Here is a 43,913-nt window from a genome sequence, read left to right on the forward strand (position 1 = left end):
CATGGCGCTGGTTGGCCCCCCCGGTAAGGGCAAGACCCGCACGACCCTTGGCACCCTGGCGCGCGTGGCCCAGTCTGGCACCAAGGTCGCGTTCGTGGTCGCCGAAGAGGGCTTCCATGACAAGGCCGGCTCGGGCCGCGACGACCTTGGCTCGCGCATGACCAAGATCGGCATGTCCGCGACCGGCCTCAGCGAAGCGGAATTTCGCAAGCAGGTGCTCGAGAACATGTGGGTGATCGAGTCGCAGTACCACCGCGGTCAGACCTGGGACGACTTCATCGCCAAGTACCGCTACCTGGTCGAGAAGGCCGGGATCGGGTTCGTGGTCATCGACTCGCTGAACATGCTCGATCCCAGCAAGAACAAGACGGCGGATCACCTGAGCACGCTCAAGACCTACAACCATGAGCAGGGCGTGACCTGTCTGTGCGTGGGTCAGATCAAGGACACGGGCGCGCCGGTGGGTGGCGAGGCGATGCAGCACACCGCCGACGCCGTGTTCCTGATCGAAGAGATGGGGCTGAGCTCGAAAGAGATCGCGTCGGAGTGGGGCGGCAAGTACCGCGAGCGGATCGACATCATCCGCGCGGTCAAGTGCGTGTCGTCGCCAACCTTCCCGCACCCAATTCGCATCGAGCAAAAGCCGGGCACGGGTGAGCTGTTGGTCTCGGCGCTGCAGCCGGCCGACAAGGCCGTGCTGCCGCTCGCCTAGCGCGTGCGAGCAGCGTCGCCGGCCCTCCCCTGCTTGCTGTGAAGCTCGCGGGTGAGGGCCGCCGCGTTTGACTCGACCCTCGGGGGCTCAGTCGCAGCCCTCTGCGGCCAGGCAGCAGTCCTCGGTGTTCATCAGGCAAAAGCTCGGGTCGCCCTCGCCAGCGATGATCGGCATCGGCTGACAGCCGTAGCCCTCGCGCCCACACTGGCTCGAGCTCTCACACGGCGGCGCGCAGGCGGTGAACAGATCCTGGGCGCCGATGCAGGCGATGCCGCCCTCGGGGTCGCACTCGACGGAGTCGAGCACGAAGGTGGTCTGGGCGTCGGGCAGGCTGCAGGCCTTGTTGCAGTAGCCCCCGGGCAGGGCGAACACGCCAATGATGTCCGTGATGCAGATGGCGTCGTCGCCAAGCAGGGCCTGGCAGTCGGCGTCCTGCATGCAGGGCGCTCCCCAGGTTGTCATGATTGACTCCGTCACCCCGTCCTTCTCGGCCCACTCCGTGCCGCAGGCGTCGCCGGTGGTGTCGCCGTCGCCGTCGCCGGTGGTGTCGCCGTCGCCGTCGCCGACGGTCTCGCCGACGCCATCACTCGAGGTGTCGCTCTCGCCCATGTCACCGTCACCGTCGCCGTCGCCGTCGCCGGACGAGGTGTCGCCGCCGCCCTCGCCCGCGGAGTCGCCACAGCCAAAGAGCGCCAGGGCGAGGATCGGGGACAGTAGGATCGAGGTGCGTGCGCGTGGCTGCATCCGCCAACTATCTGGCCTCGGCCGCGTGCGGGTCAACGCCGGGCCCGTTCGCGCTCAGTCGACCGAGAAGCTCGAGCTGACCTTCATCGTGGGGCCGTCGAAGGCAGGGAACCGGTGGCCGTACACGGCCTTGCGCACGCAGGGGATCATTCCGGCTTCGGTCAGCCGGGCCGGCGCCGAGGCGTTGACGCCGGTGACCTTGCCCTTCTTGTCGACGCCAAAGCTGTAGCGCACCGTGCCGCTGTTCAGATCAGGCATGCGCGCCGCCGCGTCGCGGACACAGGCCTGAAAGCTCGAGTCGAGCTTGGCGAGCTCCCGGTCGATCACGCCGTCGCTGAGCCGCTCGCTGCCATCTGACATCGAGATGCTCTGATCCTCGGTGGCGTTGAAGCGCGGCACGTTGCTGTCGTTGTCGATCGGCGGGCCGCCCCCAGCCGCGAGCTCGCCCTCTTCGGCGCTGCCACCATCGCCACCGCCACCGCCACCGCCACCACGTCGGCCTCGCCTGCGCTTGCGCTTGCCGGGCTCGGGCGCTTCGTCTTCCTCGACCACCTCGGTCTCGGCGACCTCGAGCTCGCAGCGCCCCGCGACGCAAACCGTGCCCGCACCACACAGCTGGCCGGCATCACAGTCGAGGCTGGGCGCGCTCGCCATGTACGTGAAATACCCAAACATCCCGCCCGCCCCGAGCACCAGCCCAAGCACGAGGCCACCCCCCAACATCCCAGCTGGCGTGCTCATTGGTCCTGCAACTCGTCGTCTGCGCCGTCGGCGTCCGCATCAGCGTCACCGTCAGCGTCAGCGTGCTCGGGCGGGTTCACGAGATCGCTTGGCTCGCGCAGCGGCCCGCGAGCATCCAGGATCGGCGCCGGGCGATCACCAGGTCCATGAATGACCTTGCTGGCTTTCTCGGCCTCCCAGCGTTCACGTCGCTCGACCCGCTCCGCCTCACGCTCGAGCCGGTTGGCTTCGGCCTCGGCCTTGTCCCACCAGGTCCGCTCGCGGACGGGCCGGAACTCCGTCTCTTCGTCGATCAGCTCGAGGCCGTAGCGCTCGCGCAGCTCGTTGGGCAGCTGCCCGTGCACAACCGTCTTGCAGGTGATCGTCTCTTGCTCGGTCTGCTTGCGGGGCGCCTGCCACTGATCCCAGCCGCCCTTGGCGATCACCTCTTGCGGGTGCGGCACCCGAGTCCACAGCCGGACGAAGCTGACCGACTTGGCCGGCACCCCGTCGTGATGGCGCTCCCACTCGCGGCACACCCACGCGCCATACAGCCGCTGGTAGTGCTTCTTGCCGTCGATCCGCCGGTTGATCTTGCCGCGCCGGTCGTACCAAAAATACGGGTAGCGGTTGTCTTCCCAGATGTCTTGCTCGAAGTCCCACAGCTCGCCGTCTTGATCCTCCACGAACACGCGCACGAACGCGTTGGTGCGGTTTGGATTGGGGGCGAACATGGCCCAGCTCTGGTTGTTGCGGGTCCCACGAAAGTACTCGTAGCCCTTGGTCTGCTGCAGGAAGCTCTTGTGGAAATCCTTGGCCAAGCCCTTGCCGGGGGAGTTCCACACGATCAGCACGCTCGCGTGGTAGAGCACGAACACGCTGGCGACCAGGATGCCCCACAGCGGGTACACCCACGGACTGCTCGCGCGGCGCTCGGCGAATTGTTGCGGCGCGTGCAGCAGTGTCTCGTGCAGCGGCGCTTGCTTCGGCGCGGGAGGCATTGCCGCGATTCTGCCATGGCCAGGCGGCGGGTACAGCGTGCGCTTGCGGGGTCGACTCACACCGTGTTGCGCCGCTCTAGAGCTGCCCAGGCGACTGCCCTGCCCGCTTCGCCTTCGCAGCCTCGGCCTTCGCCGCCTTCTCGGCCTTGACCCTCTCTGCCTCGCGCACGCTCCACCAGGTCTTCTCGCGGATCGCCCGAAACCCCTTCTCTTCGTCGATCAGATCCAACCCATAGCGCTCGCGCAGCTCGTTCGGCAGCTGGCCCTGGCTGACCGTCTTGCAGGTGATGGTCTCTTGCTCGAGCTGCTTGGCCGGCGCCTCCCACTGGTTCCAGCCGCCCTTCGCCAAGACCTCGGCGGGCTCGGGCACCGTCGTCCAGCGGCGCACGAAGCTGACCGAGATCGCCGCCTCGCCGCCGTTTTGCCGCTCCCATTCACGACACACCCACGCCCCGTAGATCCGCTGGAAGTGCTTCTTGCCGTCGATCCGTCGGTTGATCTTTCCGCGGCGGTCATAAAAGAAGTACGGGTAGCGGTCCTCTTCCCAGATGTCCTGCTCGAAGTCCCACAGCACGCCATCTTTGTCGGTCACGAACACGTGCACGAACGCGTTCACCTTGGTCGGGTTGGGCGCGAACATGTCCCAGCCCTGCGTGTTGTTGGTGCCGCGGAAGTACTCGTGGCCCTTGACCTGCTTCAAGAAGCTGTCGTGAAAGTTCTTGGCCAAGCTGACCCCGGGCGAGTTCCACACCAGCAGCACGCTCACGTGGTAGAGCACGAACACGCTGACCGCCAAGATGCCCCACAGCGAGTACGCCCACGGGCTGCTCGGTCGGCGGTCGACCGGGGCGGGGCGCCCATGCAGCAGGGACTCGGACAGCGGCGCGGGCACGGCTGAATCTTGCCATCAGTGGGGCCGGTGTACAGATCTTCGAGCCAACCCAGCGCGGGCGCTCACGCACGTTGGCCGCGCGAGAGCACCGGCTGCGGCGCCCGTCGTAGGCGCGAGGATCACGTTGTTCGAGGACCCCACGTTGGCCCAGGCCGCTCGAGCTTGGCGAACACGACCCCGGCCGCCAGCGCGACGCCAAGCAGCCCGACCATGGACTCGATCGTGACCAGCACGTTGGCGTAGGTGCCGTTCGGCACCAGGCCGCCGTAGCCGATCGTGGCGATCGTCTGCACGCTAAAGAAAAACGCGTCGGCGAAGCTGCCGGGCCGGGCACCCGAGATGCAGTCGCCGCCGGCCAAGTACAGACCGGCGAAGCCCACGTTGGCCAGCAAGAACACCAGCGAGAACACGACCAAGATCCCCAGCCACGAACCCTGGAGCAGACGAAGATAGAGCTCCGTCAGCGGCGTGAACGGGAGCCCGCCCCGCACCGAAGCCTGCTCGGGCCCCAACACGGGGCGGTCGTTGGCCGGCTCGGGTGCGTCGCTCACCGGCCACTAAGGTGGCACTTGGGCGCCGACGGTGCAATCAGGCGCGGGACAGGATCTCGAGCAAGCCAGCAGGGTTGTCGACGTGGACCCAATGGCCAGCGCCTGCGACGGTGGCCAGAGCGATGTCGCCGGCTTCGGCGAGCGCCTGGGCGCGGGCGAGCTCGTCGCCGAACACGGCTTGGGATCGCTCGCCGAGCACCAGGGTGACTCGAGCTCCGGCCGCGGCCTCGGCCTCGAGCGCGGGCCACAGATCGAGGGTCGTGAAGTCTCGCAGCAGCGCGGAGATCCGCTCGAGGTCCAGGCCAAAGCGCCACTGTCGGGGCTCGGCGTCGGGGTTGACCTCTTCCAAGTTGGTCGCCAGCCACTGCGCGATCGGCTTGGCGATCCCCGCGGCGAGCAGCGCGTCAACGAACGCGCCGCGGGACTCGAACTGCGGGGGTAGTTGATCGAGCGCGGCGAACACAGCGTCGGTGCTGCGGTCGCGGGGCTCGGTGCGGGGGCCGGCGGGGGCGTCGATGACCCACAGCTCGTCAGCGCCGAGGCCGGCCGCGCGCAGCTGGTCGGCGGCTGCGATCGCAACCTTGCCGCCGAAGCTGTGCCCGAGCACCGCCGCGATCCGTCCGCCGTGGGTCTGCGTGATCGACTTGGCCAGCGCGACCAGATCTGCGGCGGCGGCCGTGACCGTGCGATCGCCCGACAGATGTTGTGAGTCCCCGTGATCGCGCAGATCGACCAACACCGCGCCCCAGTCGGGTTCGCCCGCCTGCGCCCGATCAGCGAGCCACTTACGGGCGAAGCTGCGCCAGTTGGCGCCGCGGCCCAGGATGCCGTGTAGGAACAGCATCCAGCGATCGGGTTTCTGCGCTTCGGCGGTCAGCAGCTGGTGAGCCAGGATCATTGCGGTGGATGCTAGCAGGGTCAATTCTGGATGGGCCTCGCGTGGCTGGCCAAGGCATCGCCGTTCCCACTCCCTCGATGCGCGCATGTCACCGGACGCCGAATGCCCGCCCTTCGCCGTGGCGTGCCGTTGTGCGCGAGCCTGTGAAAGAACGTGCACACCCCACCCATGATCGCGTATGAAAGAAGCGCAACATGTCCGAAGAACACGGCATCAACCCCATCGCCTTCGCGGTCCCGCTGTTCCTCGCTTCGATCTTGATCGAGGCCGCGATCGCCAGGCGTCAGGGGCGACAGGGCTACTACTACTTCGGGACCGCGCTGGCCGACGTCACCAGCGGCACCGTGTTTCAGGTCCTCGAGGTGTTCTTCAAGTTCGTGCCGCTGCTCGTGTACGCCTGGGCGGTGGAGCGCTTCGCCCTGGTCGACTGGGGCGAGAGCACCTGGGGGCTGTTCTTGACCACGCTGCTGCTGGTCGACTTTCTGTACTACTGGTGGCACCGCGAGAGCCACGTGATCAACGTGCTGTGGGCGGTCCACGGCGTCCACCACCAGAGCGAGGACTTCAACCTGGCCGTCGCCCTGCGCCAGCCCATCTTCGAGCCGATCACCTGGTTTTTCTTCTACATCCCGCTGGCGCTGCTGGGGATCCCCGTTGAAGTGTTCCTGGGCGCGTACGCGCTGGATCTACTCTACCAATTTTTCATCCACACCGAGCTGGTCCGCAAGCTGCCCGCGCCCATCGAGTGGCTGTTCAATACACCCTCTCACCACCGGGTTCACCACGGCGTTCAGGACCAATACCTGGACAAGAACTATGGGGGGATCCTGGTGATCTGGGATCGCATGTTTGGGACCTTCGCCGCCGAGGACGAGCGCGTCGTCTATGGCACGACCGTGCCAGTGCACAGCTACAATCCGCTGTGGACCAACTTCAACTATTTCCAGCACATGGCCTCGCTCGCGCGCCAGGCCACGCGGCTGCGCGACAAGCTGTGGGTATGGTTCGCGCACCCGGCTTGGCTGCCGCAGGGGGTGGAGCGAGACCCCAACGAGATCAAGCGGATGAAGTCCGAGAAGTACCGGCCCGAGGTCTCGCCCGAGCTGGTCTGGTATCTGAGCGGGCACTACCTGCTGCTTGGGGCCCTGCTCCTGGTGTTCTTGATGTTCGAGGCCAGCTACGGTTGGGGCCAGCGAGCGGCGGGGTGCTTGGCGATCGTGATGAGCACCGTCGTGTTCTTGGGACTGGTCGAGGGTAAGCGGTGGGCCCAGTGGATGGAGCTGGTGCGGGGGCCGGTTGTTGCTGGTGGGGTGGTTTGTCTGGCGGCGTTGTGGGTGGAGGGGTGGGCGTTGGTTGGGATTGGGGTTGGGGTATTGGTGATCATGTGGGGCAGCTGGAACGTTTGGCGGGCTCGGGCTCGGGCTGCGTAGGTCTGAAGTTCGAGGTTGGATTGGGGGGTGCTTGGTTGTTCGCGGGGGTCGGTGGGTCCGGCGGGGCAGCGCGCACGGGCTGCCGACGACCCGAACCCGGCTACGGTCTACTCCAGTCTCGTGACCCCGCTTCCTTTCGTTGCTCGAGCTTGGCCCGACCGTTCTTCTCTTCGCTAATCTCCACGTGCGTAGATACGCCGGGTTCGGGCCGTCGGCGGCCTTTGTGCGCTCCTCGTTGTTCGGGCCTCGTGCTCCGATCCGCGCATGCGGGCGCTGGGTTGGTGAGCGTGGGACCGGCCCCTGTTGGGGACGACTCTGGGGGTGCTTGGTTGTTCGCGGGGGTCGGTGGGTCCGGCGGGGCAGCGCGCACGGGCTGCCGACGACCCGAACCCGGGATCGGGCGGCCTAGCATGGTCACCGACCGACAGCGCTACGGCTTGGTGACGTACGCCTGCAGGGTTTCGAGCAGCGCTTCGCCACGCAGCTTCTCCTCGGTCGCTGCGATCCGGCCCTCGGCGTCAACGAGCACGACCAGCGGGACGCCGCTGAACTCCCACGCTTTTTGGAGCGCGCTCTCGTCCGGCTCGTGGAGGTTGATCCACGGCATCGGCCACTTGTCGCGGCGAAACGCTTCGACCGTGTCGACCTGGGCGTCGACGCTCACGGACACGAACGCGATCGGCCCGTCTGCGCCGCCGAGGGTCTCCCAAGCGGTATGCAGGTGCTGCATCTCGCTCACGCAGGGCCCGCACCACGTCGCCCATACATCGATCAGGTACGGGCGGCCGCGCAGGTCTTCCGCGCGGACGGCTTGGCCGGCGAAATCCTCGAAGCTCCAGTCGGGCATGGTGCGACCGAGCTGTAGGGGGCGATTGGGGTCGTAGTCCGAGCGCGCCCAGAGGGCCGAGTACGAGTCGCCATAGTCGCGCACGAGCTCGGCGTAGAGGGGCCCGGTTACGGCTTCGTCGTCGCCGGCTTGGCGGAGATCGAGGTAGAGCAGGTGGGCGCGCAGGCCTGGATCGGTCTGCACGGTCTGAAGCTGCCGACGATATTCACCGGACTTCGGATCGTCGAGCATGGCACCGAACACGCTGTCGATCTGCAGACCGAGGAAGCTCCACGCGATGTGATCGGCGGGCACGAGATCGAGCAGCCAGTACAGGTCCGCGGGAGTCAGGCACGCTGACTCGAGTCCCGCGACCTGGCCGAACAAGGTGCCCCAGGCCAGCGCCGCGTGGGCGCGCAGCTGGGCGTCGTCGAGCGCTTCGACCTGCTCGCGTGCACTGGCCGCGAGCGGGCGGACCGTGGCGCAGACGGCATCGGCGTCCTTGGCGGCGGCGAGAGCCTGGCGAAGCTGCGCGAGCGTCTCGTCGAGCACGGCGCGCCCTTCATCCGCGAGCGAGCCCACAACCTGCTCGCCGTGAAGCTCGAGCTGCGACGACTGCCCGGCCGGAGCGAGCTCGTCGAGGGCGATCTCGAAGCTGGTGTCGCCGGTCAGGTCGCGCTCGGACCAGAAGTCGCCGCCACCGTCGTAGACCCACCGCTGCGCCGCAGGCCCGTTGAAGCTGCGCCCGCTGGTCGTGACGAGTTGGTACTGCACGGCGGTTGCTCCCGGCGGAGGCGCGAGCGGGACCGCGTAGACCCGCGCGCCAGCTTGGACGGGCTCGACCACGCCATCGTGCGCCTCGCCGGCCTTGCCGTCGGCGTCGAGGTAGCGCACGCGAACCGTGACGCCCTCGTCGCCCAGCGAGTGCGCGTAGGTACCGAGCCGGGCGTCGAGCTCGACGGTGCCGCCGGCGACGGCGAAGCTGACCCGCCGCTCGGCATGATCGACCCCCGCCAAGCGCATCGAGTACACCCCCGGTCCGGGCAGCTCCACACGTAAGCGGCCATCCGCAGGCAGCTCGAGATCGGCGACTCCCGTGCGGAAGCCGCTGCGCGTCATGGTCAGGTGCGCGGCCTTCAGCGGGCTGCCATCGTGGGCGCTCAGCTGACCTACGAGCACCGGCGCGGCATCGTTCTCGGTCTCGGTCTCGGTGTCGGTGTCGATCGACGGTGCGACCGGATCGCTGGGTTCGGATGGCGTACAGGCAGCGAGCACTGCGATGCCGAACAGGATTCGGGTGAGCGCGTCCGAGATGTGCGGCATATCGACGCAGAGTACCCCACTGGGCTGCGCGTCGGTTGACAACGCAGCCAAGGGTCCGGTACGGCCGATCCATGGCGATCACGCGTTTGTATCGACTGCTCCCCCTGCTCGCAGTTCTGGCCCTCGCCGGGGGCTGTGACAAGAGCGACAAGAGCGACAAGAGCGACAAGAGCGACAAAGACGAGGCCAAGGCCGATAGCGTCGACGCGCCCCAAAAAGCGTCCAAGCAGGACGAGGACAAGGGCCACGCCAAGCTGAAGCTCGGCGAGCGCGACTGGAGCACGGAGCGGGCCAGCGCCAAGCTCAACGACAAAGGTCATCTGCGCGTTCTCTCCAGTCGAAGCCAGAAGATCGACGGAAAGTCCCAGCGCGAGGCCCTGACCCTGCTGATCCGCGACTACAAGGGCCCCGGGAGCTACATGACCGACAAGGTCAACTCGAACTTCACCGGCGTTGGCATCGACGTCGCGGCGGTCGAGAAGGCCGAGAAGGAACAAGACGACGACAAGACCACGGAGCTGGCCAAGGACTTGCTTGGCGAATCCACGGTGGTTCTGCTGCAGGACGCGAAGATCGAGATCACCAAGGACGATGGGGACTTCATCGACGGCACTATCGAGTGGTCTGGGATCGGCGGCGTGAAAGGGCCCCGGTCGATCTCGGGCAGCTTCCACGCCCGGGTCGACAAAGATTAGCGACTGTCCTTCTTCGCGATCGGCAGCGGCCCCGCGTTCACGTTGATCGTGGGATGGCTGCCCGTCTTGGGCCGGTCCGACCCCGAGTCCTCCGCGTCGAAGGCGACCCCGGACATGCTGATATCCACCATCTCGTGATCGGCGTCATCGCTGGACTCCTCCAACCGCCGCCCAACCGGCCGCGTGGATCCAGTCCCCCGCCGCGCGCCGCCACGCCCAGCTTGCTCGCCGCGCCCCGTCCGAGACAGCGCCTCGTCCGACTGATCCCGCGGCCGCGCCTTGGCCAGATCTGAAGGCAGCTCCCGCGCCCGTCCAGCCGGCTCGCGCTCGCGGCCCTCGGGCAGCTCCCGGGCCATATCGCGCGCCAGCGTGCGCGGCAGCTCGCCAAAGTGATCCCGAAACCGAACCGAGTCCCACAGCGAGTGGACCGCAAACCCAAGCGCGAACACCTTGTCCTCTTCGCTGGACTCGCGGCCCAGGATCTCGGCGATCTGCCCACGCAAGAAGGTGCGCTCATCCTCGTTGGTGCCCAGCTGCCCGCTGTCGAGCAGCTCCACGGTCCGCTTGCGCACGGCCTCCAGCGCGACGCCGGTCAGCAGCTCGCGCACGACCTTGGCGCGCTGGACTGGCATTGAGGCGCCCCAGGTCCGCTTGGAGACCATGCCCGAGCCGGTCTCGGTGATGCCGCCGCTGACGAAGTGCGGCGTGGCCTGGGGCGGCTCTTCCACGCGCGGCAGCTTCTCGGCGACGGCCTTCAAGAAGCTCTCGCCCATGAAGTCGAGCAGGATGAAGCCGAGCGCGTAGGCCTTTTCTTGGTCGGAGATCTTGCGGACCTCGACCTCGCGGATCTGGTTGGCGAGGTCCTTTTGTTCCTGCAGCGAGAGGTTCTGGCGACTACCCAGGATCATCGTGCTGGCGTGAATCCGGGAGCCATCGAACTCCTTGCCGTCCATCAGCCCAACGACGATCGAGACCCGCTGCAGCGCGCGCCGACGATCGATCTGCGCGTCGATGATCCCCAGCAGCTGATCGACGATGTACCCTGGACCGATCGAGACCTGCTCGTCACCGAGCCGCGCCGTGAACACGCGCGCCCGCAGAACCAGCGCGGCAGACAGGCCCGAGCCCATCGCCAAGGTTGCGCGGCCGACGTTGGTGTCGACCGTGGTGACCTCGGTGTCGAGCAAGATCGCGTGGGCGCCAAGAGCCATGCCGCCGTTGAGCAACAGGTAGAGCCACGCGAACTCGCTGGTTGCGATGACCTTGATCGGCTCGTCGCGGTAGCGCGAGAGCAACTCGACCAGGGCGGTGCCCATGCCAATGAAAAACGCGAGGACCCAGTCCATGTGCTCATGGGCCTGTAGGACCCACCCCCCTTAAATGTATCAGCCCAGCGCAGCGTGCGGACTGGAGGTCCGACGGCCCTGGGCCAGAACGAAAAACAGAACGAAAGCCAGAACGAAAAATAGAACGAGAAGCAGAACGGCAGACAGAACGAAAAACGCGGCGAATGCTCAAGCCACGCGTTGGCCGACTCGGGTGAGGCTGGCGACCTCGTAGCCCTCTGAGGAGCTCAGCTCGAGCAGGTTCTCGAGCACCAGGCCTTCGAGGGCTTGGTGGATGCGCGAAGGGGGGTGGTTGACACGCATCCTCAGCTCGAAGTCGGTGGCAGCACCACCGACGTCAGCGAGGTAGCGCAGAACTGCGCGTTGAACATGATCGAGCCTCACGTCGCGGTCCTCCACAATTTGCCAGAACAAACTCTTGTCTGTTGGCCGGTCTCCACCCTTTGTCACCCGGCCACTTTAGCGAGGTCATGACGAGCGTCAAGCGCGAAGTTGGGATCCATCGCCCAACCCCCGCCCGGGCTCCAAAATCGATGGAGTAGCAGACCCGGAGAGGGACCAGGCACGAGCATCATCGCGGCGCCGGCGAGAGTGCGCGAGATCGCGAACACGAGCGCGAACGTCTAGATCGCCGCGAAGTCGCCCGCGGCACAACTTGCGAGCTGGCAGGGATGTGGCTTTGTGCCTCGTGGGTCGTCGGCGCCGTGTACGGGCTCGCGGATCGCCCGCGGACCGATTGGTACGGCACGATGGCTCGCCCGGCCCTGGAGATCCCCGAGACCCAGCCACGATCTCAGCCCGGTCCAATCAGGTCTGGGTAGCGAACGTCGACGTACATGTCCTCGCCGAACTCGCTGCGGTCGAACACGACCTCGGTGCCGTCGGTCCACTGTACGACCAGCTCGAGCGCCTCGCAGGGCAGATCCCCCAGTCCAAAGTGCTGCACCCGGGAGTCCTCGGAGTTGTACATGCCGCGGCTGGACTTCTTCTCGCGCACGCGCAGCTGGGTGCCGCTGCGAACGATCACGCGGGTGCCGATCGCGTCGCGGTCGATCGTTGACCCGTCGCCTGTGACCCGCACGGCCAGCCAGCGGTTGTCCTGCCCGGCGTCGTTGCGGAACAAGAAATTGGGTCGGCCACCGCCCTGGTCGCGGCCGCCAACGAGAAGATCGAGATCGCCGTCATGGTCAATGTCGGACCACGCGTGGTTTTGGGCCCCCTTCATGCGCAGCAGGGCCTCGTTGGGATCGTTGATGCCACTTTGGACGCCGAGGCTCTCGAAGGATCCGTCCGCGCGCTGACGCATCAGCCCGAACCACGCTTTTTGCTCCGGGTCGGCGTAGCTACCTTCGTACTTGCGCTCGCGCGAGATCGAGATGTCGAGGCGGCCATCGTTGTCAAAGTCGATCAGCGCCCCGTCGACGTCCCCTTCATTGTAAGGTAGCCCGCGCGCCAGCCACTGGTTGCTCAGCGCGTAGCCCTGCGCCTCGCCGCCGTTGATCAACAGCTGGCTTGGGTCCGACCACTTGCGGTTGTAGTCGCTGTCGACCGGGTGCGAGATCGTGGTGAGCAGGACGTCGAGATCGCCGTCGTTGTCGACGTCGCCGCAGTCGATCCCAAACCCGTTGCTGCCCCGGTACACGCCGGTCGCGGGCCGTGGCTCGGGATCCTGCCCCTTGCCGGTCGAGCTGAGCCAGTAGTTGCCGGTGATCTGGTAGGCGAAGCCCAGCGCCTCTGCGCGGTCTTCGAACAAGCCGCCACCCTGGTTTTGCCAGAGCACGTTGTGGCCCCCAGCGGTGCTGACCGAGTAGGTCGAGACGAACACGTCGAGGTCGTTGTCGTCGTCGAAGTCACAGGTCACGCTGCCGTTGCTTGGCCGCTGTGGGTTGCCCGACAGCGCGGCGCTCTGATCGACGAAGGTCCCGTCGCCAACGCCCGCGTACAGCTTGTCGGTGGCAGCGTAGGTGGTCCCGCCCATGCCCACGTAGAGATCGAGCAGCGCGTCGCCGTTGAAGTCGGCGAACACCGCGTTGCCAGCGACGGTCGGCGTGGCCTCGACGCCCGAGCTGGGGACCTTGGTGAAGTGGCCCGCGCCGTCGTTGAGCCAGATCGAGCTGCGGTGGTCGGCGTAGGCGTCGAGATCGAGGCCCGCGAACACGTCTTGATCGCCGTCGTTGTCGACGTCGCCGAACGCAAAGAACCCCGCTTGCACGTCGCGCAGGCCCGAGACGTCGGACCAGTCGGCGAAGGTTCCGTCACCCTGGTTGCGAAACACCAGGTGCTCGAAGGGCACGCCATTTTGCGGGTTGGGAAACAGGCTGTGCGCGACGATGTCGTCCCAGCCGTCGCCGTCGATGTCGGCGAAGGCCAGGCGGCTGTGGTCGTTGATCACGGTGCCGGCCGGCGGATCTTCGCTGAAGTTGCCAACCCGGACGCCGCTCTGATCCGAGATGTCGACGAAGAACCCGGCGGTCGGGACCGCTGGCTCGCGCGGCTCACAGGCCATCGGCTCGCTCGAGCTCCCGCTCTCGCTCTCGGCTTGCGTGTCGGCGGACTCGCCCGTGCCCGCGGTCTGTCCGTCATCGCCAGCTGGCGGCCTCGAATTGCACGCGGCGCAGCCAACCAAGCCCAGCAGGGCGAACGAGGCCGTGGTCGAGATGCACCGGTTCATGGGCCTAGCGTCGGCTGCCCCGGCGCGGCGATCAACCCCAGGAGCCCGCGAGGCATTGAACCACGGGCTCCTATGAGTCATCCACTGCGGGAGAGGCCGCGCGGAGCTGCCAAGCGACGCGAACGATCAACGAGACCTGCTCCGGCCGCGCGGCGACGCTGCGAGCGGCTTGCTCGAGCGACGCCCAATTGAACATGGCGACCTGGACCCCCAGATAGGAAAATATCGTGACCAGGCCACGGTTGTGACTGTCGTCAGTGACCACGACCATGCGGATCCCTCGTGCGTCGAGCTCGCTGACGGTCCGCCTTCGCCGGGTGGGCAGGCTGACGACCGGCCCAACCGTGAGCACCAAGGTCTTGTGGATGCCGGGCTCGCGCATGGCCGCGTACCAGCGCTCGAGGCCTGGGCCAAGGTCGACGTTGGGCTCGATGAAGGCAAGCACCACGTCATCGATGGTGCGGAGCCGGATCGGATCGGCCACGGGGCAGTGTCGTGTGCGAACAGCTCGCTCGTCAACCAGCGGGGTCCACAATCGCTCCACTGCTGAAATCACCACAGTCCGATTTCGCCTCGCCCGCGCTGAGAGAAACTTTTTTCATTTGCTGCGACACCTCGCCCCGTCGAGCTGACAGTAGTCACTGGGGCCACCTCAGCGTCACAGCACAGCGCAGCCCACCCGAGGATCCGCATGCCGCGAACTTTCAATCGAGCACCCGCCGCTACACTGGGGCCAGCATGAGCGGGGGTCGTCGGATCGACGCGCAGCGGCTGAGCCGCGCCCGGGCGGGCGATGAGTCTGCGCTTGGCGAGCTCTATGAGGCCCACGTCGATGGGCTGTGGTCGTTCGTGTTCTATCGGGTTGGCCGTGACCCCGCGGTGTGTGAGGACGTCGTGCAAGACACCTTCTTGCGCGCCCTCGAGCGCGGCGAGGACTTTGACCCGGAGCGCGGCTCGCTTGGCGGGTGGCTGTGTGGGCTGTCGCGCAACCTGATCCGCGCCCAGCTGCGCACCAGCGCCCGCAGCCGCGAGCTCAGCGAGACCTGGGAGCGGATCGACGCCACGCTGGTGCAGATCTTCCAGGGCTTGGATCGCGCGCCGCTCGGCGACGAGGTCCTCGCTCGCGAAGAGACCCGCGATCTCGTGCACATGACGATCGCCAACTTGCCCGACGACTACCGCGACGCGCTCGAGCGCAAGTACCTGCGCGGCGAGACGATCCGCGAGCTAGCGGCCACCTTCGCGTGCAGCGAGGACGCGGCCAAGTCGATGTTGGCGCGGGCGCGCCGGGCCTTTCGCGAGGCGTTCGCGGCGTTGGCCACAGCCTTTGGTGAACAGGAGCTTCCAGATGTCCGAGCATGAGCGACCCGACCCGCACGACGACGCTGTCCTCGACGCCAACATCGAGCGACTGCTCAACCACGTCCAGCGTCCACCCGCGGTCCCGGCCGAGACCCGGGCGCGGATGCTCGCGCAGCTGCGATCCGCACAGGCCGCCGCGAGCGAGCCAGTGACCAAGGGATCCGCGCGCGCCGACGTCGACGATCCAATTCCGTTGGCGCGCGCCAAGCTGAAGCGGCGGCGGATCGGCGGCGCCACGATCTTCGTCGCGCTCGCGGCCGCGGTGTTGCTCGCGTGGGTGTTGGGCCTGGGTCAGAAGTTGCTCGACCACGGCGAGGCCCAGCTGATCGCCACCTATGAAAACCACGGTCTCGAGCCGCGCGAGGTGATGCTGGCCGACGGAAGCCGGGCCCTGCTGCGCAGGGGCACCGAGCTGGTCGAGCTCGCGCCCCGCCACCTGCGTCTGGTTGAAGGCGAGGTCCTGCTCGACGTGCGGACGGCCCCGAACCCGCTGTTGGTCGAGACGGCCCAAGGCCGCGCCTCGGTGCTGGGGACGCGGGTGTTGCTGCGCAGCGACGCGATCCAGACCCTCGCCGCGGTGTTGCACGGGCAGGCCAACCTCCAGTCTTTGGACGGCGCGGGTGACCTGTTGCTGCGCGCTGGTGAGCAGGCGCTGCTGCGCAGCGAGACCGAGCCCGCGCGGATCGCTGGGCGCCGCTTGAGCTTCGAGATCGACTGGGCCCGCGAGCTGCTCACGCCCGAAGCCGGGGTCGTGCCCGTGCGCCGCGGCAACCTGCTCGCGCGCGTGCCCCGATGGACCGGCCAGACCCACCGCAGCCCCGAGTGGCCGCTGCCCGTGCGCGAGCTGAGCGTCGACGTCCACGTCGAAGACGGCCACGTGCGCACGACGATCGACCAGACCTTCTTCAACCACCTCGAGCGCGATCTCGAGGGCGTCTATCAGTTCCCGCTCCCGCCCAAAGCTGCGATCTCGCGGCTGGCCATGTACGTGGACGGCGAGCGGATCGAGGCCGGGGTCGTGCAGCGCGAGCGGGGGCGCGACATCTACGAGCAGATCGTGCATCGCCGCCGGGACCCAGCGCTGCTCGAGTGGATGCAGGGCAACTTGTTTCAGATCCGCATCTTTCCGCTCCCGGCCCGCACGGAGAAGCGCGTGCTGCTCTCGTACACGGTCGCGCTCGAAGAGCTCTACGGCGAGGGCGAGCTGCGGGTGCCGATCCCCGAGCTGGATCTGCCGGTCGGCGCGGTCAACTACCGGATCCGCGTGGTTGGAGGCGCGGGGCGGCCGTTCTCGTCGCGCCACCACGAGTTCGAGCTGCGCGAAGAGGGCCAGGATCTGATCGCGCAGTTCACCGCTAGCGATCATGCGATCGGAGCGGACATCGTCGCCAACCTGGCCGCAGGGGGCCCTGGCCTGCCGCCGCCTCGGATCGAGCGCCACGAGCTGCGCCACGCCGATGGCCGCCAACACTTGGGCCTGCGCCTGCGTCCGCAGCTGCGCTCGATCGAGCAGGCCGAGCAGGCAACCGCAGCGCCAGCGCGCGACTGGGTCGTGCTGTTCGATACGTCCGCCTCGCGCGGGCCCAACGAACTCGAAGCCCAGCGCCAGTTCTTGCTCGCGCTGCTCGATCACCTCGACGGCGATGATCGGCTCAGCGTGCTCGGCTTCGACAGCCAGCTTCAATGGGCGTCGGCAGAGCTCGAGCGGGTCGGATCCCTCGACCGCGCGGCGCTCGAGGCGTTCTTGGCCCGCAACACCAAGGTTGGGCTGGGCGCGACGGATCTGAGCGCGGCGCTGAACGCGGGGCTCGAGCGGCTGGCTGCGGTCAAAGCTCCGGCAGATGACAAGCGCGCGCGGGTGCCCACGATCCTGTATCTGGGCGATGGCCTTGGCCAGCCGTTGGGCGGCAGCGCGGGTGCGGCGATGGTCGACGCGGCCGCGCACGTCGACGCGCTCGCGGGTACGCTCAGCGGCGCGGCCTCGTTCGTGGGTGTCAGCTTTGGCCCGACCTACGACGCGCCCGCGCTCGAGCGACTGGCCGCCGCCGGCTCGGGTCTGCACGTTCACGTGGACGAGGGCGAGTCGGTGTCGTGGCGGGCGCTCGAGCTGCTCACGACCCTCGCTACCGCGCGCGTATTGGGTCTGGAAGCCACGCTCGTCGACGCGCAGGGGCAGGTGATCGCTGCCGAGCGAACCCACGCCAGCGCGCGCTCGCTGGCCGAGGGCGAGTCTCTCGAGCTGCTCGCGGAGCTGGCCGCCCATGACCCTGAACCGGTCGCCGTCGAGCTGCGCGGGCGCGTGGGCGAGGCTGCGTGGTCCGAGCGCGTCGCGCTGCCCAAGCGTGATCACGCCAATGAGGATCAGGCCGGCTGGCTCCCTCGGGCCTGGGCGCAGGCCCACGTCGCGGCGTTGACCGAGGCAGGCGTCGAGCAACACGCCGCCCAGATCACCGAGCTGGGCCTCGCCCACTTCTTGGTCACCCCGACGACCTCGCTGTTGGTGCTCGAGAGCGAGCAGATGTACCGCGACTTCAACGTCCACCGCCCCTCGGAGCAGGCGTGGGCGTACTACCCTGCCCCCGACAAGATCGAGGTCGTCCGCGAAGGCCGACGCAGCGAGGCAGGTCAGGGTCAATACGTGGTTCGCACGCCCGTGCAGATGCTCGTTGGCGACGGCGCGTCGGCGCCCGTGAACTGGGCCGGCCCGATGGCCACGACACCTCTCGCCAACAGTATGGGCTTCGGTCTGGGCAACCGGCGCAGCCTGGGCGACCGGCGCAGCCTGGGCATGGTCGGCACGGGGCGCGGTGGCGGGGGCGGCGGGTTTGGATTTGGGCTCACTGGCGAAGCGCCGCGCGGCGGCGTGGACACAGGCGCGGGCTTTGGCGGCCGAGGCACCCGGATCACGTCGGGGCCCGTCGGCTTGGAGAACCCCGATCTCCGCAGCCTCTTTGGCGGCTTCGTCAGCGGCGGCACCAACCCGAGTCAGTGGTCGACGACCGGCGCGAACTTGCAGCAAGACGCGGTCTCTCTCGGCGCGGGCTCGGCTGCCGCGGACAGCCGCTTCGCCTCGACGGTCGTGACCGGGGCGCTCTCGCTTGGATACGACGGACAGTGGGCGCGCACCCAGCCATGGCCACAGTCGCGTCACTACACCTCGGATCCGCGCCTGAACGATCTGGGCGAGCTGGTCCCCGCGCTGTTTGAAGAGCCGTTCGACCTCGCCCGTGAGCGGCTGCTGCTGACCGGGCTCGACGGCGCGCGCGGCCACGTCAGCGATCCCGCCGCCGAGCTGATCACCGCCGCCCGCCAAGCGCAGGCAAACGTCCGCTACCAGCTGCCCGAAGGCGGCACCCTCGACATCGACGCCAACGGAAACTTCGCCGTGGTCAGCGAGCGATGGGGGTTCTTGGACGAGCGGGTGATCTACGACGGGGTGCAGCTGCGCGCCGACTACCCCGAGCTCGGCCTGTCGGTCGCCCGCGCCGTGGGCCCGACCTCGCCCGCGCTGTTCGGCGAGTGGATCCCGTGGATGATCCCCAGCGCCGAGCACTTGGCCTACTTTTATACGGTTGAGCGCAGCGCCCCGCTGAAGCTGCAGCTGCGACCGCTCGAGTCCGAGTCCATGCCAGGGTCCGGGCCAGAGTCCGAGTCCGCGCCGACATGGCTCGAGGTCGAGCTCGACGCCCAGCACCGGGTGATCGCGCTGCGGGTCCACGCTGGCGAGCACGTCACCTCGACCACCACCTTCGAGTGGACCGACGCGGGTGTGCTGCTGCGGCTTGGCGATGACGGGCGTGAGCGCGAGCGCGAGCTGAAGCGCGTGGGCCCGGCGCAGACGATCGCTTCGCTCGGCGCCCCGCAGGCCACCGAGGTCAACCTGCCGCTGCCCAGCCCCGCCGATCTCGAGCGCGCCCTCGAAGCCCACCAGCCCGGCGACGCCGCGTGGATCGATCTGCAGCACCAGCGCTTGGCCGGCTACGCCGCCCTCAACGATGAACCCAACGAACTGCGCGTGTTGCAAGCGCTGCGCGACCATGCCGGCCGCGTGCTCCCGGGCGAGCTCGTGCTGGCTGGCGCGAGCCTGCGCAGCGCCGACGCCAAGCAACGCAAGGCCACACTCGACGCCGCCAACGACGGCCCGATCACCGCCTACATCGCCGCCGGCGTGCAGGGCCGCAGCGGCGCCGGAGCGCTGCGCAAGCTGGCCCGCGACGAGGATCTACGCCGGACCCCGGTCGGGTTCATGGCCAGCTACCGCGCGCTCTTGTTCGAGGCCGAGGGCCGCCCGAACGAGGCGAGCCTGCGCCAGCTCGAGGCGTTCTTGCGCGACTACCAGCACCCGACCCACGCCTATGTTGCGACCTTGCAGCTGAGCCATCGGTGGTGGTCACATTCCGCTCGCAAGTCCGCCGCGTGGTCGGCGTTGGCGACCCAAGACAACCGCTTCAAGTACATCGCGCTGCACCAAGCCGCGCTCACCCAGTACCAAGCCGGGCACTACGACGAAGCCGGCCTGCTGTTTCAGCGCAACTTCGAGGCTGCGCAGGCCGATCACACCATCCCGCTCATCGATTGGAGCGTGCAGTGGGCGATGACCCAAGCGCTCGGCGAAGCCGGCTGGCAGCTCACGTGGACGCGGTTGCGCGAGCGCGTGATCGACTCGGGCGATCCACGGCTGGCGATCGAGCTGCTCAACAGCGCCCAACAGCTCGGTCGCGTGGAAGACGTCCAGCGCGTGATCGCCAGCCTCGACCCCACGAAGCTCGATCCTGTCCCCGCGCTCGCGCTGTTCGACGCGCTGATCGCCCGCGGCCACGTCGGTGAGGCCGGCTCGGTGCTGCGGACCGTGCTGGCGGTCGAACCCATCAACGAGTCCGCCCCCGTGCTGCTGCGTGCCTCGATGTTCGCCGAGCGCCAGGGCCACCTCGACGAGGCCGCGACCCAGCTCGAGCGGGCCATGCTCGTCATGCTCGACGAGGGCCTCAGCCTCGCCGACCTCCGCGCCGGTTTCGCGCGCCTGCTCGAGCTCCGCGGCCGCCTCGCCCAACCACTCAGCGGCGACGCCAGCGCGCGCGCTGAAGCCCTCGACGCCGCGCTCGCCGTCGCGGATCGCTGGCGCCTCGAAGATCCGGACAACCCCCAGATCGATCTTCAGTGCGCCCAGCTGCTGTGGACCCTTGGCCACGACCAAGCCGCGTGGCGCCACCTCTCGAGCAGCCTCGACCGCCACGCCGCCGAAGGCGACGCGCTCGCCTGGATCGCCGACGCCCTCGAGCGCGGCGGCGACCTGACCCGCGCCGACCAAGTCTGGGCCCGAGCGATCGCCGTCGAGCCCACCGACCCGACCCACCGGCTCCGCCGCGCCCAAAACCTGCTTGCGACCGGCGACGACGGCCCCGCCAAGGCCCTGCTACACGAGATCGAAACGGGCGACTGGCAGCCGCGCTTCGCCCAGACCATCAACCAGGCCAAACGCCTGACCAAGCTCGTCGGTAATTAGACTGTCCGCAAGCGGGCGAGAAGCCCTCGCCCGAGCTGAAAACAGCTCACATGATCACGGGATAGTCGATCCCCATCGAGGGCGTCTTGAATTGCTCGAACACCGCCCCCTTGACCGTGTCCTCGACACAGTTCCCAAGCGGCGTCCCAGCGTGCTCCCCGAGCGCCTTGACCGAGTCGACCGTGCCGGTCGCCCCCTGGATCGAGACGTGAATCTTGACCGAGGTCCCGGACGGCCCATTGTGCTTGAGCCCGCAAGTCTTGGCCTTTGCCTTGATCTTGTTGAAGCCCTGACGCAGCTGCGCGGCGCTCAGCTTCTCTGGCAGCTTGGGCGCGAGCACCTCTTCGTTCTTGGGCTTCTGTCCGCCGCCGCCCTGACACTTCGCGAGATCGGGGTTGAGCAGGCAGTCGACGTCCTCTTCGCTGACCTTGCCACCCTTCTTGGGCTCGGGCAGCGGGTCAAAGTCGGGCTCGGGATCGGGCTCGGGCTCGGGCTTGGGCGCGGGATCGGCCCCCGTGTTCGCCGGCTTGGGGCTGCTCTTGCCCTGGTCCCACTTGCCGACCTTGGCCACGCCGTTGGTGCCGTCGCTCTCGAGCAAGCCCTCGCGCATCCCCATGGGGTCGTCGCCGTCCGCGAGCAGACCCAGACCCGCGCCCTCGGTCTCGCCCTCGAGCAGCAGGCCTTCCGTGTCGGCCTCGGGCTCGGGCTCGGGCTGAGGCTCGACCGCCGCGCCAGCAGACGCCCCCGCCTGCTCCGCGTTGGGATCGGGAGTGGGCTCCGCCTTGCCGACCGCCGCGTCGCCGTCTGTTGGCGCGACCTGGGCGTTCGCCTGCGGATCTGGCTGCTCGCGGTTGTTGGACATCAACATGATCCCGCCGCCAACCACACCGAGGCCGAGCAACAGGGCCACGAACACCAGCGGGCTACGCTTGGATTCAGCCGGCTTGTCCGCCGCGACCGCGGGGGTCGCCGACGCCACGCTCGCGTCGGCGAGCGGCGAGGCAGAAGTCCCCACCAGGGGCTCCGCCGCCGGACCAAACCCCGCGCCCAGTCCCCCAGCAAAGCTTCCGAACAGCGCGTCGTCGTCTTGACCGCCAGCGCTGGGCTCATCGTCGCCAGCTGTGAACAGGATCAACCCAGAGTCTCCAGGGCTCATGTCCGAGTCCCCGTCTTCGGACTCCTGGTCTTTGATCTTGGCCGCGACGGCCATGATGTCCATCAGACCGGAGTCCTCCTTCTCAGTGTCGCTACTGGGAAACAGGCTGCTTGACTCGTTGCTCAATTCGTTGGCCATGAAGTTCACTCGTCGTGAGTTCGCACGCGACCGCGCGGGTAAAGTTTGCACGCCTCTACGTTCAGCTGGGGCGAGGTCTGCTCGCCCGCTTGCGGACACCCCAGCAGACAACCCCGTAGACAACCCAGCGGACTGGGGTATCGGACTGCAGCCAAAACTATCAGACTGCTCGAGAGCACGGCACCATGACCCTACCTGGCAATGGCCCCGCAATCCAGACAGTAGCGCTAGCGCTACTGGTCACACAGAGAGCCCGGCGGTCAGGTTCAGACGTGCGAGTCATCACAATCTAGATTTTCTCTAGACCCAACCTGGACTTCGCTACCCGCGATGAACGAGTCCACGAATGCCGTCCGTATCCCAACAGATCTGTTTTCAGCTCGGGCGAGGGCTCCTCGCCCGCCTGCGAACAGCTTCGCAGACTGGCTCACCCCGGGCAGCGATCTCTCGGCGACGTTTGCGACTTTGCTCGTGGTCGAGACCCGATCGGCGCGGGCGGCCACAGGCGTGGCCTTGGGCGTGTGCCGCGGTGGTCCGGCCTAGCCATCGCGGCCACCGACTGGCTGACCAGCCGGCCCGGAGTTTGCGCGAGACGCTGGACAGACACGCCCGTTCCCCCTAAACACTGCCTCGCAGCGCCAGCGTCGTCGACTCCTACGTCTAGATGCTGGCGCACGCGCCCCGGATGTCGGCGGGCTTTGCTTGCACTTGCAGCAGTCTGGCCGCTTTACCGTGAGCGCCCCTAACCACCCCACCGAGGAGAATTCCCATGAAACGCACCGATCAAGAACGAATTGCCCGCGAGATCGGCCGGACTCAAAAGAAGGAAGCGATCCGCGAGCGTCGGATCAACGACAAGACCGACGGCTCTGTCGGCGGCTACGCCAAGGCGCTCGAAGACGTGTTCATGTGGGACGACGAGACCATCTACAACGTCGGCGACGACTGCGTCCTCGAGGTCCTGATGGACATGAAGGAAGCCCTCACCGACAAGGACTGCGAGGCCGCGCTCAAGCGCGCCATCAAGCGGACCAAGGTCAAAGATCGCGACACGGCCTTCGAAGAGGCAATGGTCGTCCTATCAGACGCATGAGCTCGCGTCACCGACACTCAAAAGGCCCGCGCTGTAGAGCGCGGGCCTTTTGCATTCTGGTGCACTTCCGGGCGACGCCTACAAAGAGGGCGTGACGCCCATCTCGGTGAGCAGGTGATCGGCCCCGTCGACCGCGTCCATCACCCACAACACCGAGCGAATGTCGACGTGGATCGAGCGGGTGATCGCCGGCATGAACACCCAGTCCGAGGCCATCGACTCGTAGTTGCCGTCGAACACCAGTCCGATCAGCTCGCCGCGGGCGTTGAGCGTTGGCGAGCCGGAGTTGCCGCCGGTGATGTCGAGATCCGCGAGGAAGTCGATCGGCAGCTCGCCGAGCTCGGGGTCGACGTAGGGGCCAAACTTGCCGGCCTCGATCGCCGTGCGGGCGCGCTCGGGTAGATCGAAGGGCTCTTCGCCAGTGTGCTTGGCGATCATCTCGCTGACCGTGGTGAACGGGGTGTGGTCGGTACCGCCGGAGCTGTAGCCGCGCACGGTCCCGTAGGTGATCCGCAGGGTGGAGTTGGCGTCGGGCGCGAGGATCTGCCCGTTGCTGGCCGCGAACTCGCGCAGCGCGGCGATGTAGCGCGGGCGCAGCACGGCGAGCTGGCCGGCGCGCTCGGCTTGCAGCTTGTCGGAGGCCTCGATCATCGGCGCGAGCGCGATCGCCAGCACCATGAAGGGATCTTTGCTGCGCTGCAGCTGCGCGAGCTTGGCGGTCTCGTACAGCTTCAGCACATGCTTGGGATCCTCGAGCTTGGTCTTGGCGTAGAGCTTGTCGGCCGCCGCTGCGATCGTCGCGGCGTCGAGCACCTCGGCGTTGACGAACAATTTCAGGGCGGCCGGCCGCTGCTCGGCCGGGAGCGCGGCGGCCCGGGTCAGGTTCATCTGCACGACCGCGCGGTCGATCTCGCGGGCGTAGCTGTTTTGTTGCTCCTCGAGATCGATCTTGGCCTCGGCGAGATCTTCGGCCGAGGGCCCCTCCCCTTGCTCGCGCTGCTTGGCCGCCGACAGGATCATCTGCGCGCGGGCGAGCAGCGTCGACGTCCGCTGCAGCTCCGCGAACGAGGCGTCGGTCTCGCGCGTGGCCTTGGCGCCCTCGTCGAGCGCCGCGAGCTCAGCGAGCACGGCCCCGTAGGCGGCCTTGCGCTGGGCGTCGCCGTCGATCCACAGCTGCAGCTCGGCCTCTTGCTGCTTGCGGGTCTCGGCCAAGCCACCCTTGCCCAGCCCGTCGAGCATGCCCTTGGCGTTGGTCAGCCCGTTCGACAGCCCACGCACGCGCGGGTTGGCCTTGATCGCCAAGGTCGGGTCATCGCCGACCGCGGCCTCGAGCGCGGCGAGGTACTGCTCATAGCGCGCGATCCGATGGGGGTAGGCCCAGGTCGTCGCGTCTTCGACCTCCGCGGCGGTCTTGAGCCGCGAGGTCCGGCCGGGGTAGCCCGCGACCATGACGAAGTCGCCCTCGTCGAGATCTTCGGTCGCAACCTTCAAGAAGTGCTTGGGCTTGTACGGCACGTTGTCCGGCGCGTGGTCGGCCGGCTTGCCGTCGGGCCCGACGTAGGCCCGGTAGAACGAGTAGTCGCCGGTGTGCCGGGGCCACCGCCAGTTGTCGATCTCGCCGCCAAACACCCCGATCCCCGCGTCGGGTGCGTGGACCAAGCGAATGTCACGCAGCGCCAGCTGCTCGATCTGAAAAAATTGTGCGCCCTCGAAGTACGACGCCACGTGGCAGGTCACGTCGGTCTTGGCGGCCTCGCAGGTCTTGGCCAGCTCGCGTCGGCGCTTTTGCATCTCGTCCCAGCGCGCCTCGGGATCCTCGATTTTCTCGAGCCCCGCGAGCACTTGGTCGGTCACGTCGGTGAACGACGAGGTCACGTAGACCCGCTGGTTTGGCCCGGCCCAGCGCTCTTGGTCGCGGGTGTTGGCCAAGAACCCGTCCTCGATCAGGTTCTCGTCCTTGCTGCTGTTGCGCGCGAGCGCCCCGATCACGCAGTGATGGTTGGTGATGATCAGGCCGTCGGGGCTGACGAACGAAGCCGAGCAGCCACCCAGGCTGACGATCGCGCCGAGCGGGAATTCGGTTGGCTGGGTCAGCGCCGCCGGATCGTACTCGAGCCCAAGCGACTCGAGCGTCTGGGCGTGACCACCCGTCGCGAGCTGGCCTGGCATCCACATCCCGCCCGGGTTGGCGAAGCTCACTTCGTCGTCGGCGCTCGTGTCGGCTGGCGCGACTGGCGTGTCCGTGGGCGGCGTGACCTCGGGCTTGTTGCAAGCCCAGCCCAGCGAGACGCAACCAATCAACAGCGAGAACGAGACGAGATGCAAACGCGAGGTGGGGACCATGGGGGGAGGGTTATCAGATCTCGCCCCGCTCGGGGACCGCTCGGGCCCGGCCCGTTCAGTTTTGATGTGAGGCGGCGACGAGACCCGACGGCCGGCGAGAACTCCCACGGGCACGGGGGCCCCAGGGGCGCCTTGGACGGCGCTTTGCCTGGTATCCTCTGCGCTTCGAGCGTTCCAGCTCAGCCCATGAGTGCGCGAATTTCCATCTTGGTCGCCAACCCGACCGCCCGCACAGGCAAGGCCGAGCGCGCGATCAGCCGCGCGCTCGAGGGCCTCGCCAGCGCAGGGCTCGAGCCAGAGTTCTTTGCGACCCAGCCCGAGGGCAAGACCGTCGCGGGTCTCGCCGATCGGATCGAGCGCGAGGATGTCGCGCGGGTCGTGTACTTGGGCGGCGATGGGACCTTCGCCGAGTCGGCCAAGGGCATCATCTTGGCCCGCGAGCGGTCGGGCGTCGACGTCCCCCTTGCGATGTTGCCAATGGGCACCGCCAACGATCAGGGCCGATCGTTCGGCATCAGCGCCGGGCCCAAGGCGCTCGAGCAGAACATCAAGACGATCGCGGGCGGCTGCGAGCAGTGGATGGACGTCGGCCGGATCGAGGCGATCGACGATGACGGCGAGGTCATCCGCTCGGATCTGTGGTTCGACAACTGCGGGTTCGGGCTGTCGGCGCGGATCTTGGCCCAGCGCAACCGCGACCGCGAGTTCGTCGCCAAGGTCCCCCTCGTCAAGCAGCTGTATCGCGACAAGCTCGTCTACGCTGGGGCCGCCGTCAGCCAGATGGTCAAGTCCGTCGTCGGGGGCCCAACCGGCTCGCTGTTCTCGTGCGAGGTCACCGTCGACGGCGAGGTGCTCGAGTGGGTCGGGCTCACGGATCTGGTCGTCAACGGCACGATCCTCTACGGCGGCGAGTGGATCTTCGTCGAGGACTCGCGCGCCGACGACGGCAAATTCGAGGTCGTGCCGTTTCGCAGCCACGCCGACTGGGTCATGTCTGCGATCTCGAAGCACAAGAAGAACCCCGTGACCAATGACGATCTCGAGGTCGTTGGGCTCAGCGGGCGCGAGTTCCGGCGCGGGACGTCGATCGAGCTGCGCATGTTTCGGCCTAACAACGGGCCCGCGATCCCCTCGCAGATCGACGGCGAGGAGTTCGTGACCGCGGAGCACTACCGGGTCGAGAACCTGTTCCACCACCTGCGCATCATCGTCCCCGAAGACCCACACTGGATCTAGGTCTGTGCCGTCCTCCAGTCCATGACCTCCCCAACCAACTCGGCGCTGCGCAAACTGCTGCCACTTCGCCCCTGGCAAGGGCTGGCTGCGGCGGCGCTGATGATGGGGGCGGCCGGCTGTCATCTGTTCGAGATCACCGAGGAAGAGCAGCCCGCCGATCAAGCGGTCGAGGTCGATCCGGCCGACTACGCCGAGCGGGTCGACGCCAAGCTGCGCGGGTTCTCGGTCTGCCGTGATGTCGTGGCCTCGGTCATGGCCGAGAGCTGGGATCGCTACGCTGATCAGGTTGGCGAGGACGGCAAGCCCAGGCGCAAGCGCGAGGGGGTGTTCCTGCGCGGGATCGACAGCAACACATTTCGCACGTGCCGGCGGGTGCTCGAGGCGGCCAGGACACCGCCCCCGATGCCGCTGATCGAGCAGCGGACCATCGAGATCGTCGAGTACGCGAGCAGCTACGCCGAGCTGACCCGCGAGATCGAGCGCTACCTCGACGATGAGCGCTGGCGCGAGGACGACTGGGCCCGGCTGATCGAGCTCGATCCGCAGCTGCGAGCCCAACACCAAGCGTGGCAGGGGGCGGATCGCGAGCTGCAGCAAGCCGTCGATCTGCGCCACGTCGAGAACGATCCAATCTTGCTCGGCGTGCTCGAGGTCCGACGATCACCGCTCGAGGTCGCGTCGCGCAGCGTCATGATCCACGCGCGCCCCATGATCCGCTGCATGACCGACGAGACCACGCCCAACATCGAGGCGTGCCTGCCGCTCCACGCTGCGTTCGACGCGGCCGCGGCGAAATTTTTGGAGATCTATGAACGCGACCGCGCGGCGGCCAACAAGGTGTTCTGGATGGAGACCTTCGCCAACGACATCGAGGAGTACAACGCGCTGGTCGACGAATTCCAGCGCAAGAGCGGGCAGCGCAAGCCCAAGCTCAGCGAGGTCCAGGCCCTGGTCGATGGCTACTCGTCGCTGGTCCGCGACGCCGAGACGCTGCAGTTCGACTTTCCGTGAAGCTGCGCCAGCTCGGCGCTCAGCGCTCAGCGCTCGTCGGGAAGGGGAAGGGGAAGATCGGGCGGCGGATCGGACGGCGGATCGGACAGCTCAGGGCTGGCGATCTCGGCCTCGTCGAGGGGCGACTGCTCGCCCCAGTCTTGGCCCCAGTCGTCGGACTCTGGCTCGGGGTCACTCCAGTCGTCGCCGTCGCCGTCGCCGTCTTCGTCACCAAGCGACTCGAGCGAGCACAGCGTGACCGCGAGACACGCGACCCCAACCTCGGCGACCGCGGCGGCGCTCTCGGCCCGGCGCACGCTCGCCTGCTCCGCTTCGTCGAGGCAGTCGTCGTACTCGGCCTCGCAGGTCCACAGGCACCCTTCAAAGCTGTCCGAGCTGCAGGTCTCGACGCACTCGGCGTGCCACTGCGTGCACTCGTCTTGGCTCGGGGCCTCGCCGCAGCCGGTACCGAACGCGAGGGTCCCCGAGATCGCCAGCGCCCGCGTGAGCGGCGATGCAAATAGCAACAAGATGGGCACGGCCCACGGACTACGTGTGAGGCGGTTGCGACACAGACTTCGGGGAGCGTGACTCATAGGCGACGGCATTCGACCTCCAGCGGGGCCTGACGCAGAAACAGGCGGCAAGCGGCGCTTCGGGGCTGCAACAGTGCAAACCCGCGGCCAAGCTGGTCTCAGCTCCCTTCGCTGCCCTCGCTGAACCAGCCTGAGAAGCTGTCCGCAAGCGGGCGAGGAGCCCTCGCCCGAGCTGAAACCAGGCTGCTCGTGTTATGCCGACAGGGAGCTGGGCCCGCGCCCACGCGAGGACGAATTCGAGCATGACCGACACGATCACCGCGATGATCCTCGAGCGCCACGGTGGCCCCGAGGTCCTGACCTTGGCCCAACGACCCGCCCCGCGTCCGCGAGCCGGCCACGTCGTGGTGCAAGTCCACGCGTGCGCCCTCAATCGCCTCGACATCTGGGTTCGCAACGGGCTGCCCAACTTGCGGCTCGACTACCCGCACGTGCTCGGCAGCGACATCGCGGGGGTCGTCGCCGAGGTCGGCGAGGGCGTGGAGCCTGGGCTCGTCGGCGCCGAGGTCATCGTCAACCCCGGGCTCTCGTGCGGGCGCTGTGAGGCGTGCCTGAGCGGCTGGGACAACTTGTGCGTGGACTACCGGATCCTGGGCGAGAGCTGCTCGGGGGGCTACTGCGAGCAGCTCGAGGTCCCGGCCGTCAACCTGGTCCCCAAGCCCGCGCGGCTGTCGATGATCGAGGCCGCCGCGTTCCCGCTGACGTTTCTGACGGCCTGGCAGATGTTGGTGGTGCGCGGGCGGATCGAGCCTGGTGAGACCGTGCTGCTGCACGCGGCCGGCAGCGGCGTGGGCTCGGCGGGTCTGCAGATCGCCAAGCTTCACGGTGCCCGGGTGATCGCGCTGGCCAGCACCGACGCCAAGCTCGACAAGGCCCGGGAGCTGGGCGCCGACGCGTGCGTGCGCAGCAGCGACGACGACTGGCCCAAGCAAGTTCGGGCGCTGCCCGGGGTCGGCCGGCGCGGCGTGGATCTGGTGTTCGAGCACGTGGGTGAGTCGACCTGGGCGCACAGCATCAAGCTGTGTCGGCGCGGCGGCCGGGTCGTCACCTGCGGGGCCTCGTCGGGCTGGGACGCGACCACGGATCTGCGCCAGGTGTTCTTTCGCCAGATCCAGATCCTGGGCTCGACGATGGGCTCGAAGGCCAGCATGTTTCGGATCGCCCAGCTGATCGACGAGGGGGCGCTCTCGCCGATCGTCGATCGGGTGTTCCCGCTGGCCGAGGCCGCGCAGGCCCATCGCTACTTGGATCGCCGCGAGCAATTCGGGAAGGTCGTGCTCGAGATCGCAGGCGCGCAGCCACAATGACGACGTCCGACGCATCAGGTGGGCCCGATCAGCCGAGCCAGCCGAGCCAGCCGAGCCAGCCGAGCCAGCCGAGCCAGCCGAGCCGTGAGCCGGATCCGATCCCGCGGCGCGAGCTGTGGGCCCCGCGGATCAGCGTCGTGATCGCGCTGGTGCTGGCGTGCGCGTACGCGTTCATCGGCGGTGACGTCGACGAGTTTTGCCTGGACGACGCGTGGATCCACCTCAGCTACGCCAAGAGCCTGCGGCTGGGCGATGGCCTGTCGTACAACCCCGGCGACTGGGAGACCGGCTTCTCGAGCCCGCTGTGGGTCGTGCTGCTGGCCGCGTGGCCGACGGGCCCGGACCCGGTGGTGTCGGTCAAGCTGCTTGGGGCGCTGCTGCACGCGGCGACGGCCGGACTCGCGAGCATGATCGCGCTGGAGCTGGCGAGCGCGCGCGCGAGCCTCGAGCGACCGATCCCGGTGCTGTCGATCGCCACGCTGGCTGGGATCTTGTGCGCGACCTCGCCCACGCTGCTGCAAGCGGCCAGCTCGGGCATGGAGGTTCCCCTGACGACCTGCCTGGTGCTCGCGTGCCTGCGCGCGTGCCTGCGCGAGAACTGGTTGCTGGCCGCCGTGCTGGCCTTCGCGGCCGAGCTCGCGCGGGCCGAGGTGCTTGGATGCCTCGTCGGGTTTGCGATCGTCGCGGGGCTCGCCGATCTGCTCAGCCGGCCGCGCACGTGGGCGAGCGCGCGCGCTTCGTTGCGGTGGACCACGCCAGCGCTGGGCGCCGCGGCCGGGCTTGCAGCGTGGGTGCTGTATTGCCAGGTGGTCAGCGGCTGGCCCTGGCCAAACACGGCCTATGTGAAGATCGCCGACGCCGGCCCCGCTGGGCTGGCGCAGGGCTGGGCGTATCTGTCGGAGCAGGTGCTGCCGTGGCAGCCGTGGTTCGCGGGCGTGGGCGGGCTGGCGTTGATCGCTGCCGCCCTGTGGACGGATCTGTCGGGCAAGGGCGTGCTCGAGCCTGGCGCGGACCCGCAGCCGCAGTCACCGGCCCAGTCACTGGCACCGATTCGTCGCTGGCAGCTGCTCGCGCTGATCGTCGCCTACGTCACGGGCATGCTCGGCACCGCAGCCAGCCGCCCGCTCAACCCCGAGGTGCTGTTCTTCGAGGCCCGCTACTTTGCGATCTTCGCCCCGATCCCGCTGATCGTGATCGCGCTGGGCTTGGCGCGCACGCATCGGGTGCTGTCGTTGGTGTTGGTGCTCCCGATCGCGCTGCTCACGGGGCTGCAGATCCCCGCGACCCAGACCCTGCAGCGAGCCCAAGAGCGGGGGATCGCGTTGTTGCACGGGGACCCCGCGCGCTACGTGAGCGCCAAGCTGCCAGACGACGCCGTGCTCGCGGTCGAGGGCGCGGGCTCGCTGCGCTACCGAACGCCGCGTTCAATGAAGATCATCGACGCGCTCGGGCTCAACAACGCCGCGATCGCCCACGCCGAGGACGACCCGGCCAAGGCGTGTGCGCTGATCGAAGAACGCCCGGACTATCTGGTGATGCCCGAGCACATCGCGGGAGCGCTGGCCAAGGTGTTCGAGCTGCGGCTGCTCGAGCAGTTTGTCGATCCCGCCTACGCGCAGGTGGCAGAGCCCCACGAGGTCCGCGTGCTCTTGCTCGAGGTCGTCGCGGTCCGACCGCGCTGGGCCGCACGCTGCGGTGGCCCGTCGGCCGAGCTGTCCCCCTGATCGGCTGAGCTCGGCTGAGCTCGGCTGAGCGAGTTGGCTGGGCGAAATTCGGCCATCCAAATCCGAGCGACGCTCCGCGCCGACAGTCGACGCTGCGCCGCGCTTGTTCTACCGTCAGTGCGTGTACGAGCGCCCCACCGAGCAACGACCGGCCAAAGAGCCAGCCTGGTCGAGCGAGGAGGAGCGGCTCGCCTCGCTGTGTAAGGATCTCGACGCGATCCACCAGCGCGTGCGCAGCGAGCTCGGCGACGGCGATATCGCCTATATAGAATCGATCGATCAGCTGTCGCGGCGTCTGACCCTTGCCGGGCGCGTGTTGATCTTCGCGGGTATGGACCCCGTTAGCTATACCGCTGGCATCCTCGCGCTCGCGGCCGCCCACCAGCTGCAAGTCTGCGAGATCGGGCACACCGCCCTGCACGGCGCCTACGACAAGCTAGAGCAGCTGCCGGGCGCCGCCAAGTACCACTCGGAGCGGTTTCGCTGGGTCGGTGAGATCGACGAAGAGTCGTGGCGGCGGGCCCACAACCTGCTGCACCACGGTCACACCAACATCGTCGGGCGCGACTCCGACTTGCTCGTTGGCTTCGCCCGCTGGAGCCCCGAGGCCAAGCACCACTTCTATCATCGGCTTCAGCTGCTGTTTTCTGCGACCTACCCGCTGTATTGGTGGACGGGCATGAGCCTGCACAGCGCGGGGGTGCTGGATCTGTTCGCCAGGACCGAGGACGAGGCGGTCGTCGCCAAGCACAAGTCGCTGCGCACGTTCTGGTCTGCGCACAAACGGGCGCTGCGCAAGATCGTGCCCTACAAGCTGACCAACTACGTGGTCTATCCGGCGCTGGCGGGCCCGCTGTTTCTCAAGGTCCTCGCTGGCAATTGGCTGGCCGACCACGTCCGCGACGTCTACACGGCGGCCACGATGCACTGCAATCACATTGGCCCGGACGTGCATCACTATGGCGCCGGCCGCCAGGCTAAATCCCGCGGTGAGTGGTACGAGATGCAGATCGAGGCGACCAACAATTTCGAGGTCCCGCACTGGATGTCGGTGTTGTGCGGCGGGCTCGACTATCACATCGAGCATCACCTGTTTCCAAAGCTGCCGCCCAACCGGCTGCGCGAGATTGCCCCGGAGATCCGGGCCGTGTGTGCGCGCCACGGGGTCCGCTACCGCACCGGGTCGTGGCCGGCGACCCTGGCCAAGTCGCTGCGCACGCTCGCGCGACTGTCTTGGCCGATCCCGCACGAAGCCACCCCATGAACCGCACCCACTACGACGTCATCGTGCTCGGGACCGGCCTGGGCGGGACCATGCTGGCGGCGATCTTGGCTCGCCATGGGCGCCGGGTCCTGCTGATCGACGCGGGCAGCCACCCACGCTTTGCGATCGGCGAGGCGACCACCCCCGACACCAGCTTTCGCCTGAAGCTGCTCGCCGCCAAGTACGACCTGCCCGAGCTCGCGTACCTCTCGGAGTTCTACTTGGTCCGCGATCACATCGGGGCTTCGAGCGGGGTCAAGCGGGCGTTCAGCTTTCTGTATCACCGACCCGGCCACGCCCACGAGCCAACCCAGTCGCACCAATTCCCAACGGGGGCGCCGCCGTGGGGGCCCGACTGCCACCTGTTTCGCCAAGACACCGACGCGTTCATGCTCGCGGTCGCGGCCCGGCATGGCGCGAAGGTTCGCCAAGCGACCCGGGTCAGCGCGATCGATCTCGAGCTCGAGGGCGGCGGCGTAGCGGTCACGCTCGACACCGGTGAGCGGATCACCGCGGCGTTCTTGGTCGACGCGGCCGGGTTTCGCTCGCCGCTCGCCAAGCAGCTCAATCTACGCAACAAGCCCGACGCGCTGCGGACCAACTCGCGGGCGATCTTCACCCACATGGTCGGCGTCACCCCCTACGATCGGGTTGGCGAGGCCCGCGAGCGCCACGGCCTGGTGTATCCGCTCTCGCAGACCACCCTGCACCACGTGTTCGAGGGCGGGTGGCTGTGGGTGATCCCCTTCGGCAACCACCTCGACGCGGTCAACCAGCTGACGTCCGTGGGCTTGTTGCTCGACCGCGAGCTTCACCCCGAGTCGGAGGGGGAGTCGGGCAGGGATCCCGAGCAAGAGTTCTTCGAGCACGTCAACCGGATGCCCGGCGTCGCGCGGCAGTTTCAGGGCGCCCACGCGCTGCGCGGCTGGGTGTCGACCGGGCGGCTGCAGTACAGCTCGCGCCAGACCGTGGGGGATCGCTGGCTGCTGCTCGCCCACGCGGCGGGGTTTGTCGATCCGCTGTATTCGTCGGGGCTCAACCTGACCGTGGGCGTGATCGATCTGTTCGCCGACGAGCTGCTCGCCGCGCTGGGCGACGGCGTGTTCGAGGCGGCCCGCTTCGCCCACGTCGACGCGTTCTTCCAGACCAACCTGAAGCTGTACGACGAATTCGTCGCCAACTCCTATCTTGGCTGGCGCGACTACGAGCTGTGGGATGCGTGGTACCGGGTCTGGGTCGCGGCGCTGCAGGTTGGCACCTACTTGAACGGCACCCAGCTGATGCGCCACCTCGAGTCCGGGGATCGGGCGGTGCTCGAGCGCTCGCGCGAGGCCCCCTTCACCTCGCTGTTGGGCACGGCGGTGCCCGAGTGTCGGCACATGGTCGACAGCGCCGCCGCTCACATGCACCGGTTTGCGCGGGGCGAGATCACGGCCGCGAGCGCGGCCGCCAACATTCGCGCGGTGCTGCGCGAGGTGCAGTTCTGCCCAAGCTACTGGCGGCTCGAAGACCCCAGCGTGCGCACGACCCCGCCCTATACAATGACCCAGATGCTGCGAGCGTACGTCTGGTACCACCGCAACGCGTCGCCCGAGGTCCGCGATCTCATGGTCGGGTTCAAGCCGCTCACCGCCAGCCGCCACGTGCTGAGCGCCTTCTACGACAACTCCCGCCGCGGCCTGCGTCGCCAGGCACTGTTCATGCGCGACTCGCTGCGGGCCTGGAACCGCGACTGGCTGGACGGGGCCGACTGATGGGCTCCAAGCCGCGAGATCGGGGGCGCGATCGGGCCAGGCTGCGGTGGATCGATCGGGCCGCCGTCGCGCTGGTCCTGAGCCTGCCAACCGCTGGGGTGTTCATTGGCGCCTACTTGGCGTGGCGCGGTGACGTGCTCGAGACCGCCAACCTGGTCGTGTTCGTGGTCCTGTGGATCGCAACCTTGTTCGGGGTCGAGGGCGGGTTTCATCGCTACTTCTCGCACCGCAGCTATCGGGCCCGGCCCGGGGTCGAGGCGGTCCTCGCCGGGCTCGGCTCGATGGCGTTTCAGGGCCCGGTGCTGTGGTGGGCGGCCACGCATCGCCGCCACCACGAGCGCTCGGATCGCCCGGGTGATCCCCACTCTCCGCAGCTGCGTGGCGACGGCGCGCGCGGGCTCTTGCTTGGCCTGTGGGATGGCCACGTCGGCTGGCTGTTCAACGAGGTCGACGCGATCAGCCGCAAGTCCACCTGGGCCAAGTACGTGCCCGACCTGCTCGAGAAGCCGATGGTGTGGTCGATCCACCGCAACTATCTGTGGTGGTTGGCGCTGGGGTTTGCGCTGCCAGCCGTGCTGGGCGGGGCGCTCACGGGCACCTGGCACGGGGCCTGGATCGGCTTGGTGTGGGGCGGGCTGATCCGCACCTTTCTCGTGAATCATGCGATCTGGGCGGTCAACTCGATCTGTCACGTGTACGGCTCGCGCCCCTTCGCCCTGCACGCGCGCGATCGCAGCGCCAACAATGCCTGGGTCGCCCTGGTCAGCCTGGGCGCCGGTTGGCACCACAATCATCACGTGTTCCCCGGCTCCGCGACGACCCAAGTTCACGCGTGGCAGGTGGATGGCTGCGGGTTGATCCTGCGCGCGCTCGCCAAGCTGGGGCTGGTCAGCGAGCTTGGAACGCCGCCGGCGGATCTCGATCAGCCGGGCTGGACCCGGCGGGTGTCCGTGAACCTCGAGGGCGCGCCGGCCGAGCTGGTCAACCTGCGCAGTGATCGGGCGTTCGTCGAGACCCGGGTTCGCCGGGCGGTCGGGGCCACGATCCGGCTCGATCACTTCGTGGTCGCAGAGGCCAACGGCGAAGCCCAGGTCGTCGCGGGCTTGCAGATCCAGGCGAGCGTGGATCGGGTCACCCCGCACGGCCTGGTGCTGCGCTTCGCAAGCTCGCCGCAGCAGGCCGCCGCGCTGACCCGGCTGACCCGCCGCGAGCGCTACGACGGCTGATCACCCGCGCCCAGCTCCGACAGCCACACCGTCTCGGTCTGCAGCGCCGGCGCGTCGCCCTGCAGCAGCAGCGAGCGGGCCAGAATGTAGCCGGCGCTGTGGCCAGAGGTGTCGAGCCAATTGCCAACGCCCGGATCGCTGTCGGCCAGCACGACGGTGAACTCGCCGTTCGCGTCAACCTGCAGCTGGGTGTGGTTCAGGCAGATCGCATGCCGGGTGTAGTCGAAGCTCTCGAGCCAGACGTTGTACAGACACAGGCTGAAGTAGCGGGCCTGCGGGAGCTTGCCCCGGACCACGAACGCCTGCTCGGGACCGAAGCGATACCAACACACTTGGTAGTGGTTGTCGGGGGTTGGAAACAGGCGCTCGCCCGATCCCGCGTGGAATTGCTTGATCGGCAGGCCGCCAGCGGTCACGAATTTGTAGAACATCAAGCTGCGCTCGACGATCGTCGCGAGCATCCGCCCGGCGTTGCGCAGGTTCTTGGCGTAGGCGTTGGGCTCGAGCGGGGCGGCGGTTCGCGGCGCGGCCGGATCGTTGGCGAGCAGCGCGACCTCGAGCTTCAGCGGCGGCTCGGCGCTGCGCTGACCAAAGTACTGACGGATCACCAGCTCGGTCTCGTCGCCCTCCCCCTTCAGCACCGTCACCCCAGGCAAAGGCTCGAGCTCGTCGGCGCTGATCAGCAGCTCGAAGCGGCCGTCTGCGTCGCGGGCGATCGCGCCGTCGTTGAGGTGCGCGCCGATCTTCCCGCCGCGCCGATGCAGCAGACACCCAACATAGACAGTGCCCGGCGGGATCCGACCCGAGACCCGATACCGCCGCCCCGCGCCCAGCGACAGCCGGGTGCGGACCACGTCCGCGTCGGGGCAATCACCAAACATCTTGCGGGTCGGGCCGATCACCGCGTGAAACTGGGGCCAGTCTGGATCGCTGTACTCGGTGAAGGTCTCGACGGTCGCAGACAGCATGCGCAGCAAGAACCGGCGGCCCTCGAGGTTGTGCAGATCATCGGGGAGGTCGATCGTGGCTTCGAGCTTGGCCACGTCGGCGAGCACCTCCGCCATCGCGCGCGAGACCTCCGACAAGCCCGGCAGCGGGATGCTGTCCAGATCGTAGCCGTAGCTGGCCGCGAGCGCCTTGGTCTGCGCGTTGACGCTGCGGTGATCAAAGCCGGTCAGCCAGCGATCCGCCAGCTCGGGCTCGATCCGCGCGCGCGTGGAGGTGTTGGGATCCCCGACCGCGCGCGCGCCCTTGGGCCCGCTGCGCATCCGATCGCCCTCGTAGGGCTGGATCATCGCGTCGTCGTAGTCGAGCTCGAGCAGCCCACAGACCTCGCGCATGGTTGGCGCTGGGGCGGTGACCAGATCCTCGTAGCGGATCCGCAGCCAGCGTTGCTCGGGGAGCTCGGCCAGGCACGACGCGATCGCCTGGTTGCCCCCGCGCCACAGCTGCTCGGCGTTGGTGTAGTCCGAGCCCTCGAACAGGGCCTCGGACATGTTCACGTTCTGCAGGCTGCGGATCACCGAGCCCGGGTTGCGCACGATCCACAAGAACCGCGCGCCCGGAAACCACCCCGCGAGCCGGCGGATCGCGGCGGGGTAGTTGCACAGGTGCGGGCACTTGTCGACCAGCACGCGGTCGCCAATTCGCTGGTTGAGCAGCGCGTAAACCTCGTCGACACCAAGGGTCGAGAGCGCGGCCACGCGCTGCTTGGCGGCTGGAACGTCGAGACCCTCGAGCTCGATGAAGGTCCGCCGCAGCCCGCCCTTCTCCCAAAACCGGCGCTCGAGCAAGGCGTGGCGCTGGGCCATGGTCTCAAACGGGGCGAGCACCATCTCGGGCGGACAAAACAGCCGGGGGTGACCGGCGAGCATCAGCCGCAGCAAGGTCGTGCCGCTGCGGGCGACCCCTAGCACGAACACGATCGGATCTTCGAAGACGGGCGTGGGTGATGTCATGATCGGTGGCGCTGAGTTAGCATGAAGGGATGAAGCTGGAGACGAGGCTGACCACCCGCGCGTGGGATCGAGCGATGCGTCTGCTCCGGGCGTATCACTCGTATGAGGTGGTTGGGCTGTCGGCCTTTCCGCGCTCGGGTCCGGTGCTGGTGGCCAGCACCCACAGCCTCGCAACCTACGAAAATTTTCTGCTGGGCTCGGTCGCCCTGGACGCGCTGGGTCGCCGACCGATCATCTTGGCCGATGATCTGCTGTTCAAGCTGCCGGCCGTTGGCAACGCGATGCGTGACATTGGCGTGTGGCCAGGCAAGCGCGACGCGGCGATTGAGATCCTGCGCAACGGCGGCCTGCTGGGGCTTGGGCCCGGGGGCATGCGCGAGGCCCTGCGTAGCACGAAGCAGCACTACACCTTCGACTGGGAGGGCCGGCTGGGCTTCGTCTGGATCGCGCTGCTGACCGGCGCGCCGATCGTGCTGGCCGCCTGCCCGGCTGCAGACGACATCTTCGACGTCGCCGATCTGCCGATCACCGCAGATTTCTACAAGAAGTACCACTTGCCGCTGCCGCTGTTTCGTGGGGTGGGGCCAACCTTGGTGCCGCGGCCGGTCAAGCTCTGGCATGTGTTCGAGGAGCCTATTGTCGCCGACATCGATCCAAACGAGGTCACCGAGGCCGCGGTGATCGAGCACCACGCGTACCTGTGCCAGCGCATGCATGGCCTGATGCAGCGGGCCATCGAGATCTCGGGGCTGTCGTCGCGTTCGTGACTGTTTTCAGCTCGGGCGAGGGCTTCTCGCCCGCTTGCGGACACCGTCGTAGACTGGTTCACCGAGGGCAGCGAACTCACGCGCGCCTCCCCTGCCCTGGCTTGTTGCCAACCCAGACCGGCTTGTAGACCGGCGGCGGCCACAGGCCGAGCTCGCGCTGGATCTGCTCGAGGGGATGATCGAGCAGCTCAACCCAGTCTTGCTCGACCAACCATTCGGCCCGCAGCGCCAGCGCGGCTGCGTTGAGCATCATGCGTTGGCCAGCCAGACGCGGCAGCCGGATCGAGTAGGCGCCGAGCCCAGCCATGGCCATGACCCCCGTGTTGCGGGTCTGCGCGGCCGTGAACGCCAGCAGGCACACCTCGCCCAGCAGGTCGGTCTGGTAGCCGGTCACCAGGTGATAGAGGTCGTGGCTGAAAAATAGGGTGTCCTGCAAGAACCGCTCGTCGGGCTCGAGCGCGGCCGTGCGCGCGGGCGAGGTGCCCGTCTCGACGTACACACCCATGCCGCGGCGGGTGGTGCCCAGGGTCTCGCAGCTGGCGAGGTACGCGTGGCCAAGGGTGCCGGCTGGCAGGCTCTCGAGCCGCTCCCAGTCGGCGAGCGCGTCGCCGAGTGAGGGCTTGCGCCGCAGCAGCGCCCGGGCCTTGGGGCGACCCCGCATGCGCGCGAGCGTGCGGGGGAGCGAGCGGCCCTGCCACGCCTCGATCACCCGGGTGATCTGATCGGTCCGCGCGGGGTTGCGGTACAGGAACCGCAACACGTCCAAGCCCTCGCGCCAGCGGATTGCGTGGATCTGTGCGTCGTCCATGGTCAGCTCAGGTCAGGCCAGCTCAGGTCAGATCAGGTGCGGTCCGCAGCGCGGCCGCCAGCTTGGGCGCGTGCGCGGCCTGAAACATCGAGTAGTGATCGCCCGGCACATCGTGGACCGTCAGCCCGGTGCACAGCCCTCGCCAGACCTCCACGCTGTCGGGGAACACCTCGGCGAAGGCCCGCAGCGTGTCGACGGCGCGCAGGTACATGACGGGCCCGGCGTAGGGCCGCGGCTGGTAACCGGCCAGCCGCCGAACCGAGCGCTGCAGACCGGCGACGTAGATGCCAAACAGCGCGTGGATCTGCTCGGTGTCGGTGCTTGGCGGCAGCCCGGCGAACGCCACCGCCCAGGCGCGGACCTGCTCGAGCGGCTCGCTCGCGGGGTCGAAGCCCGGCGGCGAGCCGGCCATGCCGCGCGCGCCCAGGTAGCTGGCGAAGGCTGCGATGAGCGCTGGTTCTGCGTAGGACGCCGCGTCGTCGCTGACGTGCGGGGTGGGGCTGTCGAGCAGCGCGACGTGGTCGACCGCGTGGCCACGCGCGTGCAGACGCGCCGCCGTCTCGTAGGCCAGCACCCCGCCCAGCGACCAGCCGGCCAAGATCTGCGGCTGCGCCTGCGCCTGCGAGCCCGCCAGCAGCTCGACGCAGCGATCCGCGAGCGCGGTGATCGGGGCCTCGAGCTCGCTCGCGCCGCCAGCCTCGAGCTCCGGCAGCTCGATCACCTCGACCCCGTGACTCTCGAGCGCGGCCGCCAACGGGGCGTAGCACTCGACATCGAGGGCGCCCGGGTGGATCAGCGTGAGCGTGGGCAGCCCCGGCCGCGCGCGCAGCCACCTGCGCCGCGCGGCCCGACCGGGCGCGGGCGAAGCGGCTGGGGTCGACGACAGCCGCGCGAGCAGATCATCGGCGAGCACGTGGATCGACGGCCCCTCGAGCAGCGTCGCCATCGGCAGCTCGACCCCGAGCTGGGCCTCGAGCCGCGCGCGCAATTCAATGCCCATCAGCGAGTCCAAGCCCAGCTCGACCATCGGGCGATCCGCCTCGAGGGATTCTGCCGGTCGGCCAACGGCGAGCGCGATGTGGGCGGTGAGCAGCGCGACGATCCGCGGACCTCGCTCGGGGATCGGCAGCGCCAGGATCGCGGCCGCGGCCTCCCCTGGCTTGGGCGTGGGGGCCTGTCCTGCCGACTGCTGGGCCGCGAGCTCGGCCGCGACGAGCTCGGCGATCGGCGGCGACGCGCTGAGGGTCGGGTGCGCGCGGGCGAAGCGAGACCAGTCCACGTCCATCACCGTGATCTGCGTCCACCCCAGCGCGCGCGCGGACGCGAGCAAGCTCCGCATCGACGCCAGCGCCTGATCCGGGGCGAGGCTCTGGATCCCGCGCCCAGCCAGGCGACGATCATCCCGAGCGACGCCGACGTCCGCCCACGGACCCCAATTGATGCTGTGGCCGCCAAGCCCCCGCGCGCGGCGGTGACGAGCGAGGGCGTCGAGGTAGCTGTTGGCCGCCGCGTAGTTGCCCTGGCCGGCCGAGCCCAGCACCGCGGCGACCGAGGAGAACAACACGAACAGATCGAGATCGTAGCTAGCGAGCGCGCGGTGCAGGACCCACGCGCCAACGACCTTGGCTCGGAACACGGCGGCCAGCATGTCCGCGTCGAGGCGCAGCAGGATCTGATCTTGAAGCACGCCCGCGAGGTGAACGACGCCGCGGATCGGCGGCCAGCCCTCGCGCCGATGCTGATCCAAGAACGCTTTGACCTGATCGGGATCCCCGACGTCGACGGCCGCGAGGTGAACGCTCACGCCCTCGCGCTCGAACCCCTGGATCGCAGCGATCTGACCGCCCACGCGCGAGCTTGGATCCACGCTTGCCCAGGTGTGGCGCTGGGGCAGCGCCGAGCGGCCCATCAACACCAAGCGCCGCGCGCCGCAATTGACCAGCTCGCGGGCGACGTGCAGGCCCAGGCCGCCCAGGCCACCGGTGATCAGGTAGCAGCCGTCGACGCGACAGCGCAGCTGGGCGCTGGTGCTTGGCGCCGCGGGGACACGCGCCCGGGTGACCCGAACGACGTGGCGCTGGGCGTCGCGGTAGGCGATCTGAACCTCGCCGTCGGGCGCCCGCAGCTCGCGGATCAACGCTTGAGCCTGAGCCTGGGCTGTGGCGTGGGGATCGACATCGACGATGCCTCCAAACACGCCCGGGTGCTCCTGCGCGAGGGTCCGGCCAAGGCCCCACAGCGGCGCGCCAGCGGTGGTGATCGCTTCGTCGTCACGGACCGGGGCCGCGCCACGGCTGACCAACCACAGCTTGGGCGGGCTTGGCCAGCGCTGCCCCACGAGCTCGCGCAGGACATGGACCACCGCGGCGACGTCGAGGATCGAGCTGCGCTCGAGCGCGGCGACCTCGGCGTTGAGGTCCTGTGGTGGATCGTCGTCGCTGGGTTGGGCATCGGTCAGGCTCCACCCGTGGACGATGCCCCTGCACGGCTCGCCGCGCTCGCGCACGTGCCCGAACAGCGCGTGCATGTCCTCGGCCCGAGCCGGATCGACACGGTAGTGATCCGAGCTGACTTGCGTGAACGCGGCGCCCGGCTCGACCCGCACGCAGCGGTCGCCCGTGGCTGCCAGCGCGGCGATCAACGCGTCGCCGAACGCTGCGCGATCGCAGAGCACCAACCACAGGCCAGGCGGCTGCGCGCGTGGCAGCGCACGCAGCCGACTTGGGCGCCACTCCAGCTGATAGACGAGCGCGTCGAGACCCTGCCGGCCGCGTGCCGTCGCGCTCGCCAGATCCAGGTAGCGCAGCTGCAGGCCCTGGACGTCGACCTGCAGCCGGCCGGCTTCGTCGCGCAGCTCGAGGTCGACCGTGCGCGCTCGCTCGGCCTCGCTGGTGATCCGCGCCAAGCTCCACGCGCGCGGGCCGGGGCGCTGCACGAAGCGGATCGCCGCGACGCCCACGGGCAGGAACGGCCGGCCCTCGTCGCCGCCGAGCGCCGCGACCACCTGCGCCGCCGCGTCGAGCAGCGCGGGGTGAACGTGGTAGCGCGGATCCGCGGCGACCGGGGCGGTCGCGCGGAGCTTGGCCACCGCCACGCCGTCGCGCAGGCCAATTTGCTCGACGCCGCGAAACGCGGGGCCGTAGTCGAGTCCGCGGGCGCGCAGCTGTTCGTAGTGGAGCGCCGCGGACCCGCCCGGCTGATCTGACAAGGTCGGCGGCTCGCCGAGCTCGGGTTCAGACGCGGTAGCGATCTCGGTCCCTGTATCGATCTCACCGTGTGCATGCAGCACCCACGCGCCAGCTTCGCCCGCGCGGCTGCGGATCTCGAAGCGCGCGGCCTCGTCCATGAGCACCAGCTGGACCGCGCGGGCCGACGCGTTGGGCACCGACAAGGGCGCGAGGATCTCCACGTTTCGCAGCGTGATCGCGCCAGCTTCGAGGCCCGCCCCGCGCTGCTCGATCACAGCGGCGAGCGCCATCTCCAGATACGCGGTCGCCGGGAGGATCGCCGCCCCCTCGAAGCGATGATCCCCCAGCATCGGCAGGCGCGTCAGCGACAGCGCAACCTCCCAGATCCGCTCGTTCGCTCGATGGGCGAGCTCGACACGCCGGCCAAGCAAGGGGTGCGTGATCTGGCTGTCCGGCTCGCGCGGCGACGCGGGGGCGTGCCAAGCCGGTTGGCGCGAGAGCGGCAGCCGAGGCAGCGGCACCGAGTTGCAAGGGGCCCTTCCCGCGTAGACCGCCGACCAGTCTGGCGTGTGCCCGTGAACGTAGAGCTGCGCGAGCGCCCCGAGCGTCGATGTGCGCGCGTCGACGCCACGCCGCAGCGAGTGCACGACCACGCCCGCGCGCGAGCCAAGCGAGCTCAGGATCGATCCTGACAACACCGGGTGCGCGCCGATCTCGACGAAGTGGCGGTGGCCAGCGTCGATCAAGCCAGCGATCGCCGCCGCAAATTGAACCGGCGCGCGCAGCTGCGACGCCCAATAGCCCGCGTCGAAGCGCGACCCATCGAGCTCGGCGCCGGTCACCGTCGAGGTGATCGGGATCGTGCCCGGCTGCGCGCGCAAGCCTGATCCCTCGAGCGCGGCCCGGAGCTCGTCAGCGCTGTGTTGCATGTGGGCGCTGTGAAACGGATACGCGTGATCGAGCAGCCGCGCCCCGGCCAGCCGCGCCAGCGAGGCCGCGGGCCCGCACACGACCGTCTGCTCGGGGCCGTTGTGCGCGGCGACCTCGAGACCCTCGAGCCCCTGTTGTTCGAGCAGGGTCGCTAGCGGCTCGGGGCCCATCTCCACGACCGCGAGCTTCGCCAGCCCGGCGGCGCGCTCGGTCACCTGCGCCCGCGCGACCACCAGCTTGGCGGCGTCGGCCAGCGAGAGGACCCCCGCAACGAGGGCGGCCGCGAGCTCGCCCAAGCTGTGTCCCACGAGCGCGTCGGGCTCGATCCCAAACCGCCGCCACTGCTGCGCCAGGGCCACCTGCAGCGCGAACAACACCGGCTGGGCGACCGCCGACGCGGCCAGGCGCGACCCGGATGCTTCGGCCCCGAGCGCGTCGATCACCGACCACCCCAGCAGCGGCGCGAGCTCGTGATCACAGCGCTCGAGCTCGGCGCGAAACCGGGGCGAGCGCTCGAGCAGCTCGCGGCCCATGCCCCACCACTGATCCCCCTGACCGCTGAACACGAACACACAGCGGGGCGCGCCGGTCGTGGGTCGGCGCCCGACCAAGGCCGCGCTTGGATCGGACTGCGCGTACGCACGCAGCGAGGCGATCAGCTCTGCGCCCGACGAACCAACAACCGCGGCGCGCGCGTCGAGGCAGCTGCGCTGCAGCACGGCCGCTTGCGCGAGCGCGGCCGCTTGCGCGGGCGAGCGCTC

Annotated in this window: 31 protein-coding genes (1 of these 31 only partly in view); 14 read left to right on the forward strand and 17 right to left on the reverse strand. The window is 68.5% G+C overall.

The window, feature by feature from the left end; translation table 11 throughout:
- Positions 1–712, forward strand: the 3' portion of a protein-coding gene (locus DB30_RS08345; RefSeq protein ID WP_052547584.1) for an RAD55 family ATPase. Its footprint begins 407 nt before the window's first position; 712 of the gene's 1,119 nt are visible here — the last part of the coding sequence; its start codon lies off the left edge, out of view; the stop codon is at positions 710–712.
- Positions 713–799: 87 nt separating this feature from the next.
- Here DB30_RS08345 and DB30_RS08350 read toward each other — a convergent pair whose 3' ends face one another.
- The 6 genes from DB30_RS08350 to DB30_RS08375 form a co-directional block, all read right to left on the reverse strand.
- Positions 800–1,456 (reverse strand): hypothetical protein, encoded by a 657-nt coding sequence (locus tag DB30_RS08350; RefSeq protein WP_052547586.1) that lies wholly within the window; start codon positions 1,454–1,456, stop codon positions 800–802.
- 54 nt (positions 1,457–1,510) lie between these two features.
- On the reverse strand, positions 1,511–2,197 hold the full coding sequence (locus DB30_RS08355; RefSeq protein ID WP_052547588.1) for a hypothetical protein: 687 nt from the start codon (positions 2,195–2,197) through the stop codon (positions 1,511–1,513).
- Entirely contained in the window at positions 2,194–3,177 is a 984-nt protein-coding gene (locus DB30_RS08360; protein ID WP_052547590.1) for a hypothetical protein, read from the reverse strand. Before DB30_RS08360 ends, DB30_RS08355 begins: the two co-directional genes overlap by 4 nt.
- Positions 3,178–3,253: 76 nt before the next feature.
- A complete protein-coding gene (locus tag DB30_RS08365) occupies positions 3,254–4,069 on the reverse strand; it encodes a hypothetical protein (RefSeq protein WP_052547591.1) in 816 nt (271 codons plus the stop codon).
- Positions 4,070–4,188: 119 nt separating this feature from the next.
- Positions 4,189–4,620 carry an ion channel gene (locus tag DB30_RS08370; protein ID WP_052547593.1) on the reverse strand — a complete coding sequence of 144 codons (432 nt, stop codon included), beginning with the start codon at positions 4,618–4,620 and terminating at the stop codon, positions 4,189–4,191.
- A gap of 37 nt (positions 4,621–4,657) precedes the next feature.
- The gene (locus DB30_RS08375; protein ID WP_165703671.1) at positions 4,658–5,518 is read right to left on the reverse strand and encodes an alpha/beta hydrolase; all 861 of its coding nucleotides are present in this window, start codon (positions 5,516–5,518) and stop codon (positions 4,658–4,660) included.
- A 194-nt stretch (positions 5,519–5,712) separates the two neighbouring features.
- Here DB30_RS08375 and DB30_RS08380 point away from each other — a divergent pair, with 194 nt between their 5' ends.
- Positions 5,713–6,948, forward strand: a complete 1,236-nt coding sequence (locus DB30_RS08380) for a sterol desaturase family protein (protein WP_052547595.1) — start codon at positions 5,713–5,715, stop codon at positions 6,946–6,948.
- A gap of 430 nt (positions 6,949–7,378) precedes the next feature.
- Here the strand turns inward: DB30_RS08380 and DB30_RS08385 are convergent, their stop codons facing one another.
- Entirely contained in the window at positions 7,379–9,097 is a 1,719-nt protein-coding gene (locus DB30_RS08385; RefSeq protein WP_052547596.1) for a TlpA family protein disulfide reductase, read from the reverse strand.
- A gap of 71 nt (positions 9,098–9,168) precedes the next feature.
- On the opposite strand from DB30_RS08385, the gene DB30_RS08390 reads away from it, so the two are divergent.
- Positions 9,169–9,792, forward strand: a complete 624-nt coding sequence (locus tag DB30_RS08390) for a hypothetical protein (protein ID WP_052547598.1) — start codon at positions 9,169–9,171, stop codon at positions 9,790–9,792.
- On the opposite strand, the gene DB30_RS08395 is transcribed toward DB30_RS08390, so the two are convergent.
- The 4 genes from DB30_RS08395 to DB30_RS08405 all read right to left on the reverse strand — a co-directional run bounded on the left by DB30_RS08395 (position 9,789) and on the right by DB30_RS08405 (position 14,293).
- The gene (locus tag DB30_RS08395) at positions 9,789–11,138 is read right to left on the reverse strand and encodes a hypothetical protein (RefSeq protein ID WP_052547599.1); all 1,350 of its coding nucleotides are present in this window, start codon (positions 11,136–11,138) and stop codon (positions 9,789–9,791) included. The two genes, DB30_RS08390 and DB30_RS08395, sit on opposite strands and share 4 nt — an antisense overlap.
- A 168-nt stretch (positions 11,139–11,306) precedes the next feature.
- A complete protein-coding gene (locus DB30_RS42725; RefSeq protein WP_276204343.1) occupies positions 11,307–11,441 on the reverse strand; it encodes a hypothetical protein in 135 nt (44 codons plus the stop codon).
- Between the two features lie 490 nt (positions 11,442–11,931).
- Positions 11,932–13,809 carry a CRTAC1 family protein gene (locus DB30_RS08400; protein WP_052547602.1) on the reverse strand — a complete coding sequence of 626 codons (1,878 nt, stop codon included), beginning with the start codon at positions 13,807–13,809 and terminating at the stop codon, positions 11,932–11,934.
- Between the two features lie 70 nt (positions 13,810–13,879).
- Positions 13,880–14,293 carry a hypothetical protein gene (locus DB30_RS08405; protein ID WP_052547604.1) on the reverse strand — a complete coding sequence of 138 codons (414 nt, stop codon included), beginning with the start codon at positions 14,291–14,293 and terminating at the stop codon, positions 13,880–13,882.
- Between the two features lie 254 nt (positions 14,294–14,547).
- On the opposite strand from DB30_RS08405, the gene DB30_RS08410 reads away from it, so the two are divergent.
- Positions 14,548–15,171, forward strand: coding sequence for an RNA polymerase sigma factor (locus tag DB30_RS08410; protein WP_052547606.1), 624 nt, complete (start codon positions 14,548–14,550; stop codon positions 15,169–15,171).
- Positions 15,158–20,674 (forward strand): VIT domain-containing protein, encoded by a 5,517-nt coding sequence (locus DB30_RS08415; protein WP_052547608.1) that lies wholly within the window; start codon positions 15,158–15,160, stop codon positions 20,672–20,674. The genes DB30_RS08410 and DB30_RS08415 overlap by 14 nt, the downstream gene beginning before the upstream one ends.
- A 46-nt stretch (positions 20,675–20,720) precedes the next feature.
- On the opposite strand, the gene DB30_RS08420 is transcribed toward DB30_RS08415, so the two are convergent.
- Positions 20,721–21,968: a hypothetical protein gene (locus DB30_RS08420; RefSeq protein ID WP_146658298.1), complete on the reverse strand. Its 1,248-nt coding sequence runs from the start codon at positions 21,966–21,968 to the stop codon at positions 20,721–20,723.
- Between the two features lie 769 nt (positions 21,969–22,737).
- Here DB30_RS08420 and DB30_RS08425 point away from each other — a divergent pair.
- The gene (locus DB30_RS08425; RefSeq protein WP_052547611.1) at positions 22,738–23,061 is read left to right on the forward strand and encodes an LB_289 family protein; all 324 of its coding nucleotides are present in this window, start codon (positions 22,738–22,740) and stop codon (positions 23,059–23,061) included.
- 78 nt (positions 23,062–23,139) lie between these two features.
- Here the strand turns inward: DB30_RS08425 and DB30_RS08430 are convergent, their stop codons facing one another.
- Complete coding sequence (locus tag DB30_RS08430) at positions 23,140–25,404, reverse strand: S46 family peptidase (RefSeq protein ID WP_146658299.1); 2,265 nt, start codon at positions 25,402–25,404, stop codon at positions 23,140–23,142.
- A gap of 186 nt (positions 25,405–25,590) precedes the next feature.
- On the opposite strand from DB30_RS08430, the gene DB30_RS08435 reads away from it, so the two are divergent.
- Both DB30_RS08435 and DB30_RS08440 read left to right on the forward strand, forming a co-directional pair.
- Entirely contained in the window at positions 25,591–26,640 is a 1,050-nt protein-coding gene (locus tag DB30_RS08435) for a diacylglycerol/lipid kinase family protein (RefSeq protein WP_052547615.1), read from the forward strand.
- Positions 26,641–26,661: 21 nt separating this feature from the next.
- Positions 26,662–27,651 carry a DUF3829 domain-containing protein gene (locus DB30_RS08440; protein ID WP_052547616.1) on the forward strand — a complete coding sequence of 330 codons (990 nt, stop codon included), beginning with the start codon at positions 26,662–26,664 and terminating at the stop codon, positions 27,649–27,651.
- 26 nt (positions 27,652–27,677) lie between these two features.
- On the opposite strand, the gene DB30_RS08445 is transcribed toward DB30_RS08440, so the two are convergent.
- Positions 27,678–28,169, reverse strand: coding sequence for a hypothetical protein (locus DB30_RS08445; RefSeq protein WP_052547618.1), 492 nt, complete (start codon positions 28,167–28,169; stop codon positions 27,678–27,680).
- A gap of 299 nt (positions 28,170–28,468) precedes the next feature.
- Here DB30_RS08445 and DB30_RS08450 point away from each other — a divergent pair, with 299 nt between their 5' ends.
- From DB30_RS08450 to DB30_RS08470, 5 genes are all read left to right on the forward strand, one after another.
- Positions 28,469–29,533, forward strand: coding sequence for a zinc-binding dehydrogenase (locus DB30_RS08450; RefSeq protein ID WP_240480190.1), 1,065 nt, complete (start codon positions 28,469–28,471; stop codon positions 29,531–29,533).
- Complete coding sequence (locus tag DB30_RS08455) at positions 29,530–31,257, forward strand: hypothetical protein (RefSeq protein ID WP_052547619.1); 1,728 nt, start codon at positions 29,530–29,532, stop codon at positions 31,255–31,257. The genes DB30_RS08450 and DB30_RS08455 overlap by 4 nt, the downstream gene beginning before the upstream one ends.
- A gap of 121 nt (positions 31,258–31,378) precedes the next feature.
- Positions 31,379–32,521: a fatty acid desaturase family protein gene (locus DB30_RS08460; protein ID WP_146658301.1), complete on the forward strand. Its 1,143-nt coding sequence runs from the start codon at positions 31,379–31,381 to the stop codon at positions 32,519–32,521.
- Positions 32,518–34,275 (forward strand): NAD(P)/FAD-dependent oxidoreductase, encoded by a 1,758-nt coding sequence (locus DB30_RS08465; RefSeq protein WP_052547624.1) that lies wholly within the window; start codon positions 32,518–32,520, stop codon positions 34,273–34,275. The genes DB30_RS08460 and DB30_RS08465 overlap by 4 nt, the downstream gene beginning before the upstream one ends.
- Positions 34,275–35,501 carry an acyl-CoA desaturase gene (locus tag DB30_RS08470; RefSeq protein ID WP_052547625.1) on the forward strand — a complete coding sequence of 409 codons (1,227 nt, stop codon included), beginning with the start codon at positions 34,275–34,277 and terminating at the stop codon, positions 35,499–35,501. Before DB30_RS08465 ends, DB30_RS08470 begins: the two co-directional genes overlap by 1 nt.
- On the opposite strand, the gene DB30_RS08475 is transcribed toward DB30_RS08470, so the two are convergent.
- Positions 35,489–37,459: a sulfotransferase family protein gene (locus DB30_RS08475; protein WP_052547628.1), complete on the reverse strand. Its 1,971-nt coding sequence runs from the start codon at positions 37,457–37,459 to the stop codon at positions 35,489–35,491. The genes DB30_RS08470 and DB30_RS08475 overlap by 13 nt on opposite strands.
- A 29-nt stretch (positions 37,460–37,488) precedes the next feature.
- On the opposite strand from DB30_RS08475, the gene DB30_RS08480 reads away from it, so the two are divergent.
- A complete protein-coding gene (locus DB30_RS08480) occupies positions 37,489–38,226 on the forward strand; it encodes a 1-acyl-sn-glycerol-3-phosphate acyltransferase (protein WP_052547629.1) in 738 nt (245 codons plus the stop codon).
- A gap of 76 nt (positions 38,227–38,302) precedes the next feature.
- Here DB30_RS08480 and DB30_RS08485 read toward each other — a convergent pair whose 3' ends face one another.
- Positions 38,303–39,034, reverse strand: a complete 732-nt coding sequence (locus tag DB30_RS08485; RefSeq protein ID WP_052547631.1) for a Coq4 family protein — start codon at positions 39,032–39,034, stop codon at positions 38,303–38,305.
- A gap of 22 nt (positions 39,035–39,056) precedes the next feature.
- Positions 39,057–43,871 carry an SDR family NAD(P)-dependent oxidoreductase gene (locus DB30_RS08490; protein WP_205632939.1) on the reverse strand — a complete coding sequence of 1,605 codons (4,815 nt, stop codon included), beginning with the start codon at positions 43,869–43,871 and terminating at the stop codon, positions 39,057–39,059.
- Positions 43,872–43,913: the final 42 nt, after the last annotated feature.

This window comes from Enhygromyxa salina (assembly GCF_000737335.2).
GTDB classification, from domain to species: domain Bacteria; phylum Myxococcota_A; class Polyangia; order Nannocystales; family Nannocystaceae; genus Plesiocystis; species Plesiocystis salina_C.

What these genes read in the sequence shown, in the direction of transcription:
- DB30_RS08350 (WP_052547586.1), bottom strand. Translation starts at nt 1,456, where the DNA reads ATGCAGCCACGCGCACGCACCTCGATCCTACTGTCCCCGATCCTCGCC.
- DB30_RS08355 (WP_052547588.1), bottom strand. Translation starts at nt 2,197, where the DNA reads ATGAGCACGCCAGCTGGGATGTTGGGGGGTGGCCTCGTGCTTGGGCTG.
- DB30_RS08360 (WP_052547590.1), bottom strand. Translation starts at nt 3,177, where the DNA reads ATGCCTCCCGCGCCGAAGCAAGCGCCGCTGCACGAGACACTGCTGCAC.
- DB30_RS08375 (WP_165703671.1), bottom strand. Translation starts at nt 5,518, where the DNA reads ATGATCCTGGCTCACCAGCTGCTGACCGCCGAAGCGCAGAAACCCGAT.
- DB30_RS08380 (WP_052547595.1), top strand. Translation starts at nt 5,713, where the DNA reads ATGTCCGAAGAACACGGCATCAACCCCATCGCCTTCGCGGTCCCGCTG.
- DB30_RS08385 (WP_052547596.1), bottom strand. Translation starts at nt 9,097, where the DNA reads ATGCCGCACATCTCGGACGCGCTCACCCGAATCCTGTTCGGCATCGCA.
- DB30_RS08390 (WP_052547598.1), top strand. Translation starts at nt 9,169, where the DNA reads ATGGCGATCACGCGTTTGTATCGACTGCTCCCCCTGCTCGCAGTTCTG.
- DB30_RS08395 (WP_052547599.1), bottom strand. Translation starts at nt 11,138, where the DNA reads ATGGACTGGGTCCTCGCGTTTTTCATTGGCATGGGCACCGCCCTGGTC.
- DB30_RS42725 (WP_276204343.1), bottom strand. Translation starts at nt 11,441, where the DNA reads ATGCGTGTCAACCACCCCCCTTCGCGCATCCACCAAGCCCTCGAAGGC.
- DB30_RS08400 (WP_052547602.1), bottom strand. Translation starts at nt 13,809, where the DNA reads ATGAACCGGTGCATCTCGACCACGGCCTCGTTCGCCCTGCTGGGCTTG.
- DB30_RS08410 (WP_052547606.1), top strand. Translation starts at nt 14,548, where the DNA reads ATGAGCGGGGGTCGTCGGATCGACGCGCAGCGGCTGAGCCGCGCCCGG.
- DB30_RS08415 (WP_052547608.1), top strand. Translation starts at nt 15,158, where the DNA reads ATGTCCGAGCATGAGCGACCCGACCCGCACGACGACGCTGTCCTCGAC.
- DB30_RS08420 (WP_146658298.1), bottom strand. Translation starts at nt 21,968, where the DNA reads ATGGCCAACGAATTGAGCAACGAGTCAAGCAGCCTGTTTCCCAGTAGC.
- DB30_RS08425 (WP_052547611.1), top strand. Translation starts at nt 22,738, where the DNA reads ATGAAACGCACCGATCAAGAACGAATTGCCCGCGAGATCGGCCGGACT.
- DB30_RS08430 (WP_146658299.1), bottom strand. Translation starts at nt 25,404, where the DNA reads ATGGTCCCCACCTCGCGTTTGCATCTCGTCTCGTTCTCGCTGTTGATT.
- DB30_RS08435 (WP_052547615.1), top strand. Translation starts at nt 25,591, where the DNA reads ATGAGTGCGCGAATTTCCATCTTGGTCGCCAACCCGACCGCCCGCACA.
- DB30_RS08440 (WP_052547616.1), top strand. Translation starts at nt 26,662, where the DNA reads ATGACCTCCCCAACCAACTCGGCGCTGCGCAAACTGCTGCCACTTCGC.
- DB30_RS08450 (WP_240480190.1), top strand. Translation starts at nt 28,469, where the DNA reads ATGACCGACACGATCACCGCGATGATCCTCGAGCGCCACGGTGGCCCC.
- DB30_RS08455 (WP_052547619.1), top strand. Translation starts at nt 29,530, where the DNA reads ATGACGACGTCCGACGCATCAGGTGGGCCCGATCAGCCGAGCCAGCCG.
- DB30_RS08465 (WP_052547624.1), top strand. Translation starts at nt 32,518, where the DNA reads ATGAACCGCACCCACTACGACGTCATCGTGCTCGGGACCGGCCTGGGC.
- DB30_RS08470 (WP_052547625.1), top strand. Translation starts at nt 34,275, where the DNA reads ATGGGCTCCAAGCCGCGAGATCGGGGGCGCGATCGGGCCAGGCTGCGG.
- DB30_RS08475 (WP_052547628.1), bottom strand. Translation starts at nt 37,459, where the DNA reads ATGACATCACCCACGCCCGTCTTCGAAGATCCGATCGTGTTCGTGCTA.
- DB30_RS08480 (WP_052547629.1), top strand. Translation starts at nt 37,489, where the DNA reads ATGAAGCTGGAGACGAGGCTGACCACCCGCGCGTGGGATCGAGCGATG.
- DB30_RS08485 (WP_052547631.1), bottom strand. Translation starts at nt 39,034, where the DNA reads ATGGACGACGCACAGATCCACGCAATCCGCTGGCGCGAGGGCTTGGAC.